The organism is Nocardia sp. NPDC059195, assembly GCF_042754695.1.
Taxonomy (GTDB): Bacteria; Actinomycetota; Actinomycetes; order Mycobacteriales; family Mycobacteriaceae; genus Nocardia.
This window is the reverse complement of the sequence record NZ_JBHZBG010000020.1, coordinates 44,693-102,060: the sequence shown is the minus strand read 5'-3', so window position 1 is coordinate 102,060 and position 57,368 is coordinate 44,693. Positions and strand designations below refer to the sequence as shown.

50 protein-coding genes and 1 riboswitch (1 of these 51 cut by a window edge) are annotated in these 57,368 nt (G+C 68.2%); of the genes, 32 read left to right on the top strand and 18 right to left on the bottom strand.

What is annotated here, in order from left to right:
- The 5 genes in view from ACFXKN_RS23575 to ACFXKN_RS23555 are tightly spaced (at most 32 nt apart) and all read right to left on the bottom strand, a layout consistent with a single transcriptional unit that may run on beyond the window.
- Positions 1-1,346: the 5' portion of an ABC transporter substrate-binding protein gene (locus ACFXKN_RS23575; RefSeq protein ID WP_379433820.1), read on the bottom strand. 268 nt of this gene lie to the left of the window's left edge; only the first 1,346 of its 1,614 coding nucleotides appear in the window; the start codon lies at positions 1,344-1,346; its stop codon lies off the left edge, out of view.
- Positions 1,343-2,413, bottom strand: a complete 1,071-nt coding sequence (locus tag ACFXKN_RS23570) for an LLM class flavin-dependent oxidoreductase (protein WP_378969839.1) — start codon at positions 2,411-2,413, stop codon at positions 1,343-1,345. The genes ACFXKN_RS23575 and ACFXKN_RS23570 overlap by 4 nt, the downstream gene beginning before the upstream one ends.
- 28 nt (positions 2,414-2,441) lie before the next feature.
- Entirely contained in the window at positions 2,442-3,404 is a 963-nt protein-coding gene (locus ACFXKN_RS23565) for an ABC transporter substrate-binding protein (protein ID WP_378969834.1), read from the bottom strand.
- A gap of 32 nt (positions 3,405-3,436) precedes the next feature.
- The gene (locus ACFXKN_RS23560) at positions 3,437-4,198 is read right to left on the bottom strand and encodes an amino acid ABC transporter ATP-binding protein (protein WP_378969829.1); all 762 of its coding nucleotides are present in this window, start codon (positions 4,196-4,198) and stop codon (positions 3,437-3,439) included.
- Positions 4,195-5,190 carry an amino acid ABC transporter permease gene (locus ACFXKN_RS23555; RefSeq protein ID WP_378969822.1) on the bottom strand — a complete coding sequence of 332 codons (996 nt, stop codon included), beginning with the start codon at positions 5,188-5,190 and terminating at the stop codon, positions 4,195-4,197. Before ACFXKN_RS23555 ends, ACFXKN_RS23560 begins: the two co-directional genes overlap by 4 nt.
- A 158-nt stretch (positions 5,191-5,348) precedes the next feature.
- Positions 5,349-5,443: riboswitch (SAM riboswitch) on the bottom strand.
- Between the two features lie 380 nt (positions 5,444-5,823).
- On the opposite strand from ACFXKN_RS23555, the gene ACFXKN_RS23550 reads away from it, so the two are divergent.
- Positions 5,824-6,537: a hypothetical protein gene (locus tag ACFXKN_RS23550; RefSeq protein ID WP_378970013.1), complete on the top strand. Its 714-nt coding sequence runs from the start codon at positions 5,824-5,826 to the stop codon at positions 6,535-6,537.
- A 57-nt stretch (positions 6,538-6,594) separates the two neighbouring features.
- Here the strand turns inward: ACFXKN_RS23550 and ACFXKN_RS23545 are convergent, their stop codons facing one another.
- Positions 6,595-7,557 (bottom strand): GlxA family transcriptional regulator, encoded by a 963-nt coding sequence (locus ACFXKN_RS23545; RefSeq protein WP_378969817.1) that lies wholly within the window; start codon positions 7,555-7,557, stop codon positions 6,595-6,597.
- Positions 7,558-7,748: 191 nt separating this feature from the next.
- Here ACFXKN_RS23545 and ACFXKN_RS23540 point away from each other — a divergent pair, with 191 nt between their 5' ends.
- Positions 7,749-9,281 carry an MFS transporter gene (locus ACFXKN_RS23540; RefSeq protein ID WP_378969809.1) on the top strand — a complete coding sequence of 511 codons (1,533 nt, stop codon included), beginning with the start codon at positions 7,749-7,751 and terminating at the stop codon, positions 9,279-9,281.
- 233 nt (positions 9,282-9,514) lie between these two features.
- Here the strand turns inward: ACFXKN_RS23540 and ACFXKN_RS23535 are convergent, their stop codons facing one another.
- The 5 genes from ACFXKN_RS23535 to ACFXKN_RS23515 form a co-directional block, all read right to left on the bottom strand.
- Positions 9,515-10,687 (bottom strand): glycosyltransferase family 2 protein, encoded by a 1,173-nt coding sequence (locus ACFXKN_RS23535; protein WP_378969802.1) that lies wholly within the window; start codon positions 10,685-10,687, stop codon positions 9,515-9,517.
- Between the two features lies 1 nt (position 10,688).
- Positions 10,689-11,444 (bottom strand): LppM family (lipo)protein, encoded by a 756-nt coding sequence (locus ACFXKN_RS23530; RefSeq protein ID WP_378970008.1) that lies wholly within the window; start codon positions 11,442-11,444, stop codon positions 10,689-10,691.
- Between the two features lie 147 nt (positions 11,445-11,591).
- Positions 11,592-12,575: a carotenoid biosynthesis protein gene (locus tag ACFXKN_RS23525; protein WP_379433819.1), complete on the bottom strand. Its 984-nt coding sequence runs from the start codon at positions 12,573-12,575 to the stop codon at positions 11,592-11,594.
- On the bottom strand, positions 12,572-14,137 hold the full coding sequence (locus ACFXKN_RS23520) for a phytoene desaturase family protein (protein ID WP_378969786.1): 1,566 nt from the start codon (positions 14,135-14,137) through the stop codon (positions 12,572-12,574). The genes ACFXKN_RS23525 and ACFXKN_RS23520 overlap by 4 nt, the downstream gene beginning before the upstream one ends.
- On the bottom strand, positions 14,134-14,760 hold the full coding sequence (locus ACFXKN_RS23515) for a GNAT family N-acetyltransferase (RefSeq protein ID WP_378969779.1): 627 nt from the start codon (positions 14,758-14,760) through the stop codon (positions 14,134-14,136). The genes ACFXKN_RS23520 and ACFXKN_RS23515 overlap by 4 nt, the downstream gene beginning before the upstream one ends.
- Positions 14,761-14,878: 118 nt before the next feature.
- Between ACFXKN_RS23515 and ACFXKN_RS23510 the strand changes: the two genes are divergently transcribed.
- The 22 genes from ACFXKN_RS23510 (at position 14,879) to ileS (ending at position 40,587) form a co-directional block, all read left to right on the top strand.
- Positions 14,879-15,328 (top strand): SAV_6107 family HEPN domain-containing protein, encoded by a 450-nt coding sequence (locus ACFXKN_RS23510; protein WP_378969774.1) that lies wholly within the window; start codon positions 14,879-14,881, stop codon positions 15,326-15,328.
- 125 nt (positions 15,329-15,453) lie between these two features.
- On the top strand, positions 15,454-15,882 hold the full coding sequence (locus ACFXKN_RS23505; protein WP_378969765.1) for a DUF3040 domain-containing protein: 429 nt from the start codon (positions 15,454-15,456) through the stop codon (positions 15,880-15,882).
- Positions 15,883-16,284: 402 nt separating this feature from the next.
- A complete protein-coding gene (mraZ, locus tag ACFXKN_RS23500) occupies positions 16,285-16,716 on the top strand; it encodes a division/cell wall cluster transcriptional repressor MraZ (protein WP_378969997.1) in 432 nt (143 codons plus the stop codon).
- A 151-nt stretch (positions 16,717-16,867) separates the two neighbouring features.
- A complete protein-coding gene (rsmH, locus tag ACFXKN_RS23495; RefSeq protein ID WP_378969759.1) occupies positions 16,868-17,911 on the top strand; it encodes a 16S rRNA (cytosine(1402)-N(4))-methyltransferase RsmH in 1,044 nt (347 codons plus the stop codon).
- Positions 17,908-18,954, top strand: coding sequence for a hypothetical protein (locus ACFXKN_RS23490; RefSeq protein ID WP_378969749.1), 1,047 nt, complete (start codon positions 17,908-17,910; stop codon positions 18,952-18,954). Before rsmH ends, ACFXKN_RS23490 begins: the two co-directional genes overlap by 4 nt.
- Complete coding sequence (locus ACFXKN_RS23485; protein WP_379433818.1) at positions 18,951-20,840, top strand: peptidoglycan D,D-transpeptidase FtsI family protein; 1,890 nt, start codon at positions 18,951-18,953, stop codon at positions 20,838-20,840. The genes ACFXKN_RS23490 and ACFXKN_RS23485 overlap by 4 nt, the downstream gene beginning before the upstream one ends.
- Positions 20,841-21,046: 206 nt before the next feature.
- On the top strand, positions 21,047-22,714 hold the full coding sequence (locus ACFXKN_RS23480; protein ID WP_379433817.1) for a UDP-N-acetylmuramoyl-L-alanyl-D-glutamate--2,6-diaminopimelate ligase: 1,668 nt from the start codon (positions 21,047-21,049) through the stop codon (positions 22,712-22,714).
- Positions 22,711-24,207, top strand: coding sequence for a UDP-N-acetylmuramoyl-tripeptide--D-alanyl-D-alanine ligase (gene murF, locus ACFXKN_RS23475; protein WP_379433816.1), 1,497 nt, complete (start codon positions 22,711-22,713; stop codon positions 24,205-24,207). Before ACFXKN_RS23480 ends, murF begins: the two co-directional genes overlap by 4 nt.
- The gene (mraY, locus tag ACFXKN_RS23470; protein WP_379433815.1) at positions 24,204-25,280 is read left to right on the top strand and encodes a phospho-N-acetylmuramoyl-pentapeptide-transferase; all 1,077 of its coding nucleotides are present in this window, start codon (positions 24,204-24,206) and stop codon (positions 25,278-25,280) included. Before murF ends, mraY begins: the two co-directional genes overlap by 4 nt.
- 50 nt (positions 25,281-25,330) lie before the next feature.
- Entirely contained in the window at positions 25,331-26,767 is a 1,437-nt protein-coding gene (murD, locus tag ACFXKN_RS23465; RefSeq protein ID WP_378969986.1) for a UDP-N-acetylmuramoyl-L-alanine--D-glutamate ligase, read from the top strand.
- A gap of 66 nt (positions 26,768-26,833) precedes the next feature.
- Positions 26,834-28,279, top strand: a complete 1,446-nt coding sequence (gene ftsW, locus ACFXKN_RS23460) for a putative lipid II flippase FtsW (protein ID WP_378969977.1) — start codon at positions 26,834-26,836, stop codon at positions 28,277-28,279.
- A gap of 54 nt (positions 28,280-28,333) precedes the next feature.
- The gene (gene murG / locus ACFXKN_RS23455; RefSeq protein WP_379433814.1) at positions 28,334-29,449 is read left to right on the top strand and encodes an undecaprenyldiphospho-muramoylpentapeptide beta-N-acetylglucosaminyltransferase; all 1,116 of its coding nucleotides are present in this window, start codon (positions 28,334-28,336) and stop codon (positions 29,447-29,449) included.
- A 92-nt stretch (positions 29,450-29,541) separates the two neighbouring features.
- Positions 29,542-30,984: a UDP-N-acetylmuramate--L-alanine ligase gene (gene murC / locus ACFXKN_RS23450; RefSeq protein ID WP_379433834.1), complete on the top strand. Its 1,443-nt coding sequence runs from the start codon at positions 29,542-29,544 to the stop codon at positions 30,982-30,984.
- 8 nt (positions 30,985-30,992) lie between these two features.
- Positions 30,993-31,670 carry a cell division protein FtsQ/DivIB gene (locus ACFXKN_RS23445; RefSeq protein ID WP_379433833.1) on the top strand — a complete coding sequence of 226 codons (678 nt, stop codon included), beginning with the start codon at positions 30,993-30,995 and terminating at the stop codon, positions 31,668-31,670.
- Between the two features lie 160 nt (positions 31,671-31,830).
- The gene (ftsZ, locus tag ACFXKN_RS23440) at positions 31,831-33,090 is read left to right on the top strand and encodes a cell division protein FtsZ (protein WP_379433813.1); all 1,260 of its coding nucleotides are present in this window, start codon (positions 31,831-31,833) and stop codon (positions 33,088-33,090) included.
- A 164-nt stretch (positions 33,091-33,254) separates the two neighbouring features.
- Positions 33,255-33,986: a peptidoglycan editing factor PgeF gene (gene pgeF, locus ACFXKN_RS23435; protein ID WP_379433812.1), complete on the top strand. Its 732-nt coding sequence runs from the start codon at positions 33,255-33,257 to the stop codon at positions 33,984-33,986.
- The gene (locus ACFXKN_RS23430; protein ID WP_379433811.1) at positions 33,983-34,708 is read left to right on the top strand and encodes a YggS family pyridoxal phosphate-dependent enzyme; all 726 of its coding nucleotides are present in this window, start codon (positions 33,983-33,985) and stop codon (positions 34,706-34,708) included. The genes pgeF and ACFXKN_RS23430 overlap by 4 nt, the downstream gene beginning before the upstream one ends.
- Positions 34,709-34,815: 107 nt before the next feature.
- Positions 34,816-35,571, top strand: a complete 756-nt coding sequence (locus tag ACFXKN_RS23425) for a cell division protein SepF (RefSeq protein WP_379433810.1) — start codon at positions 34,816-34,818, stop codon at positions 35,569-35,571.
- Positions 35,572-35,660: 89 nt separating this feature from the next.
- Positions 35,661-35,963 (top strand): YggT family protein, encoded by a 303-nt coding sequence (locus ACFXKN_RS23420; protein WP_056816435.1) that lies wholly within the window; start codon positions 35,661-35,663, stop codon positions 35,961-35,963.
- Between the two features lie 60 nt (positions 35,964-36,023).
- A complete protein-coding gene (locus ACFXKN_RS23415; RefSeq protein ID WP_378969683.1) occupies positions 36,024-36,881 on the top strand; it encodes a DivIVA domain-containing protein in 858 nt (285 codons plus the stop codon).
- Between the two features lie 89 nt (positions 36,882-36,970).
- Positions 36,971-37,171 carry a hypothetical protein gene (locus ACFXKN_RS23410; protein WP_378969673.1) on the top strand — a complete coding sequence of 67 codons (201 nt, stop codon included), beginning with the start codon at positions 36,971-36,973 and terminating at the stop codon, positions 37,169-37,171.
- 281 nt (positions 37,172-37,452) lie between these two features.
- Positions 37,453-40,587: an isoleucine--tRNA ligase gene (ileS, locus tag ACFXKN_RS23405; protein WP_379433809.1), complete on the top strand. Its 3,135-nt coding sequence runs from the start codon at positions 37,453-37,455 to the stop codon at positions 40,585-40,587.
- Between the two features lie 74 nt (positions 40,588-40,661).
- Here ileS and ACFXKN_RS23400 read toward each other — a convergent pair whose 3' ends face one another.
- On the bottom strand, positions 40,662-41,075 hold the full coding sequence (locus ACFXKN_RS23400; RefSeq protein WP_378969664.1) for an organic hydroperoxide resistance protein: 414 nt from the start codon (positions 41,073-41,075) through the stop codon (positions 40,662-40,664).
- Positions 41,076-41,186: 111 nt separating this feature from the next.
- Here ACFXKN_RS23400 and ACFXKN_RS23395 point away from each other — a divergent pair, with 111 nt between their 5' ends.
- Positions 41,187-41,720, top strand: coding sequence for a TetR/AcrR family transcriptional regulator (locus tag ACFXKN_RS23395; protein ID WP_378969658.1), 534 nt, complete (start codon positions 41,187-41,189; stop codon positions 41,718-41,720).
- An 83-nt stretch (positions 41,721-41,803) separates the two neighbouring features.
- Here the strand turns inward: ACFXKN_RS23395 and ACFXKN_RS23390 are convergent, their stop codons facing one another.
- Positions 41,804-42,679 carry a UTP--glucose-1-phosphate uridylyltransferase gene (locus ACFXKN_RS23390; protein ID WP_379433808.1) on the bottom strand — a complete coding sequence of 292 codons (876 nt, stop codon included), beginning with the start codon at positions 42,677-42,679 and terminating at the stop codon, positions 41,804-41,806.
- 178 nt (positions 42,680-42,857) lie between these two features.
- Here ACFXKN_RS23390 and ACFXKN_RS23385 point away from each other — a divergent pair, with 178 nt between their 5' ends.
- From ACFXKN_RS23385 to ACFXKN_RS23375, 3 genes are all read left to right on the top strand, one after another.
- Positions 42,858-44,156 (top strand): DNA polymerase IV, encoded by a 1,299-nt coding sequence (locus ACFXKN_RS23385; protein ID WP_378969963.1) that lies wholly within the window; start codon positions 42,858-42,860, stop codon positions 44,154-44,156.
- A 59-nt stretch (positions 44,157-44,215) separates the two neighbouring features.
- Positions 44,216-44,713 carry a hypothetical protein gene (locus tag ACFXKN_RS23380; protein WP_378969647.1) on the top strand — a complete coding sequence of 166 codons (498 nt, stop codon included), beginning with the start codon at positions 44,216-44,218 and terminating at the stop codon, positions 44,711-44,713.
- Between the two features lie 105 nt (positions 44,714-44,818).
- On the top strand, positions 44,819-48,061 hold the full coding sequence (locus ACFXKN_RS23375; RefSeq protein WP_378969642.1) for an arabinosyltransferase domain-containing protein: 3,243 nt from the start codon (positions 44,819-44,821) through the stop codon (positions 48,059-48,061).
- Between the two features lie 252 nt (positions 48,062-48,313).
- Here ACFXKN_RS23375 and ACFXKN_RS23370 read toward each other — a convergent pair whose 3' ends face one another.
- The gene (locus tag ACFXKN_RS23370; protein WP_379433807.1) at positions 48,314-49,243 is read right to left on the bottom strand and encodes an ADP-ribosylglycohydrolase family protein; all 930 of its coding nucleotides are present in this window, start codon (positions 49,241-49,243) and stop codon (positions 48,314-48,316) included.
- A gap of 97 nt (positions 49,244-49,340) precedes the next feature.
- Complete coding sequence (gene rarD, locus ACFXKN_RS23365; RefSeq protein WP_379433806.1) at positions 49,341-50,258, bottom strand: EamA family transporter RarD; 918 nt, start codon at positions 50,256-50,258, stop codon at positions 49,341-49,343.
- Positions 50,259-50,292: 34 nt separating this feature from the next.
- On the opposite strand from rarD, the gene ACFXKN_RS23360 reads away from it, so the two are divergent.
- Complete coding sequence (locus ACFXKN_RS23360; RefSeq protein WP_379433805.1) at positions 50,293-52,716, top strand: HAD-IC family P-type ATPase; 2,424 nt, start codon at positions 50,293-50,295, stop codon at positions 52,714-52,716.
- Between the two features lie 118 nt (positions 52,717-52,834).
- On the top strand, positions 52,835-53,008 hold the full coding sequence (locus ACFXKN_RS23355; protein ID WP_379433804.1) for a hypothetical protein: 174 nt from the start codon (positions 52,835-52,837) through the stop codon (positions 53,006-53,008).
- A gap of 62 nt (positions 53,009-53,070) precedes the next feature.
- On the opposite strand, the gene ACFXKN_RS23350 is transcribed toward ACFXKN_RS23355, so the two are convergent.
- The 3 genes from ACFXKN_RS23350 to lspA form a co-directional block, all read right to left on the bottom strand.
- On the bottom strand, positions 53,071-53,769 hold the full coding sequence (locus tag ACFXKN_RS23350) for a hypothetical protein (protein ID WP_379433803.1): 699 nt from the start codon (positions 53,767-53,769) through the stop codon (positions 53,071-53,073).
- A gap of 124 nt (positions 53,770-53,893) precedes the next feature.
- Positions 53,894-54,820: an RluA family pseudouridine synthase gene (locus ACFXKN_RS23345; protein WP_378969611.1), complete on the bottom strand. Its 927-nt coding sequence runs from the start codon at positions 54,818-54,820 to the stop codon at positions 53,894-53,896.
- Between the two features lie 73 nt (positions 54,821-54,893).
- Entirely contained in the window at positions 54,894-55,511 is a 618-nt protein-coding gene (gene lspA / locus ACFXKN_RS23340) for a signal peptidase II (RefSeq protein WP_378969606.1), read from the bottom strand.
- An 85-nt stretch (positions 55,512-55,596) separates the two neighbouring features.
- Here lspA and ACFXKN_RS23335 point away from each other — a divergent pair, with 85 nt between their 5' ends.
- Both ACFXKN_RS23335 and ACFXKN_RS23330 read left to right on the top strand, forming a co-directional pair.
- On the top strand, positions 55,597-56,550 hold the full coding sequence (locus ACFXKN_RS23335; protein WP_379433802.1) for a hypothetical protein: 954 nt from the start codon (positions 55,597-55,599) through the stop codon (positions 56,548-56,550).
- Positions 56,547-57,263, top strand: coding sequence for a hypothetical protein (locus tag ACFXKN_RS23330; RefSeq protein WP_379433801.1), 717 nt, complete (start codon positions 56,547-56,549; stop codon positions 57,261-57,263). The genes ACFXKN_RS23335 and ACFXKN_RS23330 overlap by 4 nt, the downstream gene beginning before the upstream one ends.
- Positions 57,264-57,368: the final 105 nt, after the last annotated feature.

Genomic DNA, 57,368 nt, shown 5'->3' with positions numbered 1-57,368 from the left:
GTGCGCAGGATGTCGCCGTCGGCGCGGGTGGAATTGCCGTAACCGGCGTCGACGTCCTTCGCGTTCTGCCGGGCGATGGCCTCCGGGGTGGACACGAGATCGAGTTTCAGCTCGACACCGACCTGGCGCAGTTGCTGCTGCGCCAGTTCCAGAATCGCCTGATTGCCCGCGAACACCTGGCTGAACGTCACCGCGAAGCTCAGTCGCTCACCGCCTTTGGCCCGGATGCCGTCCGGGCCCGGCAGCCAACCCGCCTGCTCGAGGATCGACTTCGCCTTGGCCGGATCGTAGGAGAGCCTCGCCGACTGATCCAGATACCCCGGGGTCGCCGACGCCAGGCTCGAGGTCGCCGGCTTGAACTGTGGACCGAGCACGGTCTCGACGAGCTGCTTGCGATCGATCGCGGGCAGTAGTGCCTGCCGGACCGCGGGATCCCGCAGGGGGCCGCGAGTCACGTTGAGGGTCAAGCCGAACGGGGTGCCGGGGTTCGATGTCGACAGGATCCGCCCGCCGACGGCCTCGATCTGTGGCGCGTCCTGGGGCAGCGCGTCGCTGACCGCGTCCAGCTGACCGGAGGCCAGGCTGCCGGTGCGCACACCCGATTCGGGGACGACGGTGAACTCGATCCGATCCAGGTACGCCTCACCCTGGTGGCCGAAAACGGCGGAGCCCCAGTGGTATCCGGCGCGCTTGGCCAGCGTCACCGAGGTGTCCTGCTTGTAGGCGGCGTAGGTGAACGGCCCGCTGCCGATATTGTCACCCGCGCACCTGGCCTCGGCCGGTTTGGCATTGGTTGACTGCGCCAGGATGCCGAGCTGCGCGGTCGAGGACGCTTGCAGGAACTGGGCGTTCGGCGCACTGAATTCGACACGGGCGGTGAGCTTGTCAACCGCCGTCGTTCCCACATAGCCGGTCAGGTAGCTGGCTCCCAGCTGCGCCTTGGCGGCACCGAGCGCGACGACCGCGTCGAAGGTATCGCGCACCGAGTCGGCGGTGAGCGCGGTGCCGTCGCTGAAGGTGACGCCGTCGGCGAGCGTGAAGGTGAACACCTTGGCGTCGGGACTGACCTCCCAGCTCTTGGCCAGCCACGGGGTGATCGCACCGGTCTTCGGGTCCTGATCGGTCAGCGAGTCGACGATCTGGCGGGCCACATAGATGGTCTGGTTGGTGCCCGACTGCGCCGGATCCGAGCAGGTCGGCGCCCCGGAAAGCCCGTAGCGCAACGTGCCGCCGGGATGCGGCGGACCGGCCTGACCACCGGAGCCCCCGGTGTCGCTGCCACACGCGACGACGGTGGTGGCGGCGGCGAGTACGCCCGCGAGAGCAGCAAGACGATGTCGGATCACGAGGTAACTCCAGAGAATTGACGGCCGGCGGCCAGGGGACGGCTCGGAATACGGCGGCGCAGCTCGGGCGCCACCTCGGCCTGGAACAGCTCGAGGCTGCCCAGATAGTCGGATTCGGTGCGGCCGTCACGTTCGGCGGACAGGTGGATGACCTCGTGCCCGAACTGCTCGTGATAGCGGCCGACCTTGTCGATCACCTGTTCCGGACTGCCGACCAGCGCCGACGAGCGGGCGAGGAAATCTTCGACGGTCTCGAACACGACCGGATTGCCGACCTTGCGCTGCAATGCGGTGCGTGCCTGGTAGAGCGGGCGAAACACCTCGATGGCTTCCTGCGAGGTCCGCGCGACGTGGAAGCCCGCGGTCCCCGCCCCGACCAGCGCATCGGCCGGGTCGTGACCGTAGTGCGCCCACCGTTCGCGGTAGTGCCGGATCAGCTCGGCATACGGCTCGATCGGGTTGGTGACATTCGCCGAGAACACCGGATCACCGTGGCGCGCGGCCAGTTCCACCGACTCCTTGCTCGTCGCGCTGCCGTGCCAGATCCGCAACCGCGGCTGTAGCGGTCGAGGCAATGCCTTGGCCGCGGTGAGCGAGGGCCGGAACTGCCCCGACCAGGTCACCTCCTCGCTGTCCCACAGCGCCCGAAATAGTTCGTACCCTTCACGATTGCGGTCCCATTGGTCCTCGGTGGTGACGTGATAGAGCTGCGCCTGCGCCGCGCCGTTGCCCTTGCCGATGATCAGCTCGAGCCTGCCCTCGGACAGGTTGTCCAGGGTGGAATAGTCCTCGAACGCGCGCACCGGATCGAGCAGGCTCAACGTGGTGACCGCGGTGAACAGGCTGATCCGCGAGGTCACCGCCGCGAGATGGCTCAGCACCACCGGGGGAGCGGCGGAGAGGAACGGATCCTCGTGCCGCTCACCGACAGCGAACCCGTCGTAGCCGAATTCCTCGGCGCGCCTGGCCTGTTCAACCACCCCGTGCAGGCGATCGCGGGTCGTGGGAACCACGCCGGTGACCGGATCGGGTACCCGGGTGATCAGCGTCATCAGCAGGAATTTCATGCGCGGACTCCTAGCTTCTCGAATGACCTCATGCGGCAGGCTTCTTCGGCAGACCGGGCGGGTTGATCCGCGACTCGGTGACCTTCTCCGAATCCAGGCCCCAGCGATCGAGGACCTTCTGGTAGCTGCCGTCGGCGATGGCATCGACCAGCGCCTTGTGCACGGCGGCATTGAGACCGCTGTTCTTCTTGGTGAGCACCGCGATCTCGCCCTGCAGTGCCTCACCGGCGCCGGAGAAGGTGGCGATGAGCTTGGTCTCCCCGGTCGTCGTCGAGTGGTAGACGCCGGTAGGGTTCGGGCCGATGTAGCCGTCGAGACGTTTCGAGGCGAGCGCGAGGTAGTAGTCGGTGACCTGCTGGTAGTAGGCGATGTCGATCGGCGCCAGCCCTTCGGCGACGTTCTGCTCATTCCACTTCACCAGCAGCTGTTCCTGGTTGGTGCCCGCACCCACACCGATTCGCTTGCCCACCAGACTCTTTCGGTCGGTAAAGACGAGCGGGCTGTCCTCGGTCACCTCGAGCGCGACATTGTCCTTGCGGTAGGTCGCGAAGTCGTACTTCTCCTTGCGCTCCTCGGTGACCGTGACGTTGGAGATGAACGCGTCCACCTCGCCGGAATCGACGCGCACGAAGTTCTGCGACCAATCCGCCACCTGCGCGACCAGCTTCAGGCCGAGTTTGTCGGCCACCAGACTGGCGAAGTCGATTTCGGATCCGACGAGGGTCTTGTCATCGGTGGCATAGAACCGCAGCGGGGGCGCGGAACTGCCAGATCCGGTCACCAGGAGGGTGCCGCGATCGCGAATCGCCTGCGGCACTTCGGCGGCGATCGCATCGACCTTCGCCACTCGCACCCTGCTCTCCTGGGTGGGTGAGAGGTCGAAGGTGACCGATCCCGCCTGGACGGTCTCGGCGGATTCCGGATCGGCGGTGCAGCCGGTGGTCAGCAGCGTGGCCGCCGAGATGATGCCGATCAGCGTGGAGAGTTTCATCGGTGTCGAAACCTGTTCGTGGGAAGGGATACTCAGCGCACGCGCGACAGGAACGCCTGCGTGCGTGGATGTTCGGGGCGGTCGAGAACGGTGGCGGCGTCGCCTTGCTCGACGATCTGTCCTTCGTCGAGGAACACCACCGTGTCGGCGACCTCGCGGGCGAACCCGATCTCGTGGGTGACGATCACCAAGGCGGTGCCGCCGTGCGCGAGATCGCGGATCACCGCCAGAACCTCGCCGACCAGTTCCGGGTCGAGCGCGGAGGTGGGCTCGTCGAACAGGATCAGGCGCGGCCGCAAGGCCAGAGCACGGGCGATGGCGACGCGCTGCTGCTGGCCGCCGGAGAGCCGGCGCGGGTAGGCGTCGGCGAAATCGGCGAGGCCGACCCGGTCGAGGAGCTGTTTCGCCTCGGCGATCACCTCGCCGCGTGGGCGGCGCTGTGCCGAGATCGGGGCGAGCACGACATTGTCGAGCACCGTGAGATGCGGGAACAGGTTGAACTGCTGGAACACGAAACCGATGTGGCTGCGCTGGGCGCGCACCGCATGGTCGGGCAGCGGGCGCAGGGTGTTGCCGCGTTGCCGGTAGCCGATCAGCTCACCGCCGATGTGCACCGTGCCCGCGTCCTGCGCCTCGAGGTGGTTGAGCACTCGCAGCAACGTCGACTTACCCGACCCGGACGGGCCGATCAGCGCGACCACTTCGCCCGTGCGCACCGCCAGGTCGACGCCACGCAGCACCTCGGTACCGCTGTAGGACTTGCGAATTCCTCGTGCCTGCACCGCTGCGCTCATCTGGTGGCTCCTCGGGGTACGGCGGCGATCTCGGTGACCTTGGTGCGGACCCGCTGCCACGGTGTCGGCGGCAACTCACGCTGCGCGCCCTTGGCGTAATGCCGTTCGATGTAGAACTGGACGATCGTCAGCGCGGTGGTGAGCACGATGTACCAGGCCGTGGCCACCATGAGCAGCGGCACCACCCGGCCGTTGCGGCCGAAGATCACCTGTACCTGGTAGAACAGCTCGGCGATCGCCATCACCGACACGATCGAGGTGCCCTTGAACAGGCTGATCACCTCATTGGCCGCGTTCGGCAGAATTGAGCGCATGGCCTGCGGCAACACGATCGTGCGAAACTGCCGCCAGCGCGGAATGCCCAGCGCGGCAGCCGCTTCCAGCTGGCCGCTGTCGACGGCGAGCAAGCCCGCCCGGATCAGCTCGGCCGAGTACGCCGCCTGATGCAGGGCCAGACCGATCACCGCCGCGGTGAAACCGCTGATGACACCGTTGACTTCGAAATCGAAGAAGGCCGGACCGAACGGAATGCCCACGGACAGGCGGGGATACAGGTAGGCGATGTTGAACCAGAACAGCAGCTGCACGATCAGCGGGATCGAACGGAACGCCCAGATGTAGGTCCAGGCGATCACCCGCAGCACAGGATTGTTCGATACCCGCCCGATCGCCAGCAGGGTGCCGATGGCGAAACCGAGAACGGTGCCCCACAGGGTCAGCTCGATGGTCACCCGGAGCGCGGCCAGCACCGACTTCGCGGTGAAGTACTGGGCGAAAGTGCCCCAGTCCCAACCCGGATTGGTGATCAGACCGTGCGCGAACTGGGCCACCACCACCAGCGCGACCGCCGCGACGACCCACCGCCACGGGTGCCACGATCCGGCGATCCGGGGAAGGTCGGTCGCCTCGGCGGCGGATATCGGCTCAGCGGGGGGAACATCGCCCGGCGGTGCGGGCGCGGTCTCGGCGCCGGATACGGCGGACGCGGTCATGGGAGTCCTTCGGAAAACAGTGGAACGAGGCGCGGTGACCTCCACCCGGCCAGCTACGGGTTCGCGATCTGGCGGCGCTCAGGCTCGACATGCCGTCGCTGTCACCCGGCACTGGTCGATATGTCGGCGGCGATATCCCACAGTCATCACAACGATCTCCTCCATCGATCCCGGCAGAAGCACCCGCACCCCTGAACGGGGCGGGTTGCTGCGACGTCGTAGAGCCAGGTCTCTCGGTCGCTCTGGATGGTTGTGCCCCGGCTGTCTGGCCCGAGCTGAATCAGCATGTGGCACAGGCGTGACTGCGCACAACGGTAGAAATCAGCGTGAGCGCAGAGCTTGGAACCGGCAGGGGGTACCGGCATACTTGCCCCGGTTCGGTGTGGTCAACGGCCTGCGCGGGCACTGGTCGGACGCGATTGTGGAGGCCGGGTGACCGGCAACTTTCTGGGTTGGCGGTCCTGGGGCCGGCGCCTTCGTCGCAAGGCTGAATACCGGGCCGCGGACAGGTACCGGTGGGTTCGCTGCGAGATTGCGACGCGCCGAACGGCCGGTTACTTCACCTGTCCGGATTCACCTACCGCACGCGGTAGCGTCGGCCTTCTCTGCGTCGATGAGGAGTACGTCGTGATCATGCCGCGTCGTTCCACCACACTGACCGCGCTGACGGCCTGCGCCGCCACGCTACTGCTGGCCGCCCCACCGGTCGCCGCCGAACCGGCCGCGCCGGTGACACCCGTCGTCACCCGGGACGCACCGAACGCCACGCCCGCCGCGGGTCCGGGAGATCTCCTCGGCGCCTATCAAACCGTGGTCGAGACGCTGAAAGCCATGGGTATCCAGCCTTTCCTCTACCCCACGGTCGCCGCGAACTGCACAGGTGACGGCACCGGCCTGGTCCCCGCCGTCGCCGGTGCGGTGCCGGGCCCGTGGCCGGCGAACACCCTCCCGATCCCCGGCCTCGACCTCTCGGCCGTGAAATCCGGCCAAACCCTGTTCACCTTCCTGCCCTACGGCCTCGCCCCCGACACCGCCGCCACGAAAACCTCCGGCATGCAGGTGGCCTGGCTCAATATCAGCACCGGCCGCGGCGGCATGGCTTCGATGGGCCCGATCGCCGACATCGTGCGCGCCATGGTCCCGCCCGAGGTCCCCGCCGAACTGCGCCCGCTCGCCGAAACCGCCATCCGCGACTTCCTCTTCGCCGCCATCCCCGTCGGCGGTGTCCGCGCCGTCCCCGTCGACACCGGCCGCGGCACCGTCTTGGCCGCCGTCTTCGGCACCACCGACAACGCAGGCCGCTCCTGCTTCTTCTTCCCGACCATCGGCATCACCGAGGTCGCCTGAAACTGGCCGGTCAGCGTTGGGCTCAGCGGTAGCCGTTTCAGGACGCACCACGTCGAGTCAGTGCCCAGCGGTCGATCGACTGGTCTGGAAGGCGGCTCGGTAGGCGTTGGGGGTGGTGCCGGTGATCCGTTTGAAGCGGTCCCGAAAGGCGGTGGGGGAGTGGAATCCCACCTGTCCCGCGATGCGTTCGACAGGGTGATCGGAGGTTTCCAGCAGATGCTGCGCCTGACGTACCCGGGCCCGTAGGAGCCATTGCAGCGGTGTGGTGCCGGTCTGCTCGCGGAAACGCCGGTTGAGTGTCCGGGTGCTCATCCCGGAATGCTCGGCGATGTCTTCGAGAGTGAGCTCGGCGGCCGAGTTCTCCTGCATCCAGTGCAGCACTGGTTCGAGCGTGGAGCCACACGGTGTCGGTGGGCGGTCATGGACGATGAACTGGGCTTGGCCGCCCTCGCGCTCCAGCGGCACCACTGCGAGGCGGGCCGCGTCCGCGGCGACCGCCGACCCGTAGTCGCGGCGAATCATGTGCAGGCACAGATCCAGACCAGCGGATGCGCCCGCGGAAGTGAGGAATTGGCCGTTGTCGACATACAGCACATCCGGGTCGACCTCTATCGACGGATAGCACTCGGCCAGCGCGTCGGTGGCGCGCCAGTGCGTGGTGGCGCGATGTCCGTCGAGTAGCCCGGTGGCGGCCAGGACGAACGCGCCGGAACAGATCGAGGCGATCCGGGTGCCGTCGGCCGCGGCCCGCCGCAAGGCGGCGGTCACCTCGTCCGGGATCGGCGCGGTGGGCTCGGCACAGCCGGGCAGCACGATCGTGTCCGCCTCGGTCAGTGCGTTCAGGCCCCATGGTGATTGCAGGACGAATGTCCCGGCGTCGACGGTGGGAGTAGCGGCGCAGACGCGGACTCGGTACGCCGCTCGGCCGTCGGGCAGCCGGGTTTGCCCGAATGCCTCGATCGGCGTGGACAGATCGAAGGGAATGACCTTGTCCAAGGCCAGGACAGCCACCGTATGCATGGCAATAGGCCAGGCGTAGTGGGCAAATACTGCCAGGCGTTCAGCGGGTTGATATTCATATATGTGCAGGTGAAGGCATTGGCTGGAATCCGTTGGAAGCTGGCAATCCAGCCTGTTCCGGAGTTCCGGGGGGTTTCGTTAGCGTTAGCGCTCGGTCGAAGAGCAGACACTCGAACCGAGACAGGGAAATCATGGTTTCGCACCGTCAACCGAGTCAGGTTGAACCGCCTCATATCGACTCGACGCCGGCCGACCCACGACGCTGGATCGCCTTCGCGACCACGCTGGCGGCCGGCTTCATGGACCTACTCGATGTCACCATCGTCAACGTCGCGGTGCCGACCATTCAGGAAGACCTCGGTGCCCAGTACGCCCAGATCGAATGGATCATCGCCGCCTATGTGCTCGCCTTCGCCGCGATCCTGATCACCGGTGGGCGACTCGGCGACCTCTACGGCCGCAAGCGAGTCTTCCTGGCCGGAATGGTGTTCTTCACGGTGGCGTCGGCGGCGTGCGGACTGAGCGCCGGCCCGGCCATGTTGATCGCCTCCCGATTCCTCCAGGGCCTGGCCGCGGGCCTGATGGTGCCGCAAATTCTCGCGATCCTCCGGGAGTCGTTCCCCGAACGGGAACGTGCCAAGGCAATCGCTGTGTACAGCGCGGTGTGCGGTCTGCTGCTGACCTATCCGCTCACCGAGGGCCGCCGCCTCGGCTGGCCTGCATGGACTTTCGCCATGATGGCGGCGTCGGCGGTGGCGGTGGTGGCCCTGATCAGCTACGAACGCAGACGCCGACGCATCGATGGATCGCCACTGATCGACCTCAGTCTCTTCCAGTCACGTCCGTTCACGCTCGGTCTTGTCAGCTGGCTCTTGTTCTGGATCTGTTTCGGCGGTTTCTTCCTGGCATGGACGCTGCTCATGCAGGCGGGGCTGGGCTGGTCGCCCCTGCGCGCCGGGCTCACCTCGCTGTTCTTCGCGGTCGCTACCGGGGTCGGTGCGGGTACTTCGGCCAGTGTGTTGGCACCCCGGTTCGGTAGACGTGTCCTGGTCACCGGCGGACTCGTCACCGGTGCCGGATTCGTCGGCTATGGCGCTCTGGTTCAGCACTACGGCCAGGCGACGACGACGTGGCAGATGATGATTCCGCTGGTCGGCATCGGCATCGGATTCGGATTCGTGGTCGCGCCGACCATCGACCTGGTGCTCGGTCAGGTACCCACCCGCGCCGCCGGAGCGGCCTCCGGATTGCTCAACACCGGACAGCAGCTCGGAATCGCGCTCGGTGTCGCGCTTGTCGGGATCGTCTTCTTCACCCAACTGGATCACGATTCCGCGCGGGGTGCCGACGAGGCGGCGGCACGAGTGCGGACCGAACTCGCCGCACAAGGTCTGCCCGGCCCGGTGCAGGCTGATATAGCCGCCGGATTCCGAGCCTGCGTCCGCGATCGATCGGCACAGGTCGATCCCACCGAGGAACCGGAAAGCTGCCGGGTAGCCGCTGCGGCCGATCCCTCCGTGACCCGCGTGCTCACCGAGGCAGGCGAGCATGCCAATGCGCTCAACTTCGCCAATACCTTCCGCTACACCCTTTGGTATGGCGCGGGCATCATGCTCCTGCTGTCCTTCGGCTTCCTCGCGCTGCCGAGGAACGCGAAACTCGTCCGCGAGGGACTCGAAATAGCTGGTGCGACAACGGAATTGAAGGAGGCAGCGAAGTGGTAGAAGCGCGGGCGCAGCAGATAATGCCATGCCAGCCAGCGGACTTTCTCGAATTCGCGATGGACGTGGAACGATACGCCGAGGTCGATGACAAAATCGGCCGATTCGACTGGGTGCGCCGCGAGCGAAATCGCCGTCACGGCGGACGGGATCCGGTGGTGAGGTGGCAGCGCAACCGGGACACGACTGCCACGGTCGACGGGGATCGCCGCGGCGTCGACGGGGAGTGCTGCTGGTCAGGCGCGGCGGGCGATGGTGTCGTCGGGTGTCACCAAAGGTCGCTGTTTCCAGCGCAATCGGCCGGTGCGGTGGCGGTGGTGGGAGCGGGTCCACAGGGTGAGGTAGTGGGCTATCCCTACCGGGTGGGCCAGGGCTGAGGCGAGGTCTGTGCCGGTAGGTGCCCGGCGGGTTTCGGTGGCGCGGGCAGTGAGTCGGCTCGTGACAGCCGCCAGGTAACCGAGAAGACCGGCGCGGCGGGTGCGACCCCGGCCGAACAGGGCGGCCAGCGGAGGGATCCAATAGGCAAGGGCGGCAAGGATTCCGATGGCGGCGCCGGTGTCGAGACGGCCGCCGTAGGCCGACCACAGCCACCGGGTGTAGCCGTCGGTGAGTTCGGCTGTGCCGGTATACATTCGGGTGTTCGCGGCCGGGCCCGCGGTCACCAGGGCGGTGCGGTGGCCCGCTCGGCGCACGGCGCGGGCGAGGTCGAGATCTTCGGTGGCGCTGGCTGCTACGGCCGCGTGACCCCCGCCCGCGCGGTAGGCCGCGGCGTCGACGGCGAGGAACTGGCCGCAGGCGACGGCGGTGGACGGGCGCAGGCTGTGGTTGGCGGGGCCGATGGGCAGGGTCGAGGCCCACGACCAGGCAAGCAGCGGCTGGACGAGGCGCTCGGTGGTCGAACCTGATTCTTGCGCCGGCCAGGCCGAGACCAAACCTGCTCCGCGCCTGCGCAATTCGGTGACGGCTGCGGCGACGGCGTCGGGGGCCAGGCGAACGTCGGCGTCGACGAAGACCAGGGCGGCCGCGTCGGTGCGGGCGGCCAGGCGCGCGCACGCGGCGGCTTTGCCGGTCCAGCCGGGGGCGGGGTGCGCGGCCGAGCGCAGCACGGTGAAGCGCTCGTCGCCGGCGATCGCGGCCAGTGCGGCTTCGTCGGTGCCGTCGGTGGAGGCGTCGTCGAGGATCAGCACGTTCATCCGGGGGACGCCGGTTTGGGCGCGCAGGTCGGCGATCAGCGCGGGCAGGCGCGCGGCTTCGTCGCGGGCGGGGACGCACACCGTGACCGGTTCGATCACGCCGGCGACCCCGCGCGGCAGGGTGCGCAAGGTGACCAGGTTGTAGGCGGCGGTGGTCGCGCCGAGCGCGGCCAGGCCCGTGCCCGCCCAGGTCAGGTAGCGGGCCGCCGCGCCCATGTCAGCGGCCCAGTCTGCGACTGGTGATCTCGCGCCACATCTCGGCGGGGGAGAAGCCGCTGCGCGGCGCGTTCGGCGGGCCGGGGTTGCGATCACGGAACGCCAGGCCCGCGATCAGCGCGGCCACCGCCAGGGTGATGCCGCCGACGATGCCGGCCCAGCCCGCGAACGAACGGGTGTTGGGATCGGCGTACTTCACCTCGGCGCGCAGGGTCGAGATCTCGCCCGCCGGCAGCTTCCACGACACGGTGTTCTCGCTGTCGGTGGTCTCACGGGTGCCGTTGGTCTTGGCGACGCGGGCCGGGAACGCGACGGAGAACTGCACGTCCGAACCCTGCGGCGGCAACGACTCCAGGTCGACCCGCCCGGTGAGACTCACCAGATCGCCATTGCGCTGGAAGTCGAGGGTGAACATGCCCTGCGTCTGATCCGACAGCCCACCGAGCTGGCCGACCTCGCCGAAGGACAGGTCGTCGAAGAACACCTGGGTGCCGATGTACCCATCCTGGTTGTAGTTCTCTACCCGCACCTTCGCCGCCAACTGCTCCGGCGCCTTCAGCTGCGGGCCCTTGTCCTCGGGCCCCGTCGGCACCACCGCGGCGACGATCCGCCCCGACACCCGGTCGTTCGACGACACCCCCATCGACACCTGCACCCGCAGGCACCCGGCCAGCGCGGGCACGAGCAGTGCCAGCAGGACGGCAACGGCCGCTACGCGCCGCGCGGGCACGAAACGACGCGGCGAAGGAGCGGGCATGTCGGCGACGGGACTCGGCTGCACGGTTGACATCGTGCCAGGCTCAGGCCCGAAGGCCCACACGACGGGCCCACCGCGCACCGCCCGCCCGCGCCGATCAGGCGTTTTCGCCATGAATCAGAGGTGTGTCGCGGCGCGGTCGGCCGCTCAGAACGCGTGTCGCCCGGCCCGCGCACGCAGAAAGAGGGGGATTCCGAGCAAGCCGAGGCCGGCGAAACCCCAGATCGCCGACGCCGGGAGGCCGAGGAAGACCGCATGCGCGAGAGTCGAGCCGAGCCAGGTCCACCCGAACACCGCGACCGGGACCGCCATCGAGGGGTCACGCGGTGGCGCGAGCAGTCGATCGAGCAGGGTGAGCAGCACCGCCATGAACACGGCGACAAGCGCCCAACCCACGTAGTTCGTGTACGGGATCTCGGGCAGGCCGGGTAGCCCGGCGTCGGTGACCGCCCAGGTCCACTGGCCGTCGGCGACCATCTGCGGATCGAGGAACAGATCCCAGCCGACCGCCCCGAGGACGAACAGTCCCACCCGCCGGACGTTCGACCCGCTGAGCAGTCCCGTCTGCCCGGCGATCGTCGCTGTGCGCGGCTTCGGGCTCTGCGCGTTCGGGACGTCCGACGGGCCGCCCTGGTGCCTGTCGGACACCAGCATGCCCGCGACGACCCAGATCGGGTACAACCCGCCGGTCCACGCCAACGGCACCGCCAGCGGAACGTCGGCCAACGCGGGCCCGAGTCGATCGACGGCATAGGCGTAACTGCCGAAGGGGAATCCGGTCGCGGTGCCGATGATCTCGGCGGCGAGCCCCAGACCGGACACGATGACGAAGAATCCGCCGGCCCAGCGCAATCCGCGAGTCGTCACCGCGTGCGCCATCGCGGTCGCGGCCGACAGCACCACCACGACAACGGTGATCCGATCACGCGTCCCACCCGCACTCAATGGGTAGGTGATCTGCACCAGCACCAGCGCCAGCGCGGCGACAGCGGGAATCGCACGGCGGGGATCGACACGAAACCAGCCGCGGATCGCGGCGATACCGCGACGTGCCGTACCCATGAGGTCGCGGCGTGTGCCGGTCACGAATACCGCTCGGCGGGTTCCGCGGTCCGACGGGTCGATCTTCATCGCTTGTGCGGCAGGGTGAAGCGGCGCTTACGGCGATCACCCAGGATCAATCGAGCCGCGCTGCGACCGCTGGCCCCGGACACTCCGCCGCCGGGGTGGGTGGACGCGCCGGTCAAGTACAGGCCGGGAGCGCCGGGGACGCGCTGGCCCGACAACTCGGGCAGCGGACGCCACAGCATCATCTGATCGAGAGACATCTCGACATGCATCACATTGCCGCCGCGCAGCCCCATCTCGCGCTCGAGATCGACCGGCGTCTGCACGAATCGCTGACGCACCGACGAGGTGAAACCCGGTGCGTACCTTTCGACCTCGGCGACGATCCGATCGGCCTCCGGCTCGGCGTGTGCCGCCCAGTCGCTGCCATCGGCGAGCTCATAGGGATGCCACTGCGCCCACAGCGACAGCTGATGTTCGCCGGCAGGTGCGATGGACGGGTCGAGCGCGCTGAAACTCATCGCCAGCACAACCGGGCGCGGCGGCAGCGAACCGGCCAGCGCGGCACCGTGTGCCAGTCGAAGCTGCCGGCGGTCCGAGACGAGAAACTGCAGACCATGGGCGGATTCGGCGGGGGAGACGCCGGGGTATTCGGGTAGCCGATCGGTCGCCAGTCGCACCACCATGCCGATGCCGGGGCCGACCCGGATGCGGCGCTGCCAGTCGTCGAGGACAGCGGGGTCGAAATCGCCCGCGCGCAACAGGTCGAGGGTCGACAGAATGTGGGAGCCCGCGATCACCGTGTCGGCGCGCAGAGTCCGGCCCGACTCGGTCGCCACCAGCCACCCGCTGCCGGATCGGCGCAGCGAGGTGACGGCGTCACCGGTGTGCAGCTCACCACCGTCGGCCCGCAGGCGCGCGATCAACGCCGCGCTGAGCGCCCCACTTCCGCCCACCGCGCGCCCGGGCGGCAACGTGTGCATGAGTGCGGCGAACCCGGCCATCGGCGCCGTCCCCGGTTCCGACATCGGCGGACCCGACTGCGCGCCGAACCACGCCAGCGAGGCCTTGAGGCGTTCGTCGTCGAACCAGAAGTCCAGCAGCGCGTCACCGGACTGCAAGAACTCCCGCGACAACGCCGACCCACCGGCCCGCGCGTCCAGCCCCCAGAACGAGCGAACGAGCCTGCCCGGCGTCGGCGGGCCGCCGAACGAACGCATCACCCGTGCGCTGCGCTCACCCCACACCCCGACGAAACGGCGATATGCGTCAGCGTCCTTGACGCCGCAGGCCACCGCGATCGACGCGCACGTCGCATCGAGATCACGGTGGAACACGATCGGCGGGCGCATACCGTCGGACGGCGTGAACCCCCATGGATCGCAGTCGAGATAGCGCAACCCGAACCGCTCGAGCTCGAGCTCCTCGATGATCCCGGTGTGCCGGATCATGATGTGCGCGGAAGATCCGCGATCAACGAGATGGCCCGGGAACCGCTCGACCGTCGACACCGCGCCACCGGGCACCTCGTCGCGCTCGAGCACCTGTACCCGCTGCCCGGCCCGCGCCAGATAACAGGCCGCGACCAGCGCGTTGTGGCCGGATCCGACCACTACCGTCGTCACGGGTGCGCGGGCGGCATCGGCAGCCTGCGCCCGAGGATGGCGAACGGCCGTGTATCGCCCGCGAACACGAAATTGCGGATCACATCGGTGAATCCGGCCCGCCGGTACAACTTCCAGGCCCGGTTCGCCTCTTCCGGTACCTCCGGTGTCGACAACAGCACGGCCGCCTCGACGCGGTCGGCCAGCAATCGCTCGAGCAGCCGTGCCCCGATCCCGCGCCCCTGCGCGGCCGGGTGAACGTGCAGCTCGGTGAGTTCGAAATAGTCGGCGAGCAGGTCGCGGGCGGCGGCATCGGGCCACCCGCAGCGGCGCATCCCGGTCTGCACCTGTTGATGCCACCACTGGCGCGGGGCGCCGCTGTAGCCGTAGGCGATGGCCAGGATCGGCGCGGTGCGCAGGTCGACGCCACCCGAATCGTCGGGCAGCACCGCGGCGACCGCCCGCCAGCCGGCCCTGGTGGTGTGTTCGGTCCACATCGGGGCGCGGTGATGTTCGGTGCCACGGGGGTAATCCATGGCGGCGACATAGACCGACAGGGCGTCGTGCAGGCGTGCGCGCAGGGCGGCGACGCTGAGGTCGACGATGACGGGTGCGGGGGTGTGATTCGGCTTGACGGCTGTCATGGCTCTCGTCGATGGCGCGCGGACGCGCCAAAGTTGTCGGTGGGTGTCCCTATATTCAATCTCAATTCAAACGTTCGAATGTTAGTTCGATCAGTGCGAGGGGCGAAAGGGGCAGCAGATGGCTGGTCACAACGATGGTCGAGCGCACGCGGGCCACGATGGGCGCGCCGGCGGACTACTACGCCAGGCCGACGCGCTGCTCACCGATTCCGCCTGGGAGCACGAACCGGGAGAGCGATTCCGCACCGCCTATCTGGCCGCCCTGCGTGGTGCGGGCTCGATGATCGCGCTCACCGGCGCCGACCGGGCGCCGCGAGCACGGTCGCGCAGCGCCTGGGTGTTACTGAGACGCGCCAGTCCGGAGTTCGTGATGTGGGCCGACTACTTCGAGGCGCACTCGCAATTACGGGCCGCGTTGGAGGCCGGATTGGACCGTGCGATCACCGACACACAAGCCGACGAGTTCTGCTCACGGGTGGGCGCATTCCTCTACGACGTCGACGATGCGCTGGTAGCCGCGGCTAAGAGCCGCCCGCAGCCGAGTCGTGGCCGCGACATGACCGCTTAGTTATGACCGAGTAGGTGGTACGCCACCGATCGAACTCGTATCATGGGGAGCAGATAGCCGCCAAGGTCGGCTACCCGTCGCCTACCCGGAGGCGACCAGCCACGCCTAGTGCCGGGGGAGGAAACGTGCCACTCTCCGAGCACGAGCAGCGCATGCTCGAACAGATCGAGAGCGCTCTCTACGCTGAGGACCCGAAGTTCGCCTCGTCCGTCCGCGGCGGACGACTTCGCTCCACGTCGAGTCGACGCAGACTCCAGGCTGCGGCGTTGTTCGCCGTCGGCCTTTTTCTGCTCGTCGCCGGCATCGCCGCCCCGTTCAAGCCGGGCGGTTTCCCGATCATCAGTCTCGTCGGATTCATCGCCATGTTCGGCGCTGGTGTCCTGCTGATGATCGGTAACTCGCGTCGCGCCGCCCGACCGGATGCGACCGAGCCGCCCGCGGCGGGCAGCGGCCCGACGCCGGGACCCACCGCCCGCGGTGGTCGCCAGCGCAAGTCCGGCGGCTTCTCCGAGCGCATGGAAGACCGATTCCGACGACGGTTCGAGCAGGAATAGCTCAGACCTAGCCGACTTACGAAGGCGGCGCCACACCCACCATGGGCGTGGCGCCGCCTTCGTGCGTCTGTGGGCCCGCTCCCGGCAGGGCGCGTGGCCAGGGCGGTTCCCCCACCGTCCCCACCGCGCCCCACACTTCCCCCACCTGGTCACTCGACCGACGGCGTACCTGCGATGTTTGCTGAACGTTGTCGGAACGGGAGGTTGCCGACCCGCGCGGGGCGCCCGAACACGGGATAACCGCGAATCTCAGTGATAGCTGGGATGACCTGCGGAATTGCGTTGGCGGGGAGCAGGATCACTCAGGGTTTCGATTGAAAGTGGGGGAAAGTGGGGTAATGTGGGTCGCGCACTACAGGAGAGGCCGTACGGCGAGGTGAATCCAGTAGGGAGGTGGCCGAGATGTTCCTCGGTACCTACACCCCCCGATTGGACGACAAAGGGCGGCTGACGTTGCCTGCGAAGTTTCGAGACGATCTGGCGGGAGGGTTGATGGTCACGAAAGGCCAAGACCACAGCCTGGCCGTGTATCCCAAAGACGAGTTCACCGCGCTCGCGCGGCGAGCCGCGTCGGCGTCCCGAAGCAACCCGCAGGCAAGGGCTTTCGTTCGAGCGCTGGCGGCAGGCACCGATGAGCAACGTCCGGACGCACAGGGCCGGATCACGCTGTCGCCGGACCATCGGCGCTATGCGAACCTCGCGCGGGATTGCGTGGTGATCGGTTCGGTGGACTTCCTCGAAATATGGGATAAGCAGGCGTGGGAGACCTACCTCGAAGAACACGAGGAGGACTACGCGCAAGCCGGAGACGAGTCGCTGGGCGGAATCTTCTGACCCGGAGCACGCGAGTGCTGCGAGGCCTCTGCCCGGGCGTGGACCCTGACGTACTTCCCCGACGCCAGGTGCCTTGCCCCGGTCAGAGACCTCGAAGCATTCGCATCATCAACTCGTTCGACAAGCACTCATTCGAAAAGCACTGTGTGGCATGGCGACCCGTCTGCGACGCGAGGCAGTATCCCGGGAGGTCGACGTGAACCATGACGCCGAGAACCCCCGTCATGTGCCGGTCCTGCTCGAACGCGCCGACGATCTGCTCGGCCCCGCGCTGAGTGAACCGGGCGCCGTCTACATCGACGCGACCCTCGGATTGGGCGGCCACGCCGAACATTTCCTGCGCACCTATCCTCGAGCGCGCCTGGTCGGTCTCGACCGCGACACCACCGCGTTGCGCATGGCGGGCGAGCGCCTGGCACCCTATGCCGACCGGATCACGCTGGTGCACACCCGCTACGACGGCATCCCGGCGGCGCTGGCCGAAGCGGGACTGGACGAAACCGGTTCCGTCTCAGCCATCCTCATGGATCTCGGGGTGTCGTCGATGCAGCTCGACGAGGCCGAGCGCGGCTTCGCCTACTCCGTCGACGCGCCGCTGGACATGCGGATGGACCCGACCACCGGCATCACCGCCGCCGACGTGCTCAACACCTACAGTCACGGCGATCTGGCCCGGGTGCTGAAAACCTATGGCGACGAACGGTTCGCGGGCAAGATCGCCTCGGAGGTGCTGCGCAGGCGGGCGGTCAAGCCGTTCACCACCAGCGCCGAACTCGTCGAGGTGCTCTACGCGACCATTCCGGCCGCGGCGCGCCGCACCGGCGGACATCCGGCCAAGCGCTCGTTCCAGGCGCTGCGGGTGGAGGTCAACGGTGAGCTCGACTCGCTGCGGGCGGCATTGCCCGCGGCACTGGATTCACTGCGTGTGGGCGGACGGATCTGCGTCATGTCGTACCAGTCGCTCGAAGACCGGCTGGTCAAACACGAACTCGCGCCACGGATCGTATCCCGGTCGCCGATGGACCTGCCGGTCGAACTGCCCGGCATGGGACCGGAATTCCGGATGCTGACCCGTGGAGCGGAAAAAGCGACCGAGTCCGAGATCGAGGTCAATCCGCGATCCGCGCCGGTGCGGATGCGCGCGGCCGAACGAATCGCGGAGAGGTCAGGGAGGACACAGGAGGGGACACGATGAGCGTGCGGACGAGCACAGTCGCGGTGCCGAGCAAGACTGCCCGGCGCGTGGACGCATCGACCACCGAGGCCGCAGTAGCAGCGGCCGAACGAGTGAAGTCCGGTGCGGCACAGCGGGCCTATGCCCGCAAGCGCACCAGGGAGCAGTTGCTCGACGGCATCGAACTGCCCGAACCGTCCTCGACGATGGCGGGACGGATCCCGTTCGTCACCGCGATCATCGGACTGCTCGGCTGCGGCCTTGCCCTGACCCTGTTGCTCACCACCCGCGCCGCCGAGGACAGCTACCAGCTCGGTGACGCCAGGACGGTCAACCGCAAGCTCGCCGACGAGCGGGCCGCGCTGCAGCGCGAGGTCGCCGCCGCCGACTCCGCTCCCGAATTGGCCGCACGCGCGGGCGAACTCGGCATGATCCCCGCGAAGGATCCGGCCCGGCTGGTGATCGGTGCCGACGGCGAGATCACCGTGATCGGTAACCCGACGCCCGCGCAGGGTGCGCCGGTGCCGCCGTTGAACGGTCCGCCGACCACCACGCCGAACGCTCCGGCACCGGGGCATGCCCAGGCGCAGGGCGAGCGTGTGGTGCCGGTCCAGCCGGGTGCGGCCGCGCCGAGCCCGGCCGTGCCCAACGGTGCGCCGGCGAACGTGCTCGCGGCACCGGCGGCGCCGACGGCCCCCGCCGCGAATTCGCCCCAGGCTCCGGCGGTTTCGCCGCAGCCGGCGGCGGCTCCGCTCGCTCCGGCCCCGGCCGAAGCGGCCGCACCCGCGCCGTCGAACGGCGAAGTCCCCGCCCCGGCGGACGGCGGCGCGCCGGCTCCGCTCGCACCGGTGACTGTGCCCGATCGGGTCGATGTCGCAGGTCAAGGCGAACCACTGGCCCCGGCCGACACGCCACCGCTCGCACCGGGTGTCGTCGCTGCCCCGGCGGATGCGCCGTTACCCGCACCGGGTGTCGCCGCCCCGACTCCCGGACTACGAGCTCCCGCGGCCGGATCGCCGAGCGAACAGCCGCAGATGGTCGAATCGCAAGACGGTCCTCGATGAAGCAGAGCGGGCCCGCGTCGCAGCAGCGACGCGGGCCGGTCTCGTCGAGGGCCCGCCGCTCCGGCTCGCTCTCGCCGGACCGGCCGATCCGCCTGCGCCTCGGCGTCGGCCGGGTCACCCTGCTGGCCACCCTGGCCGTTGTCGCGCTGCAGCTGCTCTACATCCAGAGCCTCGCGGCCCCGGCGTTGCAGGCACAGTCGGCGTCGCAGCGCACCAAAAAGGACACAGAGGCCGCGGTGCGTGGTCCGATCACCGACCGGCACGGCAATCGGCTCGCCTTCACGCTCACCGTGAAAGCCCTGACTTTCCAGCCGGTTACGGTGCGCAAGCAGCTGGCGGAAGCGAAGAAGCTCAAGGCGAGCGCGCCGGACCCGGAGCAGCGCCTGAAGGATATCGCGAAGTTCATCCACGAGAAGGTCGGTGCGGCCCCCGGACTGCCCACCGAGCAGGAACTGCTGGACAAGCTGCGCAGCGACAAACTGTTCCACTACTTGGTCAAGAATGTCGATCCGCGCGTGGCCGCCGAGATCACCACCAAATTCCCGGAGGTCGGCGCCGAACGACAGGACCTGCGCGAATATCCCGGTGGCTCACTGGCATCCAATGTGATCGGCGCGATCGGCGGCGACAAACACGGTCAGATGGGCCTGGAATCGGCACTGGACTCGGTGCTGTCGGGTACCGACGGTTCGCGTACCTACGACCAGGGTTCCGACGGCGCGGTGATCCCCGGCAGCTACCGCGACCTGCAGCCCGCGGTGAACGGCTATGCCGTCGAGCTGACCCTCGACGCGGACCTGCAGTACTACGTGCAGCAGCAGGTGCAACAGGCCAAACAGGTCTCCGGCGCGTCCTCGGCCTCGGCGGTGGTGCTCGACGCCAAGACCGGCCAGGTGCTCGCGATGGCCAACGACGGCACCTTCAATCCCGCACTCGGCCCGAATCATTGGGCCTCGGGCAAGATGGGCAACCCGTCGGTCACCGAACCTTTCGAACCCGGCTCGGTCAACAAGATCGTCACGGCGGCGGCCGCCATCGAATACGGCGTGACCACGCCCGACGAGGTGCTGCAGGTGCCCGGCTCGATCCGCATGTCGGGCGTCACCGTGAACGACGCGTGGCAACACGACGTCGCGCCCTATACGACGACCGGCATCTTCGGAAAGTCTTCCAACGTCGGCACTCTCATGCTCGCCCAGCGCGTGGGTGAGGACCGGTTCGCCGATATGATCAACCGGTTCGGGCTCGGCCAGCGCACCGGCGTCGGCCTGCCGGGCGAGAGCGCGGGCCAGGTACCCGCCCGCGACCAGTGGTCCGGTGGTTCCTTCGCGAATCTGCCCATCGGCCAGGGCCTTTCGATGACAACCCTGCAGATGACGGCGATGTATCAGGCCATCGCCAACGACGGCCTGCGGATCCCGCCGCGCATCGTCAAGGCCAAGGTGGCCCCGGACGGCACCCGCACCGAGGAACTGCAGCCCGACGGCGTGCGCGTGGTGAGCCCGCAGACCGCGCACACCCTGCGCGAGATGTTCCAGGCGACCGTGCAGAAAGACCCGATGGGTGTGCAGATGGGCACCGGCGCACCCGCCGCGATCGAGGGATATCAGGTGGCGGGCAAGACCGGCACCGCGCAGAAGGTCGACCCCACGTGCCGGTGCTATTCGACCTCGTCGTTCTACAGCACGTTCGCTGGGATGGCGCCCGCGGACAACCCCCGCTACGTGATCGGCATGATGCTCGACGCGCCGGTGCGCAGCTCCGACGGCACCGGCGGTGGGTCGGCCGCGCCGCTGTTCCACAGCATCGCCTCCTGGGCGTTGCAGCGCGACCGGGTGCCGCCCTCGCCGGAGCCCGAGCGCCTCGTGCTGGAGGCGGTGTCATAACGGCTGGTGCCGCAGTTCTCGGCCCCTGGTTGCCCGCCCTCTTCTCTCCCTCCGGGTACTCCTTCGTCGCACCCTCCACTCAGTCCAGAGGCGGGCGGGCCGAGAACAACAATTAACTCAACCCGCGTTGTCTGTCCGACACCGCGCGTCGGTAATCTGACTGCTCGTCTCGCCTACGCGCTCGATCACTCTCAGAGAGGAGCCTTGTGCCCGCGCAGTCCAGCCCGCACGCGCTCCGGCCAACCACTCCGCTGTCGACGTCGCTGCAGGCCGTGGCGGACCTCACCGGTGCCACGACGGTGGTCCCGGCATCCGCCGAGGTGACGATCACCGGCATCGAGCAACGATCCAACGCGGTGCGCGCCGGTGACCTGTTCGCCGCGCTACCCGGCGCGAACTCGCACGGCGCCCGATTCGCCGCCGACGCGATCGCGAACGGCGCGGTGGCCGTATTCACCGATGCCGCGGGCGCCGAGCTGATCGGTGATGTCGCGGTACCCGTGCTGGTGCGCGAGCAGCCCCGCGCGGTACTCGGCGAACTCTCCGCCGAGATCTACGGCCATCCCAGTGATCGGTTGCGCATCGTCGGCATCACCGGCACTTCGGGCAAGACCACCACCTCGTATCTGGTGGAGGCCGGTCTGGCCGCGGCCGGACTGTCCACCGGGCTGATCGGCACCATCGAGACGCGGATCGGCGGGCAGCGGGTGCCGAGCGCGCTCACCACACCAGAGGCACCGCAGCTGCACGCGATGTTCGCCGCGATGGTCGAGCAGGGTGTCGACGCGGTCGTGATGGAGGTGTCGAGCCACGCGCTCGCGCTGGGCCGGGTCGATGGTGTGCGGTTCGCGGTCGGCGCGTTCACCAACCTGTCGCAGGACCATCTCGACTTCCACAAAGACTTCGAGGACTACTTCGCCGCGAAACGTCGGCTGTTCGACGCGGATTCGCCGATCGCCGCGCGCACCGCGGTGATCTGCCTCGACGACGAATGGGGCACCCGCCTGGCCGGTGATCTGGTCGACCCCGTGACCGTGTCGACGACCGGCGCGGCTGTGTCCGATGGCGCCGCGCCCGAGGGCCCTGCGGGGTCACGCTCCGCTACCGCCTTCGGGCCCGCCGATCGCGGCGCGACCTGGCGGGTCAGCGGTGACATCAAGACCACCGGCGGCGAACAGGAATTCACCGCCGCCGGACCCGACGGCGAACTGACGGTGCGCCTGCGCCTGCCCGGCCGCTACAACGTCGCCAACGCGCTCCTGGCCGTCGCGACCTGCGCCGCGGCCGGCGTCGATCCCGCCGTCGCGGCCCCGGCGCTCGCCGTCGTCGACGTGCCGGGCCGGATGCAGCGCGTCGAGCGCGGCCAGGATTTCCTCGCCGTCGTCGACTACGCGCACAAGCCCGCCGCCATCGAATCGGTCGTGACGACCCTGCGCGGCCACCTCGCCGAAGCCGGAGCAGGCAGGCTGGCCGTCGTGCTCGGTGCCGGTGGCGACCGCGATGTAGCCAAACGCCCGCTCATGGGCGCCGCGGCGGCACGCGCCGACCTGCTGATCGTCACCGACGACAACCCGCGCACCGAGGATCCCGCGGCCATCAGGTCCGCCGTGGTGGCCGGTGCGCACGAACTCCCGGCCACCGACCGCGGCGAGATCCGCGAGATCGGTGACCGCGCGGCGGCCATCGCCGCCGCACTCGACTGGGCGCGTTCCGGCGACGTAGTGCTCGTCGCGGGTAAGGGCCACGAGGCGGGGCAGGAGATCAAGGGCGTCAAGCATCCCTTCGACGACCGCGAGGTGGTCGCGGTGGCGCTGGATGCCCTGCGGATACGACACAGTCCGCTCACGGACTCGGAGGACTTGACGGTTTCATGATCGAGATGACACTGCGGGAGATCGCGGACGTTGTCGGCGGCGAGCTGCACGACGTACCCGACCCCCAGGCACTGGTGACCGGTTCGGTCGAATTCGATTCGCGCCGAATCGGTTCCGGCGATCTGTTCCTCGCCCTGCCCGGCGCCAACTCCGACGGACACGACTACGCCGCGAAGGCGGTCGCCGCCGGAGCGGTCGCGGTACTCGCTGCCCGCCCGGTCGGCGTGCCCGCCATTGTCGTGGCACCCAGCCTCGGCGCAGTTCCGGGGACGTCGGTGGCGCTCAGCCACGATGACAGCCTCGGCTCCGGCGCGGCCGTGCTGGCCGCGCTGGCCGAGCTGGCGCGGGTCAGCACCGAGCGGCTGGCCGAGCGCACCGGTCTCACCGTCGTCGGCGTCACCGGGTCCTCCGGCAAGACCTCGACCAAGGATCTGCTGGCCGCCGTGCTGGCGCCGCTGGGTCCGGTCATCGCGCCGCCCGGCTCGTTCAACAGCGAACTCGGCCACCCGTGGACTGCCCTGCGCGCCGGTCTGGACACCAAGTTTCTCGCGCTCGAACTGTCGGCTCGCGGTGTCGGCCACATCGCCGCCGCGGCCCGCATCGCTCCGCCGCGGATCGGCGTCGTCCTCAATGTCGGCACCGCCCACCTCGGCGAATTCGGTAGCCGCGAGGCGATCGCGCAAGCCAAGGGCGAACTCGTCGAAGCACTGCCCGCCGAAGGGCTGGCCGTGCTCAACGCCGACGACCCGAACGTCTCGGCCATGGCATCGCGCACCAAGGCGCGCGTGGTGAAGGTCGGCCTGTCCGGCGACGCCGACATCCGCGCCACCGACGTGATCACCGACGACCAGGCCCGCGCCCACTTCACCCTGCACGTCGCAGGCGAATCGATCCCGATCCAGCTCGCGGTGCACGGCGAGCACCAGGTCGGCAACGCCCTGGCCGCCGCGGCCGTAGCCCTCGAATGCGGTGCCGATCTGGAGACTGTCGCCCAGGCGCTGTCCGGGGCCACCGCGGCCTCGGTCCGCCGGATGGATGTGACGACCACTCCCGCGGGCGTCACCGTCATCAACGACTCCTACAACGCGAACCCCGACTCGGTGCGCGCGGCGCTCAAGGCGCTGGTCACCCTCGCGAAGTCGAGCTCCGAACCCCGGCGCAGCTGGGCGGTGCTCGGCGAAATGGGCGAACTCGGTGACACCTCGGTGATCGAACACGACGCGATCGGACGCCTGGCCGTACGCCTGGATGTCGACCGGTTGATCGTGGTCGGCACCGGACGACCCTCCCACGGCATGCACCAGGGAGCGGTAATGGAAGGCTCATGGGGCGAGGAATCGATCCTCGTTCCCGATATCGACGCGGCGATCGCGCTGCTCGACGACGAGATCGCCGCAGGCGATGTGGTACTGGTCAAGGCGTCGAAGGCGGTGGGCCTGTGGGCCGTCGCCGAGCACCTGACCGGGGCAGCGGAAGGTAAGACAGCTCGATGAGGCAAATTCTGTTCGCGGCGGGGATCGCGCTTGCGGTGTCGATCCTGTTGACGCCCTTGCTGGTTCGGGTGTTCGCCAGACAGGGCTTCGGCCAGGAGATCCGGGTCGACGGCCCGGCCAGTCACCAGGCCAAGCGCGGTACCCCCACCATGGGTGGTGTCGCGATCCTGATCGGCATGTGGGCGGGCTACCTCGGCTCGCACCTGATCGGTATCGGCTACGACGCGGAAGGCCCGACGGCGTCGGGTCTGCTCGTACTCGGGCTCACCACCGCCCTCGGCATCGTCGGGTTCCTCGACGACTTCATCAAGCTGCGCAAGCAGCGCAACCTCGGACTCTCGGCCGCGGGCAAGTACATCGGGCAGACCGCCGCGGCAGTCATCTTCGCGGTTCTCGCCCTACAATTCCGCAGTCTCGACGGGCTCACCCCCGCCAGCAAGCACCTGTCGTATGTGCGCGACTGGAACACGGTGTCGATGGGCGCGCTCATCTTCGTCGTCTGGGTGCTGTTCCTGGTCGTGGCCTGGTCCAACGCGGTCAACCTGACCGACGGCCTCGACGGTCTCGCGGCCGGTTCGATGAGCCTGCTGCTCGGCGCGTACGTGATCATCACCTTCTGGCAGTACCGCAATTCCTGCTCGACCAGTCCCGGCCCCGGCTGCTACGACGTGCGCGATCCCCTCGACCTCGCCCTGGTCTGCGCCGCCGCGGCCGCCGCGTGCATCGGCTTCCTCTGGTGGAACGCCGCGCCCGCGCGGATCTTCATGGGCGACACCGGTTCGCTGGCGCTGGGCGGCCTGATCGCCGGGCTGTCCATCACCACCCGCACCGAGCTGCTGATGGCCGTGATCGGCGCGCTGTTCGTCGCCGAGGCGGCATCGGTGATGCTGCAGGTGGCGGTGTATCGCACCACGCGCAATCGGTTGTTCAAGATGGCGCCGTTCCACCATCACTTCGAGTTGAGTAAGTGGGCCGAAACCACGGTGATCATCCGGTTCTGGATCTTGGCGGGCATCTCCGCCGCAGTGGGCCTCGGCCTGTTCTATAGCGAATATCTGTCACAGGTCGGGTGAGTAGAGACATGGTCGAACACGCGCCCCGCGCCCTGCGTTCCCCGGGCCCGATGCTCGAATTCCTGCGTGGCCGTGACGTTCTCGTCGCCGGTTGGGGCGTCTCCGGACGCTCGCTGATCGAACCGCTGCGCGATATCGGCGCCCACCCCGTTGTCACCGACAGCGGCGCCAAGGCGCTCGCCGAGGCCGCCGAACTCGGCCTCGAGATCGCCCCGAGCGTCGAACTCGAAAGCGCCGACCTGAGCCGGTTCGCGCTGGTGATCACCAGCCCTGGCTGGCGACCGGATTCGCCGGTGCTGGTCTCCGCGGTCACCGAGGGCGTGCCCGTCTGGGGTGACGTCGAATTCGCCTGGTGGGTCGATCAGGCCCGCATCTACGGTCCGGTCCGCAAGTGGCTGGTGATCACCGGCACCAACGGCAAGACCACCACCACCCAGATGACGCACTCGATCCTGCGCGCCGCCGGCATCTCCAGCGTGGCCTGCGGCAATATCGGCCTGCCGATCCTGGACGCACTGCGCCGCAACCCCGGTCCGCAGGTCCTCGCCGTCGAGCTGTCCTCGTTCCAGCTGCACTGGGCGCCGTCGGTGCGACCGGAGGCCGGTGTCGTGCTCAATGTCGCCGAGGACCACCTGGATTGGCACGGCGGCCTCGATGCCTACGCCGCCGCGAAGGCGCGCGCGCTGACCGGCCGCGTCGGCGTCGTCGGCCTCGACGACCCGGTCGCGGGCGCACTCGCCCGCAAAGCGAAGGCACGCCGCACAGTTGGCTTCCGCATCGGTGTCCCCGCCGACGGTGAGCTGGGTGTGGTCGACGGCAAGCTCCTCGACCGCGCCTTCACCAAGGCCGCGATCCTGGCCGAGACCAGCGACATCAGCCCGCCGGGACCCGCGGGCATCGCCGACGCGCTGGCCGCGTCCGCGCTGACCAGGGCCATCGATGTGGCACCGCAGTTCGTCAAGGAAGGCCTCGCCGAGCACAAGGTGGGCCCGCACCGCACCGCGTTCGTCCGCGAACTGGGCGGTGTCGAGTTCATCGACGACTCCAAGGCCACCAACCCGCACGCCGCGCGCGCCGCGATCATGGCGCACCCGCACGTGGTGTGGGTGGCGGGCGGTCTGCTCAAGGGCGCCGGTGTCGACGATCTGATCGAAGAGATCGGTGACCGACTGGTCGGCGCGGTGCTGTTCGGGGCCGACGCGCCGGTGATCGCCGCCGCGATGACGCGACACGCACCCGAAGTCCCGGTCATCGAGCTGGATGCGGGAGACGATGCAGACATGGAGTCGTCGAGATCCCAGCGAGCCGAGGCGGTCATGGGCCGTGCGGTGCGCGCCGCGGCGGGTCTGGCTCGCGCCGGAGACACCGTCCTGCTCGCGCCGGCGGCCGCTTCCCTGGATATGTACGACGACTACACCCATCGCGGACGCTGTTTCGTGGATGCGGTGACGGCACTGGAAGACGGTGACATCGGGCGGGCGCTATGACGAAGGCGCGCCCGGCCGACCCGTCACCGCCCAAAAGGGGGCAACGTGGGTAAGAGCCGGGGCAGCGTGGACAGCGCGAGTACTACCCGCCGCGGTTCGGGGCAGCCGAACTGGGCGGGGGAGCGCTTCGGTGCGTGGTTGGCTCGGCCGCTCGCGTCGTTCCATCTGATCGTCACCATCGCGACCCTGCTCACCGTGCTCGGTCTGGTGATGGTGCTGTCGGCGTCGAGCGTCGAGTCCTATGCCGGTGGTGGTTCGGCCTACGCGCTGTTCATCCAGCAGGCGATGTTCGCCGCGCTCGGCGCTGTCGCGTTCTATGTGGCGCTGCGGCTGCCGCTGCGGTTCTTGCGCCAATGGTCGTTCCCGATCTTCAGCATCTCGGTGCTCGCGCTGGTATTGGTGCTCATTCCCGGCATCGGCTCGATTCACGGTGGCGCGCGTCGCTGGTTCGACATCGGCCCGCTGTCGATCCAGCCCTCCGAAGTCGTCAAGGTGACGCTGATCGTGTGGGGTGCGCACCTGCTCGCGTCGCGTCGGGGCGCCCAGCTCAAAGACATCCTGGTGCCGCTGGTTCCCGCCGGCCTGCTGGTGTGCCTGCTGGTGGTGCTCGAGCCGAACCTGTCGACCACCATCGCCCTCGGCATCGTGTTGATGGCGTTGCTGTGGTTCGGTGGGCTGCCGGTGCGATTGTTCGTCGGGATCATGGTGACCGGGCTGGTCGCCGCGTCGGTGCTGGCGTTGTCGGCCGGCTACCGCTCCGACCGGGTGCGTGCGTTCTTCAATCCTGGCGACGACCCGCAGGGGGTCAATTACCAAGCGCGCCAAGCCAAGTACTCCCTCGCCGACGGCGGCATCTGGGGCCGCGGCCTCGGGCAGAGCCGCGCGAAGTGGAGCTACCTGCCCAACTCGCACAACGACTTCATCTTCGCCATCATCGGCGAGGAACTCGGCTTCCTCGGCTGCATGCTGGTGCTGGCGCTGCTGGCCCTGTTCGTCTACGCGGGCATCCGCATCGCGCTGCGCTCGGTCGACCCGTTCCTGCGCCTGCTCACCGCCACCGCCACCACCTGGATCACCGCGCAGGCGCTGATCAACATCGGCTATGTCGTCGGGCTGCTGCCGGTGACCGGTCTGCAGTTGCCGTTGGTCTCGGCCGGTGGTTCGTCGCTGGCGATCACGCTGTTCATGTTCGGCATCATCGCCAGCGCCGCCCGGCACGAACCGGAGGCGGTCTCGGCGCTGAAGGCAGGCCAGGACGGCAGGCTCAGCAGACTGCTGCGGCTGCCGGTGCCCGAGGTGTACACCCCGCCCGCGCCACGCAAAGTCGCGCCGCGTGCCCGAACCGAACGCCCACGTCAGCCCCAGCGGCGCCAGCCGCCCGCCGACCGCAGGCGACGTGCGCCGGAGAGCCGCGGCACGAGTTCGCTACGGTCGACACGAGCATGGGAACCGACCTACCCGATGCCACACCGCCCGGTGAAACGGCGGACCGGCGGAGGCGGCGGCGCATGACCACGCACGCTTTCGCGAGATCGATTCGATATAGAGAGAACGAGGTAGATCCAGGTGAGTAACCCGCGATCCGGGTTGTCGGTGATCGTCGCAGGCGGGGGAACCGCAGGCCACATCGAACCCGCGCTGGCTGTCGCCGACGCGCTGCGCAGACTCGACGACTCGATCCGGGTGACCGCCTTGGGTACCGAGCGTGGACTCGAGACGAAACTGGTGCCCGGACGTGGGTACCCCCTGGAACTGATCCCGCCGGTGCCGTTGCCGCGCAAGCCCTCCGCCGACCTGCTGCGACTGCCGGGCCGGGTACTCGCCTCGGTCAAGGCGACCAGAGCGGTGATCGACGACGTGCAGGCCGACGTGATCATCGGCTTCGGCGGGTACGTCGCACTGCCCGCGTACCTCGCCGCGCGCGGCGGGCTGTTCGGCCGCAAGCGCAAGGTGCCGGTGATCGTGCACGAGGCCAACGCGAAGGCAGGCATCGCCAACAAGGTCGGCGCGAAACTCGCCGCCACAGTGCTCGCCGCCGTTCCGGATTCGGGGCTGGCAGGCGCGCAGGTCGTCGGTATTCCGGTACGCGCCTCCATCACCGAGCTCGACCGTCCGGCCTTGCGGGCGCAGGCTCGCGCGCACTTCGGTCTGCCCGCCGAGGGACCGGTGCTGCTGGTGTTCGGTGGTTCGCAGGGTGCGCGCAGCCTCAACGAGGCCGTCTCCGGTGCCGCACCGCAACTCGCGGCCGCTGGTATCTCGGTGCTGCACGCGCACGGCCCCAAGAACAGTGTCGAGGTGAGCACCGCCGACGCGCCCGCACCGTATGTGGCGGTGCCCTATCTGTCGCGAATGGACTTGGCCTACGCCGCCGCCGACGCGGTGGTGTGCCGATCCGGTGCGATGACCGTGGCCGAGGTGTCGGCGGTGGGACTACCCGCCTTCTACGTGCCGCTGCCGCACGGCAACGGCGAACAGGAATTCAACGCCCGACCGGTGGTCGCGCAAGGTGGTGGCACAATTGTGGCCGACGCCGAGCTGACCCCGAAATACGTGATCGATGAGGTGATTCCGCTGCTGCTCGACCCCGCTCGACTCGCGCAGATGAGCCGCGCCGCCGCAGGCGCAGGCCATCGCGACGCTGCCGGCACGGTGGCCAGGATCGTCACCGAGGTCGCCCGATGAGCGAGCCGGAACAGCCGCGCGGCGGTGCGGTCGCAGGCGAGATCGGGGAGTCGACGGAGGCAGCCCTGCCACCCGAACTCGAACGCGTGCACATGGTCGGCATCGGCGGCGCCGGGATGTCCGGTATCGCGCGCATCCTGCTTTCCCGCGGCGGCAAGGTCTCCGGTTCTGATGCCCGTGAGAGCCGCGGTGTGCTGTCGCTGCGGGCCCGCGGCGCCGAGGTGCGCATCGGCCACGCCGCCGACGCCCTCGATCTGCTGCCCGGCGGTCCGACGGTTGTCGTCACCACCTACGCCGCCATCCCGAAGACCAACCCGGAACTGGTCGAAGCGAATCGGCGCGATATCCCCGTGCTGATGCGCCCGACCGTGCTCGCCGCGCTGATGCGCGGGCACAAGACCCTGCTGGTCTCGGGCACCCACGGCAAGACCTCGACCACCTCGATGCTGATCGTCACGCTGCAGCACTGCGGCGCCGATCCGTCGTTCGCGGTCGGCGGCGAGCTCAACGAGGCGGGCACCAACGCCCACCACGGCAGCGGTGACATCTTCGTCGCCGAGGCCGACGAGTCCGACGGCTCACTGCTGCAATACGACCCCGACGTCGCCGTGGTCACCAATATCGAATCCGACCACCTCGACTACTTCGGCACCGACGAGGCCTACATCCAGGTCTTCGACGACTTCGCCGACCGGCTCGCCCCCGGCGGTCTGCTGGTGGTGTGCCTCGACGATCCCGGTTCGCTCGCGCTGGCCCAGCGGGTCGCACCGCGGATGTCCGAACGCGGGATCACGGTCCTCGGTTACGGATCGGGCGATCTCACCGACGCGCCAGTGCCCGTCGGTGCGCGGCTGCTCGACTGGCAACCGCGTGATGTCGGCGGCATCGTCGAGTTCCAGCTCGACGGCGAAACCGCGCCGCGTTCGTTGCGACTGTCGGTGCCCGGCAGGCACATGGCGCTCAACGCGCTGGCGGCGCTGCTGGCCGCCCGCGCCACCGGCGCCGATATCGACGAGATCGTGGCTGGCCTGGAGGGATTCGGCGGCGTGCATCGCCGGTTCCAGTTCACCGGCCGGGAAAACGGCGTGCGTGTCTTCGACGATTACGCCCACCACCCCACCGAGGTTCGCGCCGTGCTCGAGGCCGCCGCGCAGCTCGTCGCCCAGGAGGCGCGCGACGGCGACCGCCTGCAGCGCGGCCGGGTGATCGTGGTGTTCCAGCCGCATCTGTACAGCCGCACCGCCACTTTCGCCACGGAGTTCGGCACCGCGTTGAGCCTGGCCGACGAGGTGGTCGTCCTCGACGTCTACGGCGCCCGTGAAGACCCGCTGCCCGGCGTCAACGGCGCGCTGGTCGCCCAGTCGGTGACCAAACCCGTGCACTACCAGCCGGATATGTCCAAGGTCGGCAAGCAGGTCGCCGCGCTCGCGGGCGACGGCGACGTCGTGATCACCATGGGTGCGGGCGATGTGACCATGCTCGGCAGCCAGATCCTCGACGGCCTGCGGGCCAGGCCGCAGCAGGGCGGCCGGTGAGATTGCCGATGCCCGCCGCGCGCGGGTGGCACGGCTACCGTCTCTGGACGGTGGTCGGGGTGGTCGTGGTGAGCCTGCTGGTGGCAGTGGCCTGGTTCACCCCGGCGCTGTCGGTGCGCACCGTGCGCATCGACGGCCTGTCGGCGGTGCCGGAGGCCGATGTGCGCGGGCGACTCGAAATTCCGGACGGCCGTTCGATGTTACGCATCGATACCACCGCGATCGCCCAGCGCGTGGCCGCGATCCCGAAGGTGCGCTCGGTCCGGGTGCAACGTAAATTCCCCTCGACAGTGCTGGTCACCGTCGTGGAGCGAACACCCGTGGTGTACTTCGAGGCACCGGACGGCGCCCACCTGATCGACGCCGAGAGCGTCGAATTCGCGATCGAGCCAGAACCGCCCATCGGGGTGCCGAAACTGCGCACCGAGGGCTCGTTCACCGGGTCAGCGGCGGCCAGGGCGGCGGTGGATGTGCTGGTCACCCTGCCTCCCGCCCTGTCGGTGCAGGTGGGTGAGGTTGTCGCACGGTCGATTTCGGACGTCTCGCTGAGCCTTCGCGATGGCAGGAAGGTAGTGTGGGGCGGCACGGACGACGGCGAGCGCAAAGCTGCCGTCGTGTTGCCGCTACTGACCCGTGAGGGGACCGTATTCGACGTTTCGAGTCCGAATCTGGTCACGGTAAAGTGAGCGACATTCTTTGTGGCACAAGATTCTGGCTCTCATCTCGGCGCGCCTGCGCCGGGATCGCAGTGGCTGCGAATAGCGTTCCGCAGCAGTCGGATACTTGACATAACGCCAACCCTATGGTTGAGGTTGAGGGTTTAAGATCGAAGGAAGGCGAGAGCCCATGACGCCCCCGCACAACTACCTTGCAGTGATCAAGGTCGTCGGTATCGGCGGCGGCGGCGTGAACGCCGTCAACCGAATGATCGAACAGGGACTCAAGGGAGTCGAGTTCATCGCGGTCAATACCGACGCGCAAGCCCTGCTGATGAGTGACGCCGACGTCAAACTCGATGTCGGTCGCGAACTCACCCGCGGCCTCGGTGCCGGAGCCGATCCGGAAGTCGGTCGCAAGGCCGCCGAGGACCACAAGGACGAGATCGAAGAGGTGCTCAAGGGCGCCGACATGGTCTTCGTCACGGCGGGCGAGGGTGGTGGCACCGGTACCGGTGGCGCCCCCGTCGTCGCCAGCATCGCCCGCAAGTTGGGCGCCCTGACTATAGGGGTCGTCACCCGGCCGTTCTCTTTCGAGGGCAAGCGGCGCGGGAACCAGGCCGAAGTAGGGATCAACCTACTTCGCGAGTCGTGCGACACCCTCATCGTCATTCCGAACGACCGGCTGCTGCAGCTGGGCGACGCGGCGGTGAGTCTGATGGACGCCTTCCGCTCCGCGGATGAGGTGCTGCTCAACGGTGTTCAGGGTATTACCGACCTGATCACCACCCCCGGCTTGATCAACGTCGACTTCGCCGACGTCAAGAGCGTGATGTCGGGTGCCGGCTCGGCACTCATGGGCATCGGCTCGGCGCGTGGCGAGGGTCGTTCGGTGAAGGCGGCCGAGACGGCGATCAACTCGCCGCTGCTCGAGGCCTCCATGGATGGCGCGCACGGTGTGCTGCTCTCGATCGCGGGCGGTTCCGATCTGGGCCTGTTCGAGATCAACGAGGCGGCTTCGCTGGTACAGGAGGCGGCCCACATCGAGGCCAACATCATCTTCGGTACGGTCATCGACGATTCGCTCGGCGACGAGGTGCGCGTCACCGTCATCGCCGCGGGATTCGACGGTGGCGGCCCGTCGCGGCGCAATACCGAATCCAGCGCGGTCACGACGAGCCGGACCGGGGCGAACCCGATCGGTTCCGGCCGCGCGGGCGAGATCGGTCAGGGACGCACGTCCGAGGCGCCGTCGCGTCCCACCGAGCCCGCTACGGCCGGGGTGTCCAGTAGCCGGGCCGCGGCGCCGAATTACCGTGATACGGAGCGGTACCGGGAGTCGGAGCGTCAGCGGGTCACCGAGGCGGCCATGAACCGCGTCAACAACCCGGAAGTTCGCGAAGGCGACGATGACGACGAGATCAACGTCCCGGACTTCATGCGTCGATAAGCATTCGTCTGCGCGATAGCGCCCGAACTCCCATCGAGTTCGGGCGCTATCGCGTTATCCGGAAAACACGAGGCCGCCCGTCGCCCGTGACAGTTCGCACCGGGGTTGCCGACGTCACCCCGCGCGGTGACCGCGCGACCCCGTGACCGCACTACGCTCGAACTATGACTTCCGCACCTCCTACCGTGACCGTTCGCCGGGTGACCACCACCCGCGCCGGTGGCTTCTCCGCCGCGCCCTACGACTCGTTCAACCTGGGTGACCACGTCGGTGACGATCCGGAAGCTGTGCACCGCAACAGGATCCGGCTGGCCGAAGGTATCGGCCTCGCTCCTGACCGGCTGGTGTGGATGGAGCAGGTGCACGGGCGCACCGTCGAGATCGTCGACGGGCCGCGCGCCGAACCGGTGCCGGTGACCGACGCGCTGGTCACGACCGTGCCGGGGCTGGCGCTGGTGGTGCTCACCGCCGACTGCGTGCCGATCCTGCTCTCCGATGACGAGGCGGGCGTCATCGCCGCGGTCCACGCGGGCCGCATCGGCGCCCGGATCGGCATAGTGCCGCGAGTTCTCGACGCGATGGTCTCGGTCGGCGCCCGCATCGACCGCATCGGTGCCTTCCTCGGCCCCGCCGCCTCGGGTCGCCAGTACGAAGTCCCCGCCGCCATGCGCGCCGACGTCGAGGCCCACCTGCCAGGCAGCGCGACCACCACCGTCCGCAAAACCCCCGGGCTCGATCTGCGGGCGGGCATCCGCCGACAGCTCACCGAGGCGGGCGTCGGCGGAATCGCCGTTGACCCACGCTGCACCATCGAGGACAAAACCCTGTTCAGCCACCGCCGCGGCGCACCGACCGGCCGCATCGCCGGCGTGATCTGGATGGATCCCGCCGCATGACGACGGACACGATCCGCACCGCGGAGCTCTCGGCTCGTCTCGACGGTCTCCTCGCCCGCATCGACGCCGCCGTCGAATCCGCGGGTCGCCCGTCAGGTTCGGTCACTCTTCTCCCGGTGACCAAGTTCTTCCCCGCCACCGACGTCGCCATCCTGCACGCCCTCGGCCGACGCGAATTCGGCGAGTCCCGCGAGCAGGAAGCGTCCGCGAAGGTCGATCAGCTCGCCTACAACGACGTCGAATGGCACATGATCGGCCGTTTACAACGCAACAAGGCACGCGCGGTAGCGCGGTGGGCGCACACCGTCGCTTCGGTCGACAGCGAACGTCTGGCAAACGCTCTCGACCGTGCCGCGCAGGACGCACTGGCAGCCGGCGAGCGTATCGCGCCGCTGCGGGTGCTGTTGCAGGTGAGCCTGGACACCGACCCCGGACGCGGGGGTGTCGCACCGGCCGATCTGCTCGCCCTGGCCGACCTGGTAGCGAAGGCGCCCGGCCTGCATCTGGCCGGTCTGATGGCGATTCCGCCCCTTGACGTCCCCAGTGATGTGTCGTTTGCGAATCTTGCGACATTGCACACTTCGCTGATGGCGCAACACGCCGGAGCCACCGAACTTTCTGCAGGTATGTCGGGTGATTTGGAGATTGCGGTCGAACACGGTTCGACGTGTGTGCGTGTCGGAACCGCCTTGATGGGCGCCCGGCCGATAACCTCGGCGTAGCAAAGAAACCTCATCAGTCACATTCGACACATACGATTGGGCTGAAGAGGCGCTGAGCAAGAACTTCAACACCCGGCCGCCACCGGGGCCGAAGGAAGGTCGACCAGATGAGTACCCTGCATAAGTTCAAGGCGTACTTCGGCATGGTTCCGCTCGATGAGTACGAAGACGACTACGTCGACGATCATGCCCCTCGCGGCGCCGAGGAGCGCGCGGGCCGCGCCCGTCCGCGCAGCTACGACCGTTATGCCGAAGACCGTTACGGCTCCGAACGTTTCTCCGACGAGGCCGACGACTTCCCACAGCCGGCTTACAAGTCGGCCTACCAGGCGCGTCGTGACGACTATGTCGCCGACACCTACGCCGACGATCGCTACGAGACGCCGCGTCGCCCCACCAGGATCGAAACGGCGCCGTCGTCGGGCCGGTCCTTCCGGGCAGGCGGTGTCGCACCCGGTATGCGCGGCTCCACTCGTGGTGCGCTCGCGGTCGATCCCGACGCCGAGGAGCGCAGGCTGGAGGAGCGCATGCGCCCCGAGCCCGCGCCCGCGCGGCGTCCTGGGATCTTCGAGGACGGAGGTCCCTTGTCCAAGATCACCACGCTGCGTCCGCGCGATTACAGCGAGGCCAGGATCATCGGTGAACGGTTCCGCGAAGGGAATCCGGTCATCATGGACCTGGTCGACCTGAGCAATGCCGATGCCAAAAGGCTGGTCGATTTCGCGGCCGGACTCGCTTTCGCGCTGCGTGGTTCGTTCGACAAGGTGGCGACGAAGGTGTTCCTGCTCTCACCGGCCGATGTCGACGTATCAGCGGAAGAACGCCGCCGCATCGCCGAAAACGGCTTCTACAACCAGAAATAGAGAACGCACACCCGATACCGAGATGGCCGCCCGCGCATTGCGCGGCGCGGCCATTTTGCACGGTGCCGGTTTTGCGGCAGAGTGAACCCGTGGCCCTGTTCGCGGTTCTGTACCTCGTGCTTTTCATCTTCTGGCTGTTGCTCATCAGTCGGGTGATCGTCGAGTTCATTCGCAGTTTCGCGCGCGACTGGCGCCCGACCGGTGTGGTGGTGATCGTCCTAGAGGTGATCTTCACCGTTACCGACCCCCCGGTGAAACTTCTGAGGCGGTTGATACCTCCTGTGAATCTTGGGGGGATTCGTCTCGATCTTTCGATAATGGTCCTGCTCTTCCTCGTCTTCATCCTGATGTCGATCGTGGGTAGGCTCGGTCAGCCCGTGACCTCCGTGTGACACAATGAATCGAGAAGACCGCTTGCTAGTTCTCCAAAAGACGCGTGAAGGGATCCTTCGATGCCGCTGACTCCTGCCGATGTGCACAACGTCGCGTTCAGCAAACCGCCGATCGGTAAGCGCGGCTACAACGAGGACGAGGTCGATGCCTTCCTGGATCTCGTCGAACAGGAGCTTTCGCGCCTGATCGAGGAGAACGCCGACCTGCGTCAGCGGGTCGCCGAACTCGACACCGAGCTGGCCGACGCCAAGAAGAACCGCGGGCCCGCCCCGGTCAGCGCCGCGAAGGCGCCCGTGCAGCAGGCGCCGCCGCCAGTGCCAGAACCCGTTCCGCAGCCGGTCCCGGTCGCGCCGCCCGCCCCGATGCCCGTCGCGGCGCCGGTGCAGAACAACGGCCCGGACGCGAACATGCAGGCCGCGAAGGTGCTCACCCTGGCGCAGGAGATGGCCGACCGCCTCACCACCGATGCCAAGACCGAGGCCGAGGGTCTGCTCTCGAACGCGCGAGCAAACTCCGAGCGACTGGTCGGCGACGCCCGCACTCGCTCGGAAGCGATGATTTCCGACGCGCGTCAGAAGTCCGACGCGATGCTCTCCGACGCGCAGAACCGCTCCGACACCCAGATCCGGCAGGCCAAGGACAAGGCCGAGGCGCTCACCGCCGACGCCGAGCGTCAGCACGCCGAGATCATGGCCACGATCACCCAGCAGCGCACGGTGCTGGAAAGCCGCATCGAGCAGCTGAAGACCTTCGAGCGCGAGTACCGGGTGCGCCTGAAGTCCTACCTGGAATCGCAGCTGGAAGAGCTCGAGAACCGCGGGTCGGCCGTACCGGTCGACGGCGGCGAGTTCGCGGGCGAAACCAACGGTTCGGCCAACAGTCTGGCTCCCGCCTCCTTCGCCAAGGGCGGCAAGTAAACTAGTTCCCGAGTCGCGCGACGCAGCGCGTCGCGTGATTCGGGAATGCCCAGTTATCGTCGGGCTGCTCGGTTGGCTTGGGAGTCACCATGCTCGTCTTGACGCTTGTTCTTGCGGCGATCGGCTTCGGACTGCTCGTCGCAGCGCTCGCCACCGGTTCGGTGGTGTGGGCGTGGGGGTGCATTCTGATCTGTGTGGTGGGTGCCGCGAGTTTGCTCGTGAGCGCACTGTCCGCGCGAAAACCCGAGAGCGAGCCGGTCCCACCCGGCCGACACGCCCGGCGGAACTGACCGGCGCGGAATATCGACTGGACGCGCCCGGTTAGAATCGAACTACACATGGCACTGATCCGGCCATCACCGGGGAGCCTTCGGAAGAACGGCGCGCAGCGCTCAGTAGAACCGAACGGGTGAGCCCGTCACAGCTCACACAACGAGAGGCTCATGCCGCTCCCGGCGAGGGGGTAGCGCGAGCAAACGGGGTGGTACCGCGGTACGGCGCACCGGCGCCGACATCGTCCCCGTGCCCACATCTCGCGCTCACGGCGCGGCGGCACGAGGAGCAATCCGCGATGGCGGACGAGACAACTACCGGTAGCGCATACCCCAGAGTCGACTTCGGCGCGGGTTCGGGCGCGACGTTCCCGGAGCTCGAAACCCAGGTGCTCGACTACTGGGCCCGCGACGACACCTTCCGCGCCAGCATCGACAACCGCGACGGTGAAGGCGAGTTCGTCTTCTACGACGGCCCCCCGTTCGCGAACGGTCTGCCGCACTACGGGCACCTGCTGACCGGCTACGTCAAGGACCTGATCCCGCGCTTCCAGACCATGCGCGGCAAGAAGGTCGACCGCCGCTTCGGCTGGGACACCCACGGCCTGCCCGCCGAGATCGAAGCCGAGAAGCAGCTCGGCATCACCGACAAGGCCCAGATCGACGAGATGGGGCTGGCCGAGTTCAACGCCGCCTGTAAGTCGTCGGTGCTGCGCTACACCGGTGAGTGGCGCGACTACGTCACCCGCCAGGCCCGCTGGGTCGACTTCGACAACGACTACAAGACCCTCGACCTCGACTTCATGGAGTCGGTCATGTGGGCGTTCAAGTCGCTGCACGAGAAGGGCCTGATCTATCAGGGCTTCCGTGTGCTGCCCTACAGCTGGTACGAGCAGACGCCGCTGTCGAACCAGGAGACCCGCCTCGACGACGCGTACAAGATGCGTCAGGACCCCGCGGTCACCGTCGACATGCGCCTGAGCGTCCCCGCTGAACACCCCCTCGCCGCACTGGACGGCGCGAACGCGCTGATCTGGACCACCACGCCGTGGACCCTGCCGTCCAACCTCGCGATCGCGGTGCACCCCGACGTGCGCTACGTGCACGTGCGTGGTGCCGACGACAAGCGCTACCTGCTCGCCGCCGAACGCCTTTCGCACTACAGCCGCGAACTGGGCGACGAGCCGGAGGTGCTCGGCCAGTACGACGGTGCGGCGCTGGCCGACCTGTCCTACGCCCCGCCGTTCGACTTCTTCGTCGGCCACCCGAACGCGCACCGTGTGCTCACGGCCGACTACGTCACCACCGATTCCGGCACCGGAATCGTCCACCTCGCACCGGCTTTCGGTGAAGAGGATATGGATGTCGCCTCGGCCAACGGCATCGAGATCGTGCAGCCGCTCGACCCGGCGGGCAAGTTCACCTCGATGGTGCCGCCGTACGAGGGCATGATGGTCTTCGACGCCAACCCGGTGATCATCAAGGACCTCAAGGCCGCCGGAAAGCTGCTGCGGCACGAGACGATCGAGCACTCCTACCCGCACAGCTGGCGCTCCGGTCAGCCGCTGATCTACATGGCCGTGCCGTCGTGGTTCGTCGCGGTCACCAAGTTCCGCGACCGGATGGTCGAGCTCAACCAGCAGATCAGCTGGGTGCCCGAGCACATCCGCGACGGCCAGTTCGGCAAGTGGCTCGAAGGCGCGCGCGACTGGAACATCAGCCGAAACCGCTACTGGGGCAGCCCGATCCCGGTGTGGGTCTCCGACGACCCGGCCTACCCGCGCGTGGACGTCTACGGTTCGCTCGACGAACTGGAAGCCGACTTCGGCGTGCGCCCCACCGACCTGCACCGTCCCTACATCGACGACCTCACCCGCGCCAATCCCGATGACCCGACCGGGAACTCGACCATGCGCCGGGTACCCGAGGTGCTCGACTGCTGGTTCGAGTCGGGCTCGATGCCGTATGCCCAGGTGCACTACCCGTTCGAGAACAAGGAGTGGTTCGACAGCCACTTCCCCGGCGATTTCATCGTCGAGTACAACGGGCAGACCCGCGGCTGGTTCTACACGCTGCACGTGCTCTCGACCGCGCTGTTCGACTCGCCGTCGTTCAAAACCGTTGCCGCGCACGGCATCGTGCTCGGTGACGACGGCCTGAAGATGTCGAAGTCGAAGGGCAACTACCCCGACGTCAACGAGGTCTTCGACCGCGACGGCTCCGACGCCATGCGCTGGTTCCTGATGAGCTCGCCCATCCTGCGCGGTGGCAATCTCATCGTCACCGAGCGTGGCATCCGCGAGGGCGTGAGCCATGCGATGCGGCCGCTATGGAACGCGTGGACCTTCCTGCAGCTCTACGCCTCGAAGCCCGGTGTGTGGCGGACGGATTCGCCGAACGTGCTCGATCGCTACATCCTGGCCAAGCTCGCGGTCACCCGCGACGTGGTCACCGAGGCGCTCGAGACCTACGACATCGCCGGTGCCGCCGACGAACTGCGTGGTTTCGCCGACGCGCTCACCAATTGGTATGTGCGCCGGTCGCGTTCGCGGTTCTGGTCCGAGGACCGCGACGCGGTCGACACCCTGCACACGGTCCTCGAGGTGGTCACCCGCCTCGCCGCACCGCTGCTGCCGCTGATCACCGAGGTCATCTGGCGTGGGCTCACCGGCGAGCGCTCGGTGCACCTCACCGACTGGCCGACCGAGACCGAGCTGCCGCACGATCCCGAGCTGGTCGCCGCGATGGACGAGGTGCGAGTGGTCTGCTCCACCGTGCTGAGCCTGCGCAAGGCGCAGAACCTGCGGGTGCGGCTGCCGCTGGCCGAGGTCACCATCGCCGCCGCGGATGCCGAGCGGCTCACGCCGTTCGCCGCGCTGATCGCCGACGAGGTCAACGTCAAGAAGGTCGACCTGACCACCGACGTCTCCGCGCACGGCCGGTTCGAGCTGGTCGTCAACGCGCGCGCCGCCGGTCCGCGCATCGGCAAGCAGGTCCAGACGGTGATCAAGGCAGTCAAGGCGGGGGAGTGGAGCGAATCCGTCGACGGTGTCGTCACCGCCGCCGGGATCACCCTGCTGCCCGAGGAGTACACCCAGCGACTGGTGGCCGCCGAACCCGAGTCCACCGCCGCCCTGCCCGGTAATGCCGGCCTGGTGGTGCTGAACTCGGTGGTCACCGAGGAGCTGGAGGCCGAGGGCTGGGCCCGCGACCTGATCCGCGACCTGCAGGAAACCCGCAAGTCACAGGGTCTGGAGGTGTCCGACCGGATCAGTGTGATCCTGGATGTGCCGGCCGAGCGGGCGGCGTGGGCCGCGACCCACCGCGACCTGATCGCCGGGGAAATCCTCGCCACCGCACTGACTTTCGGTGACGCGGGTGCCGATGCCGCCGAGATCACCGGCGGCGTCAAGGTTTCGGTCGCCAAGGTCTGAGTTCTTTGCAGTTCAGAAAGGTCCGGGCATTCAGAGCCCGGACCTTTCTTATTTGGTGGACTTAGTTGGTGGACCTACTCGACAATCAGTTCCACCGGGATGTTGCCCCGGGTGGCGTTGGAGTACGGGCACACCTGGTGGGTGGTCTCGATGAGTTGCTGCCCCTGCTCGTTGTGCAGGTGCTCGGGCAGTTCCACGCGCAGCACGACCGAGAGCCCGAACCGACCGCCCTCGAGGGGATTCAAACCGACCTCGGCGGTCACCGACGCGTCGTCGGCGTCGATCTTCATCCGCTTGGCGACCAGCTGCAGCGCACTGGCGAAACAGGCCGAATAGCCCGCCGCGAAGAGCTGCTCCGGGTTGGTGCCCGCGCCGTCGCCGCCCATCTCCTTGGGGCGGGCGAGCGTCAGATCGAGCACGCCGTCATCGGTGTAGGAACGGCCGTCGCGGCCGACCGAGGTTGCGACCGCGGTGTAGATAGGTGCCATGGTGTCCTCCTAGACAGACTTGTCTGTTCACTTCTGATTATCAGAGTAGACAGACCTGTCTGATATCGTCAAGGGGAAGCGCTGATTCCCGGAAAGGACACAGGTCAGGCCATGAGTGCGGCTCGTGAACGTCTGCTCGACACGGCAACCCGGTTGTTCTATGCCGAGGGGGTCCACACGGTCGGTATCGACCGGATCATCGCCGAGGCCGGCATCGCCAAGGCCACGTTCTACCGGCACTTCAAGACCAAAGAAGACCTGGTGGTCGCCTATTTGCAGCGCGAGTACGCACGCCAGCGCGGCGCGCTGGAATCGGTGCCAGGCGAAGGCTTCGCCACCATCACCACCATCTTCGACACGCTCAGTGACATCAGCTGCGGCCCCGGCTTCCGCGGCTGCCCCTTCCTCAATGCCGCCGTCGAATTCCCCGACCCGGAACACCCGGTGCGCCGGGTGGTCGACGACTACCGCACTTGGTTCCGCGAACTGATGGCCGAACACCTCCGCGCGGGCGGCCATGCCGCGCCCGATGACGCGGCTCGCGCCCTACTCCTCACCCGCGACGGCGTCACCATCAGCGGCGGCGTCGGCGACAACGACACGGTGCGCGCCGGTATTCGTGCGGCATTGACCCTCATCGCCTGAGCGTTCTCGAACATGCTGGAAGGGTGCTGAAATTCGTGACCCTCTGGTCAGTCCAGAAATAGGGCGGGCCGCGAAAAGAGCTTTCAGTCCACCAGTTGACGCAACAGCGGGCCGTATTCGGGATGGGCCAGGGCCGAGGCGAACTGGGCTACCAGGTAGTCGGCCGGGTTGCCGGTGTCGTACCAGCGGCCCTGGATGACCTGGCCGTACACCGCGTGCTCGGCGGCGTAATTGTTGATCGCATTGGTCAGATACACCTCGCCGGTCTGGTGGGTGTACCACTTCTCGGTCTGGGTGCGCAGTTCGTCGATGATGCCCGGTGTCACGACATACCCACCGATCGCCGCGTAGGCCGACGGCGCGTCTTCGGGCTTGGGCTTCTCCATCAGGCCGGAGATGCGAAGCAATCCGTCGTCGAGGTCCTCGCGCACCACCGGCACGCCGTAGCGCTGCGATTCACCCGGCGACATCGGCAGCAGCGCCAACACCGGGCACCCGGTGGATTCGTAGGCGGTGATCAGCTGCTGGGCGCGCGGTACTTCGGCGACGAACACATCGTCGGGCCACAGCACCAGCATCGGTTCGTCGCCGAGGTGGCGCGCCGCGTTGAGCACCGGCGTGCCGTTGCCGTACGGGCCGTGCTGGTCGAGGTAGGTGATGTGGCCCTCGCGGGAGAGCTCGCCCACCTCCTCCACCGCATCGGCGTAGGCGGACTTGCCGTCGGCGCGTAGCTGTGCGACCAGCGCCGGATTCGGCCGGAAGTGATCCTGGATGAGCGACTTGCCGCTGCTCACGACGATGGTGATGTCGGTGATCCCGGAGGCGACCAGTTCACGCACCGTGTGCTCGATGACCGGTTTGTCCCCGACCGGCAGCATCTCCTTCGGCGTCGCCTTGGTCAGCGGAAGCAGCCGGGAGCCGATTCCCGCCGCCGGAATGACAGCCTTGCGGATCTTCATCCCCCGATCATCACATATTCGGCTGTGTCATCGGTGTGCGACGGCTGGCAACGGGCTCGAGGAATTGTCGGTGGACCGGCGTAGATTGCGCCTCGTGAGCACTCACACTCCTGCCGCCGTGGCCCCGGCCAGGCCCGATGCGGCGGTCACCGCCCGTCGCTGGGTGCTGCACATCGATATGGACGCGTTCTTCGCCTCGGTCGAACAATTGACCAGACCCACATTGCGTGGCCGCCCGGTTCTCGTCGGTGGGGCGACCCAGCGCGGTGTCGTCGCGGGGGCCAGCTACGAGGCTCGGGTCTACGGCGCGCGCTCGGCGATGCCGATGCATCAGGCCCGGCGCCTGATCGGTGTATCGGCGGTGGTGGTGCCGCCGCGCGGCGCGCTGTACTCGGTACTGAGCGCGCAGGTGTTCGACGCGTTGCGCAGCTGTGTTCCGGTGCTCGAGACGCTGTCATTCGACGAGGCCTTCGCCGAACCGGCCGAGTTGGCGGGCGCGAGTGTCGCCTCGGTCGAGGACTATTGCGCGATGCTGCGCGCTCTCGTTCGAGCGCAGACCGGGCTCACGGCCTCGATCGGCGCGGCGACCGGGAAACAACTCGCCAAAATCGGCTCCGGCCTCGCCAAACCCGATGGTATGCGGGTCATTTCACCGTCGGAACAGGGCGAGCTGCTCGCCGCGCTGCCGGTGCGCAAACTGTGGGGGATCGGTCCGGTGGCCGAGGCGAGGCTGCGCAGCCTCGGCATCGAGACGGTCGGCGCGTTCGCCGCACTGCCGGAGTCGGAGGCCGTCTCGACCCTCGGTGGCAGCATGGGCGCCGCACTGCACCGGCTCGCGCGTGGGATCGACGACCGCCCGGTCACCGAGCGCGCCGAGGCCAAGCAGATCAGCGCCGAGAACACCTACGAACGCGACATCGTCACCATGACCGACTTGCGCGCCGCCGTCACCGCGATGGCAGCCTCGGCGCATCGCAGGCTCGAACGCGACGGCCGCGCCGCCCGCACCGTGGTCCTCAAGCTCAGGAAGTCGGATATGGGCATCGTGACCAGGTCGTTCACCCTGCCCTACGCCACCGCCGACCTGACCACCCTGGCCGCGGCCGCGCAACGCTCCGCGATCGATCCGGCCGAGCTCGGCCCGATCCGCCTCGTCGGTGTCGGTTACGGCGGTTTGTCGCTGGTACGCCAGGAATCGCTGTTCCCCGAACTGGATCAGGCGGTGCCCGACGATCTCGGCACTGTCGCCGACACCGCGCCCCCGCCGGCGGAACAGCCGAGTATGCCTGCGGGCCTGTGGTTTCCGGGTATGGATGTGAGTCATCCGGACTTCGGGCACGGCTGGGTGCAGGGTGCGGGTTACGGCGTGGTGACCGTGCGTTTCGAGACCAGCTCGACAGGTCCCGGTGCGGCGCGTACCTTTCCAGCCGACGACACGGGGCTGACACGGGCCGATCCGCTCGACAGTCTCGCCTGAGGAGTAGCCTCGACTACCGCGATGGAACCACTCCCACCTCGAACGCAAAGGACGAGCAGTTGAAGCTTCGTACGACCGGACGTGTAGCGATCGCCGGACTGGCCGTGGTCGCCGCCCTCGGCCTGAGCGCGTGCAGCGACGACAAGGGTGACAAGCCCGCCGCCAAAACCACCACCAGCGCCAAGGCTGAGACTTCGGCGGCCGCGGACCTGCCTCCCGTGCCGACTGTGGAGCAGCTCAACGCCCAGCTCACCACCGCGCTGGATCCGTCGGTCCCCAATGATCAGAAGCTGGACTTCGTGCAGGGCGGCGAGGCCGATCCCGAGCTGCCGAACCGCTTGGCCCAGGCCGCCTCGGACGCCAATGTCGTGGTGCAGGTCACCGAGGTGACCTCCTTCGGTGACAGTGTCAACGCGAAGGCCAACTTCACGGTCAACGGTCAGACCAATGTCGTCGACGTGCCGTTCGTGGCCGAGGACGGCAAGTGGAAGGTCCAGAAGTCGTGGGCCTGCGGCATGATGACCAACCTGGGTCAGACCTCGGTCGCCTGCCCCTGATCTTCCTCGCTTCAGCCCCGTTCGGACGTTTCCGGACGGGGCTTTCGCGTGCGAGTCGCGATGGTGTTTCGCCTGCTGTCGGTGGCGCGGCTACTATCGGGCCCCGTGGTAGAGACGATCGTGCGGCAGGGGCATCCGCCCAAGGGTGTTTCGGAGCCGACGCGACGTGATCGCGCGGGGTGGGCGCGCATCGTCGCGATCGTCGCGGGACTGATCGGCATTCTCAGTGCCGCGGTGATCCCGTTCCTGCCCGTCCGGGTCGACGCCGCGACGGTGTCCTGGCCCCAGCAGGGATCGCCCGCCGCGGTCGAATCGCCGCTCATCGCCTACGCGCCCGCCGCCCTGTCGGCGACGGTGCCGTGCGCCGCGTTGAGTTCCCTTGCCGCGACCGGCGGTGTCGCTGTCTCCACCGTGCCGCGTCAGTCGGCCGACATGGAGAAGTACGGCTTCGTCGTCAAGGTGGTCGCCGATACCGCCGAACGACCCGGCCGGGTGGACGTGGTCTCGCGCTCGACCCTGGTGTGGACGGCGCCGCTGGCCGAGGTGCTCGACCGCTCCTGCGCGCTGACGATCGCGATCACGCCGCAGCAATCCTCGGTCACCACAACAGGTCTCACCGCGTCCGGCGCCGCGGTGGCCGCTGATCTGCGTCCGCAGGTCGTCGGCGTGTTCAGTGAGCTGACCGGTGCCGCCCCCGCGGACCTCGCGGTGCGCGTCGACGTCGACGCCCGCTACACGTCCTCGCCGACCTGGCTCAAACTGGCCGCGATCGTGCTGTGCCTGCTGGCGACGGCGGTGTCGCTGTTCGCCCTGCACCGTCTCGACGCCCTCGACGGCCGCTCCGCGCGCCGATTCCTGCCGCAACGCTGGTGGCGGCTGCGTCCCGTCGACTGGCTGGTGTTCTCGGTCCTGCTCGTCTGGCATTTCATCGGCGCCAACACCTCCGACGACGGCTACATCCTCGGCATGGCGAGGGGTGCGAGCAGCTCGGGCAACATGTCCAACTACTACCGCTGGTTCAGCGTCGACGAGGGCCCGTTCTACACCCCCTACGTCGACATCATCGGCTGGCTCACCCACATCTCCGCGGTCAGCCCGCTGGTCCGGCTGCCCGCTCTCGGCGCTGGGGTGCTCACCTGGTGGTTGATCAGCCGTGAGGTGCTACCCCGCCTCGGCGTGGCACTGCGCCGCGAACGCGTGGCCACCTGGACCGCTGCCTTCGTCTTCCTGGCCTTCTGGCTGCCCTACAACAACGGTCTGCGTGCGGAATTCGTTGTCGCGCTGGGTGTTCTGGTCACCTGGGTGTCGGTCGAACGAGCGATCGCGACCCGGCGGCTCGTGCCGTTCGCCGTCGCGGTGATCGTGGCCGCGTTCACCCTCACCGGCGCACCGTCGGGCCTGATCTGCCTCGGTGCGCTGGTGGCCGGTGCGCGTGTGGTCACCGCGATGATCGTGGCGCGGTCGAAGTCGGTGGGCTACCTGGCGCAGTTGCTGCCGATCCTGGCTGCGGGCACGGTGGTGCTCACTGTCGTCTTCGCGGACCGGACCTTCGCCGGTGTGCGGGAGATGTTCGCCGTGCACAACGTGATCGGGCCGGGTGAGTCCTGGTTCTTCGAATTCCTGCGCTACCAGTACCTGCTGCAACTCAACGCCGACGGCTGGCTGACCAGGCGGTTCGGTGTCTTCGCGATGCTGATCGGCCTGATCGTCTGCACTGCGATCATGTTGCGCCGCGGCGGCCATATCCCCGGCACCGCGGTCGGTCCGGTCCGGCGGATGCTCGGCATCACTCTCGCCGCCATGGTGCTGATGATGTTCTCGCCCACCAAGTGGACCCACCAGTTCGGTGTGTTCGCGGGCCTTGCCACCTGTGTCGCCGCGGTGACCGCGGTCGCGGTGAGCTCGGAAGTCCTGCGGCCGATGCGCAATCGCGCGCTGTTCGCCGCGGGTGTCTTCTTCGCCCTCGCTATGACCTGGGTCGGTGCCAACGGGTACTGGTACGTCTCCTCGTGGGGAATCCCCTGGTGGGACAAGCCGCCGACCGTGGCGGGCTACGGCGTCTCGACCTTGTTCGTCGGCCTGACCGTGTTGGCGCTCGCCGTGGCCGCGTGGTTCCACATTCACCCGAACCTCAACCCGAAGGCCAAGGTGGGGCGTGTGGCCGGGTTGCCCATCCTGGCCATCGCGGCCGCGATGATGGTGCTGTTCGAAGTGGCGTCCTTCGCCAAGGCCACCGTCGCCCAGTACCCCGCGTACTCCCTTGCCGGCTCCAATCTCTCCGCTGCTTTCGCCGGTGGGTGTGGCATGGCCGACGAGGTGCTCGTCGAAACCGATCCGAACGCCTCGATGCTCGCGCCGCTGTCCGGCGACATGATCACCACGATGAACGGCACCGAGTCGACCGGCTTCCGGGCCGACGGCGTCGCGCCGGTGCTCACCTCCGACGAGGTGGAATCGACCACCGGCCAAGCGAATTCGGTGTCCGACGATCCCGACGAACTGCGGGACGCCTCGACCTCGGCCGGCTCGGAATCGCGGCAGGGCTCGTTGCAACTGCCGTTCGGACTCGACCCCGTGACCACCCCCGTCCTCGGTAGCTACCGCTCCGGCGCCCAGGAACCCGCCGCGCTGACAACGGGCTGGTTCCGCCTACCGGACGGCCCGCGCGGCCCGCTGCTCGCGATGTCGGTGGCAGGCCGGATCCGCTCGGTCGACGCCGACGGTATCGTCCACCCCGGCCAGGAGCTGGCCATCGAGTACGGCACCGCCGCGGCTGACGGCACCGTCACCGTGGCGGGCCAGATCGCTCCGACCGATATCGGCCCGGCGCCGATGTGGCGCAATCTGCGTATCCCGATGGACCAGCTGCCCTCCGATACGAGCGTTGTCCGCTTGGTCGCCGCCGACAAGGATCTCGGCCCCGACCAGTGGCTCGCGGTCACCCCGCCGCGCATGCCGCAGACCACCACGCTCAGCGCACTCGTCGGCCGCACCGCCCCGGTCCTGCTGGATTGGGCTGTGGGACTGCACTTCCCGTGCCAGAACCAGATGCCGACCTACAACGGCATCGCCGAGCTCCCCGAATACCGCATCCTGCCCGACCGCAACGGCGCCACCATCACCAACCTCTGGCAGGGCCACGACGGCGGCGGCCCACTCGGCTGGACCCAGCTCCTGTTCACCGCCCGCACCCTGCCGACGTACCTGAACAACGACTGGGACCGGGACTGGGGCTCCCTCGAGCAATACCTCCCCCTCGACACCACCGCCACCCCCGCGAAGGTGGATATCAACTCCGACAACCGCTGGGGCACATGGACTCCCGGCCCCATCATCACCGCTTGGTAGTTCGCCGGTCGAGTGTCGAGGTTACCCCTGTGGCGTCGGCACTCGGCCGGTTCAGCCACCGACGTTCCCGCTCCGCGCCCTATGCGGGAACGTAAAGCGAGACGGGCCTCCATGCCCGACTGTGGCGGCTCCGAGGCGGCGGCACATCGGCGCGATGCCGTCGCGCATCTATGGTGGCTCGAGTCGGTCGGGGAGAGTAAACCCATCCGGGCAGCGTGCCTGTCCGGTTGTCGTCGAAGCGTTCGCGGGCTGCTACCGGGAGTTGGTGGCGATACGCAGGGCTAGGTCCGGGAGATCGGCGCCGGTGAGTCCGGGGTAGCCGTGGAGGATGGCGCGCCAGCGGGCAGGCACGGCCGAGGCACCCCAGCGGGCGCCGAGCAGTCCGCCCGCGATGGCCGCGGTGGTGTCGGTGTCGTTTCCCGCGCGCACGCACGCCTCCAAGGCGAGCGGAAGCTGTTCGGGCGTAGTGGGATCGGTGGTGGTGATCGCCCACCACGCGGTCTGAAGGGCGTGCACCACCCAGCCGTTGTTCGGGAAGTCGGCGGGCGTGCCCTTCTCCGCTTCGTCGAGACGTTCGGTCCAGTACGCGGATTGTGGTGAGCCGCTGACATATTCGCGAACCCCGTGGAAATCGGCGTTCAGCACGGCATGCCGGATCGCGTAGGTCCACATCTTGCACGCCTCGACGGCGTTCTCGTCGTAGTGCGTGAGCAGTCCGACCCGGCCCGCCGCCGCCACGCATTCCGCGGCGTCGTCGAGATAGGCCAACGCGACCGGCGCGGTGCGCATCAGCGACCCGTTGCCCCCGGTTCGTCCGGTCATCGACATCGCCACGGTTTGCATGTCCAGCGCGGAGGAAGGCCTGGCGGACAACACAGTTCGAGTCTGATTCCCGATGTCGGGCGGCTTCGAGTCGTACCAGGAGACGAATCCGGCCGCGACCGCGTCGAGATCGATGCCCGGCCCGTTGGCAGCGGCTACCGCTACGGCTACGGCCATCGACGTATCGTCGGTCCACTCACCCGGCGCCCAGTTGAATACCCCGCCACCGATCATGTCGATCACCGTGTCCGGCCCCGGATGAGTGAACTCGTAGCCCGCCCCCAGCGCATCACCGGCCGCGGTTCCCACCAGCACGCCGGCGACCCGATCCGAGTACCCCGCATCGTGCACAGAACCCACCTCTCTCGGGTGCCCACTAGCCGATTGTCCGATTAGCGAGCCTACCGGTCGGCATGTGATCCACCGGCGAGTCGCGCCGGGGTGACACCGAATCGAGCTAATGCGTGGTCGCGTCCGTTGCCTCGGCCACCGAGAGCTGCCGGTTGCGGCGACCCCGCAGCAGGGCGTCGGTGGTGAACACCGCCAACGCCGTCCAGATCAGGGCGAATCCGGCCCAGCGCGACGCGGGCATGGGTTCGTGCATGACCGCCACTCCCCAGGCCATCTGCAGGGCCGGGGTGAGGTATTGCAGGATGCCCATGGTCGAGAGCGGGACCCGCTTGGCCGCCACTGCGAACAGCAGCAGCGGCAGCAGGGTGACCGGCCCGGTGGCGAGCATGAGACCGAAATGGGCGGGGCTGGAGGTCATTTCACTACGGCCGGTGGCCATCAAGACGATCAGGAACGCCAGCGCGAACGGCACGGCCACGATGCCTTCGGCCGCGATGCCGGGGAGCGCGTCGAGCCGGATCACCTTCTTCACCAGTCCGTAGGTGGCGAACGAGCCGGCCAGGATCAACGCGATCACCGGCGGCCTGCCGTAATCGACGGTCAACACCACCACCGCCAGCGCACCCAACCCCAGCGCCACCCACTGCGCCCTGGTGAGCCGCTCCCGGAACAGCAACACCCCGATGGCGACGGTGACCAGCGGATTGATGAAGTAGCCGAGCGCGCATTCCACGATGTGCCCGGTGGTGACGCCGAAGACGTACACACCCCAGTTCAGCGACAACGCCGCCGAGGCGGCGGCGGCCATTCGCCAGGTCCTGGCATCGATCCCGCGCAAGCTGCCAAGCCGCCCGGTCAGCGTGAGCGCGAGCAGCACCACCACCAGCGTCCAGACGATCCGCTGCGCCACCACTTCGACCGGCGAGGCGAACGACAGCAGCCCGAAGAAGGCGGCGAACGAACCCCAGATGAGGTAGGCCCCCGCACCGAAAACGACACCGGGCGGGGATGAGCTGCGCTGCATTCATCCCATGATACGACCGGCTAATCTTTCGAGCATGTCCCTATCCGTGCAGGAACCCGCGGCCGCCGGGCTCACCACAGCACAGGTCGATGAGCGCCGCCGCGACGGGCGCACCAACGACGTCCCGGCCAGGGCGAGTCGTTCGGTCGGCGAGATCGTCCGCGCGAATGTCCTCACCCGCATCAATGCCATTCTCGGCGTGCTGTTCCTGCTGGTGCTCTCGACCGGCTCGATCATCGACGGCATGTTCGGTCTGCTCATCGTGGCCAACAGCGCGGTCGGCATCATCCAGGAGGTCAGGGCCAAGCGAACCCTGGACGAGCTGGCGATCGTCAGCCAGGCCAAGCCGACGGTGCGCCGCGACGGCGTCGCCGAGCAGATCGCGCCCGGCGAGGTGGTCCTCGACGATCTGATCGAGCTCGGCCCCGGCGATCAGATCGTGGTCGACGGCGAGGTCGAAGAGGCCGCCGCGCTGGAGATCGACGAGTCGCTGCTGACCGGTGAGGCCGACCCGATCGACAAGGGCATCGGCGCGCCGGTGATGTCGGGCAGCTTCGTGGTGTCGGGTTCGGGCGCGTACCGCGCGACCAAGGTCGGCAAGGACGCCTACGCCGCGAAACTGGCCGAGGAAGCCAGCAAGTTCACGCTGGTGCACTCCGAATTGCGTTCGGGCATCGACAAGATCCTGAAATTCATCACCTACCTGCTCATCCCGGCCGGTCTGCTCAGCATCTACAACCAGCTGGTCTCGAGCGGGGAATCGTGGCGTCCCGCCGTGACCGGGATGGTGGCCGCACTGGTACCGATGGTCCCCGAGGGCCTGGTGCTGATGACCTCGATCGCCTTCGCGGTCGGTGTGGTTCGCCTGGGTCAACGTCAGTGCCTGGTGCAGGAACTGCCCGCGATCGAGGGCCTGGCCCGCGTCGACGTGGTGTGCGCCGACAAGACCGGCACCCTCACCGAGAACGGCATGCGCCTGGCGCAGGTCGAACCGCTCGGCGCGTTCGACGAGGCGCAGGTGCAGGCCGCGCTGGCGGCGCTCGCGAGCGACGACCCGCGCCCCAACGCCAGTGTCCAGGCCATCGCCGAAGCGCTGCCCGACTCGCCCAGCTGGTCGCAGACCGCCATCGCGCCGTTCTCCTCGGCCAAGAAGTGGAGCGGTATTTCCTATGGCGCCCACGGTGATTGGCTGCTCGGCGCCGCCGACGTGCTGCTCGATCCCGCCTCCGCCGACGCCGCCCACGCCGAGCAGCTCGGCTCGTCGGGTCTGCGGGTGCTGCTGCTGGCACGCAGCGACCGTCCGGTCGACGCTGACGACGCGCCCGGCCGGGTCGAGCCCGCCGCGCTGGTGGTGCTCGAGCAGAAGGTGCGCCCCGACGCCAAGGAAACCCTGGAATACTTCGCGAGCCAGCAGGTCTCGATCAAGGTGATCTCCGGCGACAATGCCGTGTCCGTCGGTGCGGTCGCCTCCTCGCTCGACCTGCCCGGCGGTGACCACGCCGTCGACGCGCGCACCCTGCCCGACGATCCGGCCGCCCTCGCCGACGTCCTCGATCGCGAAACCACCTTCGGCCGTGTCCGTCCCGACCAGAAGCGCGCCATGGTCGGCGCGTTGCAGTCGCGCGGGCACACCGTCGCCATGACCGGTGACGGCGTCAACGACGTGCTGGCGCTCAAGGATGCCGATATCGGTGTCGCGATGGGCGCCGGTAGCCCGGCGACCCGCGCGGTGGCGCAGATCGTGTTGCTGGACAACAAATTCGCGACCCTGCCGTATGTGGTGGGGGAGGGTCGCCGAGTGATCGGCAATATCGAACGCGTCTCGAATCTGTTCCTCACCAAGACCGTGTACTCGGTGCTGCTGGCCTTCCTCGTCGGCCTGGCGGGCGTCGGTTCGCAGATCTTCGGCTACGACCCCATCGGCTACCCGTTCCTGCCGCGCCACGTCACCATCGCGGCCTGGTTCACCATCGGCATCCCGGCGTTCGTGCTCTCGCTGGCGCCCAACAACGAGCGCGCCCGCACCGGCTTCGTCGGCCGGGTGATGCGCCTGGCCGTGCCGTCGGGTGTGGTGATCGGCGTCGCGACGTTCGTGTCCTACCTCATCGCCTACGCCGGACCGGAAGCCTCGGAAACGCAGAAGGTGCAGGCGGGCACCACCGCGCTGATCACACTGATCATGATCGCGGTGTGGGTGCTCGTGCTGGTCGCGCGGCCGTATGTGTGGTGGAAGGTGGTGCTGATCGCGGTATCGGTGCTGGCCTACGTCGCGCTGTTCACGATCCCGTTCACCCGCGCGTTCTTCAAACTCGACCCGTCCAACCCGCGCCTGACACTGGCCGCGGTGGTGTGCGGTGTGATCGGCATCGCGCTGGTCGAGTTGGCGTGGTGGGTGCAGGCGCGGCGCTCCGGCGGCGCGGGCAAGTTCTTTCCCCCGGTCGGTGCGCAGGGAGCGTGAGGAATCACTGACCCGACCGTAATCATTTCGAGAACCCTTGTGCGGGACCGGCATTCGGTGTTGGAGTACCTTTGCCGGTTATGGAGGTAACCCTGTCGGATCGTCTCGGGACCACCCGGTGACCCCCGACGAACTCGACGACCTGTTTTCCGACCTCATCGTGCAGCTCGACCGGCTCGATGCCGGTGCGCTCGAATTGATGGCAGGTGCCTACGACCAAGCCGGCGACGTGGACCGGGCACGCGCGCTGTGGGGACTGGCCGATGCGCGCCGCGCCACCGATCGGCCGTAGGCCGCTCCCGCATCGGCGAACACCGTCGCGATGCAAGGGCCGTCGTCGACTGGGCCGCAGTGCTACTCGGTCGGAACCGGGCCGTCGTCGGGGTTCGGGGTGACGGTGTCGGTGCTGCCCGGCAGTAACGGGCTCACCGCGAACCGGCCCGCGACGGCGTCGGCGGGCAGTGCCTGCACCGCCCTGACGCCGGATTGTGTTGCGAGGTCACGTAATTGGGGGAGCGTGCCGCGCACGACGATGCCGGCCGTGCACGCGCAGCCTGCCCGCAGGCGGGTCTCGGTGAGATGGGCGATCTCGGCGCTGCGCTGATCGCGGAACTGTTGTGCCGCTACCAAGCCCGCGGCCGCGTCGCCGGAATTCACCGCAGGCTCGTCGCCGCCGGGAGTGGCGACCGTGATCACCGGTGTCTGCACCCGCTCGACGGGCACGTGCTGAATCACCCCGGAAACCCGCAACCCATCGGCCACGGCCGGAATCTGTTGGGGCGTCAGGTATTCGGTGAACGACACCAGCGCCCAGTGCGGGTCGGTGCCGGCACCGCCGAGGGATGCCCGCGCGTCGCCGAGGTATTGCTGAACCTGCTCGCCGGGTGCGGGCCCCAGCCGATCGGTCGCCACCGCCGACGTGGGCGCCGGTTCGCGGTAGGCGACAACCAGCAGGATCACCGCGCCGATGGCCGCGATCGCGTAGAAGGCGGCATTGCGCCGGGAGAATCGGCCATCGGCGTCGTCGGCCTGCGATCCCGGCTCCGCGGGCATGTTCCCGAGTGTCTCCGAGGATGTGCTCGCGCTGTCGTCCATCGATACTCCCGCCTGTTCGGCGGGCGGTTCCCCGCGGTCGTCCGGCGCCGTACCCGGCGCCGGTTCGGACGACCGCGGGTCGTCAGGCATTGCGTAATACGTCCAAGGCGCCCGCCAGATCGTCGGGGTACTCGCTGGTGATCTCCAGCCAGCGACCGTCGGCGGGATGATGGAAGCCGAGCTGACGTGCGTGCAGCCACTGCCGTTCCAGGCCGAGGCGTTTGGCCAGCGTCGGGTCGGCGCCGTAGGTGAGGTCACCCGCGCAGGGATGGCGCACCGCGGAGAAGTGCACCCGGATCTGGTGTGTGCGGCCGGTCTCGAGGTGGACGTCGAGCAGGCTGGCCGCCTGGAACGCCTCGATGGTGTCGTAATGGGTGACGCTCGGCCTGCCGTCACCGGTCACCGCGAACTTCCAGGCATTGCCCCGCGCACGCCCGATCGGCGCGTCGATGGTGCCGCTGCTCGGATCCGGGTGTCCCTGCACGAGTGCATGGTATTGCTTGTCGACCGTGCGTTCCTTGAAGGCGCGCTTGAGCATCGTGTAAGCGTGTTCGGATTGTGCCACCACCATCACACCGGAGGTGCCGACGTCGAGCCGGTGCACGATGCCCTGCCGTTCGTGCGCGCCCGAAGTGGAGATGCGATAACCCATCGCCGCCAGGCCGCCGACCACGGTCGGGCCGGTCCAGCCGACACCGGAGTGCGCGGCGACGCCGATCGGCTTGTCGACGGCGACGATGTCGTCGTCGGCGTAGAGGATGTTCATCCCGTCGACCGGGGCGGCCTCGACCGTCAGTTCGCGCTTGGGTTCGGGGAAGATCACTTCCAGCCACGCGCCCGCGGTGAGCCGGTCGGACTTACCCGCGGCGACCCCGTCGATCTGCACCGAACCGTCCTCGGTCAGCGCCACGACCGTGGTCCGCGAGAGGCCGAGCAGGCGGGCGAGTCCCGCGTCCACCCGCATCCCGTCGAGTCCATCGGGGACGGGCATGGTTCTGGTTTCTCTCATGCAGTGTCCTCCTGCGTATGCCCGAGGGGCCCTACGTGGTTACGCAAGCTGCCGCCTCCGGGCCCTGACTCGGTCATACGGTCTCCTCGGTGTGTTTGCGACCGCTGCGGGTGCCGTCCGGTTCGAAACCGAACACGGTGAGCGCGACCAGCAGGATCGCCCCGCACACGATGGCCGAGTCGGCGACGTTGAAGACCGGCCACCAGCCGATGGCGACGAAGTCGACCACATGGCCCTGCAGCGGGCCTGGGTATCGGAAGAGCCGGTCGACCAGGTTGCCCAGCGCCCCGCCGAGCACCATGCCGAGGCCGATGGCCCACCACAGCGAACGCAGGGTGCGCCCGATCCGGATCACCCCGATCACCACCGCGGCGGCGATCAGGGTCAGCAGCCAGGTCATGCCGGTCGCCATCGAGAACGCCGCGCCCGGGTTGCGCACCAGAGTGAACCGCGCGAAATCGCCGATGATCGGTACCGATTCGCCCGGGTCGATCAGAGCGACCGCGAGGCACTTGGTCAGCAGGTCGAGCCCGAACAGGACGACGGCGATGATCAGCAACATCGGCAAACGGCGGCGACCAGCGGGTTTCGCCGTCTCGGCCGCCTCGGATGCGGCAGCGGCCGCCGGTGCCGCTGAGTCGTCGCCGGTCTCGGGGACAGCAGCGTTGTCGGTTGGCCGGTCTTCACTCACGCGTCCATCATTCCTTAGTGGTGATCTGGCCTTCGCCGCGGTGCCGGGGAGTCCCAGGTGTTACTCAGGAAGCGGTCGTACCCTGATGGCTGTGACGGTGTTGTCTAGATCTCGCTTACCCCGCATCGCGCGCCCCGGGGTGTTACTGGTGGCGCTCGTGCTCGGGTTCGCGACCTTCGGCGCCGGGTGTGCCGATCGCTCGGCTCCTGCCGCGGAGGTCGATGGCCTCGAGCCGCTCGGCATCGGCAAGGAAGTCACCGTGCCGATCTCGGCCGCGGTCACCACGATGATCTCGCCCGGCGAAGAGCCGCGCGATCTGCTGCGGCCGCGCTATGCCGCGGGCACCACCCAGGAAGTGACGCTGCGCACCGACTATCAGATCCAGCAGCAGGTCAACGATCAGCCTGTCCGCGACTTCTCACCCGCCGCGCTGACCATCCCGATGATCGCGCGCGCAGGCACCGATGGCGTCGACCTCACCGTCGGCGCGGTCACCACCCCCGACCCCGCGCTGAACAAGGCGTTCACTTCCGCCGACGGTTCACACGCCGGTTTGGGGATGAGCGACCTCGGTGCGATCACCGAGCTGCGCATGGCTCCGTCACCGGACACCCCGAATACGGCGCGGGCCGCGCTCGAGCAGGCCTTCTACCAGGCTGTGTATCAGTCGATCGCGTTCCCGGACCAGCCCGTCGGGGTCGGTGCGGTGTGGACGGTGCATCAGAAGATCACCGGTGGGGTCACCCTCGACCAGATCACCACGGCCACGCTCACCAGCCGGGAGGGCGACCGGCTCACCATCGATCTGCAGGTGAATCAGACGCCAACCGACAATGTGTGGGAGTTGCCCAACGACGCCGGTGAGCTCGACATCGACGGATACGTGATGGAAGGCGTCGGCTCGATCACCATCGATCTCGGTATGCCGCTGCCGGTTTCGGGTTCCATCGAGATCGGTGGACAGCAGACCTATCGGGACGCGCGCAGCGTGAGCACATTGGTGCAGACGCAGTCGACACGCGTTACCTGGACGGAATGATGCGGGGACGTTCGCTGCGCGTCGGCGCGGCTGTTTCGGCATGCGCCGGGTTGGCCGCGATCGCGGGCTGTGGGTCCGACGACACGGTGGACTCGCCGGGATCGGGTCCGTTCTCCGCCGCGGTCACGGCCGCACCCGGAACCGGCGCCGTTGTTCGCGATGCGGCGCAGTTATCGGCCGGTCTGCTCGCCGCGACGGATCTGCCCGGCGCTTTCGCGGTGGTGCCGCCGCGCGGTGAGTCCGACGAGCCCGCGGTACCGCCCGCGGCGCTGACGAATCCGCCGGACTGTGGGCGTCTGCTCTTGCCGATCGCGCAGCAGTGGCCGGGGTCGGCCGCCGCCGCGTCGGTGCAGTTCGCCGGGCCCAGCTTCGCCACCATCGATATCGATGCCGCGAGCTATCCGGACGCGGCGCTGGCCCCGGCCTTCGACGCGCTCCAGGCTCAGCCTCGGCGCTGCACCAGCTACTCGGGCGACGACGCCGGGGTGCGGATCGAGTATCGAACGAGCGCGCTCGCTCAGCCGCCTGCCGGCGATGCCGGCTCGGCGTTCACCTTGACCGCCACCAGCGAAGGACTCACGCTCACGTCGGCGACATCGCTTGTGCAGGTGGGGAACACGCTGGTTCAGGTTGTTGTCACCGCGCCGGAAGTCGTCGACCCCGGCGTGCTCTCCGATCTCACCGCGGCTCAGGTACGCAAACTCCGCGGCTGAAACCCGGTACGGCTGAAACCCGGTACGGCTGAAACCCGGTACGGCTGAAACCCGGTACGGCTGAAACCCGGTACGGCTGAAACCCGGTACGGCTGAAACCCGGTT

What these genes read in the sequence shown, in the direction of transcription:
- ACFXKN_RS23570 (WP_378969839.1), bottom strand. Translation starts at nt 2,413, where the DNA reads ATGAAATTCCTGCTGATGACGCTGATCACCCGGGTACCCGATCCGGTC.
- ACFXKN_RS23565 (WP_378969834.1), bottom strand. Translation starts at nt 3,404, where the DNA reads ATGAAACTCTCCACGCTGATCGGCATCATCTCGGCGGCCACGCTGCTG.
- ACFXKN_RS23560 (WP_378969829.1), bottom strand. Translation starts at nt 4,198, where the DNA reads ATGAGCGCAGCGGTGCAGGCACGAGGAATTCGCAAGTCCTACAGCGGT.
- ACFXKN_RS23555 (WP_378969822.1), bottom strand. Translation starts at nt 5,190, where the DNA reads ATGACCGCGTCCGCCGTATCCGGCGCCGAGACCGCGCCCGCACCGCCG.
- ACFXKN_RS23550 (WP_378970013.1), top strand. Translation starts at nt 5,824, where the DNA reads ATGCCGCGTCGTTCCACCACACTGACCGCGCTGACGGCCTGCGCCGCC.
- ACFXKN_RS23545 (WP_378969817.1), bottom strand. Translation starts at nt 7,557, where the DNA reads ATGCATACGGTGGCTGTCCTGGCCTTGGACAAGGTCATTCCCTTCGAT.
- ACFXKN_RS23540 (WP_378969809.1), top strand. Translation starts at nt 7,749, where the DNA reads ATGGTTTCGCACCGTCAACCGAGTCAGGTTGAACCGCCTCATATCGAC.
- ACFXKN_RS23535 (WP_378969802.1), bottom strand. Translation starts at nt 10,687, where the DNA reads ATGGGCGCGGCGGCCCGCTACCTGACCTGGGCGGGCACGGGCCTGGCC.
- ACFXKN_RS23530 (WP_378970008.1), bottom strand. Translation starts at nt 11,444, where the DNA reads ATGCCCGCTCCTTCGCCGCGTCGTTTCGTGCCCGCGCGGCGCGTAGCG.
- ACFXKN_RS23525 (WP_379433819.1), bottom strand. Translation starts at nt 12,575, where the DNA reads ATGAAGATCGACCCGTCGGACCGCGGAACCCGCCGAGCGGTATTCGTG.
- ACFXKN_RS23515 (WP_378969779.1), bottom strand. Translation starts at nt 14,760, where the DNA reads ATGACAGCCGTCAAGCCGAATCACACCCCCGCACCCGTCATCGTCGAC.
- ACFXKN_RS23510 (WP_378969774.1), top strand. Translation starts at nt 14,879, where the DNA reads ATGGCTGGTCACAACGATGGTCGAGCGCACGCGGGCCACGATGGGCGC.
- mraZ (WP_378969997.1), top strand. Translation starts at nt 16,285, where the DNA reads ATGTTCCTCGGTACCTACACCCCCCGATTGGACGACAAAGGGCGGCTG.
- rsmH (WP_378969759.1), top strand. Translation starts at nt 16,868, where the DNA reads ATGGCGACCCGTCTGCGACGCGAGGCAGTATCCCGGGAGGTCGACGTG.
- ACFXKN_RS23490 (WP_378969749.1), top strand. Translation starts at nt 17,908, where the DNA reads ATGAGCGTGCGGACGAGCACAGTCGCGGTGCCGAGCAAGACTGCCCGG.
- ACFXKN_RS23485 (WP_379433818.1), top strand. Translation starts at nt 18,951, where the DNA reads ATGAAGCAGAGCGGGCCCGCGTCGCAGCAGCGACGCGGGCCGGTCTCG.
- murF (WP_379433816.1), top strand. Translation starts at nt 22,711, where the DNA reads ATGATCGAGATGACACTGCGGGAGATCGCGGACGTTGTCGGCGGCGAG.
- mraY (WP_379433815.1), top strand. Translation starts at nt 24,204, where the DNA reads ATGAGGCAAATTCTGTTCGCGGCGGGGATCGCGCTTGCGGTGTCGATC.
- murD (WP_378969986.1), top strand. Translation starts at nt 25,331, where the DNA reads ATGCTCGAATTCCTGCGTGGCCGTGACGTTCTCGTCGCCGGTTGGGGC.
- murC (WP_379433834.1), top strand. Translation starts at nt 29,542, where the DNA reads ATGGTCGGCATCGGCGGCGCCGGGATGTCCGGTATCGCGCGCATCCTG.
- ACFXKN_RS23445 (WP_379433833.1), top strand. Translation starts at nt 30,993, where the DNA reads ATGCCCGCCGCGCGCGGGTGGCACGGCTACCGTCTCTGGACGGTGGTC.
- ftsZ (WP_379433813.1), top strand. Translation starts at nt 31,831, where the DNA reads ATGACGCCCCCGCACAACTACCTTGCAGTGATCAAGGTCGTCGGTATC.
- pgeF (WP_379433812.1), top strand. Translation starts at nt 33,255, where the DNA reads ATGACTTCCGCACCTCCTACCGTGACCGTTCGCCGGGTGACCACCACC.
- ACFXKN_RS23430 (WP_379433811.1), top strand. Translation starts at nt 33,983, where the DNA reads ATGACGACGGACACGATCCGCACCGCGGAGCTCTCGGCTCGTCTCGAC.
- ACFXKN_RS23425 (WP_379433810.1), top strand. Translation starts at nt 34,816, where the DNA reads ATGAGTACCCTGCATAAGTTCAAGGCGTACTTCGGCATGGTTCCGCTC.
- ACFXKN_RS23415 (WP_378969683.1), top strand. Translation starts at nt 36,024, where the DNA reads ATGCCGCTGACTCCTGCCGATGTGCACAACGTCGCGTTCAGCAAACCG.
- ACFXKN_RS23410 (WP_378969673.1), top strand. Translation starts at nt 36,971, where the DNA reads ATGCTCGTCTTGACGCTTGTTCTTGCGGCGATCGGCTTCGGACTGCTC.
- ileS (WP_379433809.1), top strand. Translation starts at nt 37,453, where the DNA reads ATGGCGGACGAGACAACTACCGGTAGCGCATACCCCAGAGTCGACTTC.
- ACFXKN_RS23400 (WP_378969664.1), bottom strand. Translation starts at nt 41,075, where the DNA reads ATGGCACCTATCTACACCGCGGTCGCAACCTCGGTCGGCCGCGACGGC.
- ACFXKN_RS23395 (WP_378969658.1), top strand. Translation starts at nt 41,187, where the DNA reads ATGAGTGCGGCTCGTGAACGTCTGCTCGACACGGCAACCCGGTTGTTC.
- ACFXKN_RS23390 (WP_379433808.1), bottom strand. Translation starts at nt 42,679, where the DNA reads ATGAAGATCCGCAAGGCTGTCATTCCGGCGGCGGGAATCGGCTCCCGG.
- ACFXKN_RS23385 (WP_378969963.1), top strand. Translation starts at nt 42,858, where the DNA reads ATGGACGCGTTCTTCGCCTCGGTCGAACAATTGACCAGACCCACATTG.
- rarD (WP_379433806.1), bottom strand. Translation starts at nt 50,258, where the DNA reads ATGCAGCGCAGCTCATCCCCGCCCGGTGTCGTTTTCGGTGCGGGGGCC.
- ACFXKN_RS23360 (WP_379433805.1), top strand. Translation starts at nt 50,293, where the DNA reads ATGTCCCTATCCGTGCAGGAACCCGCGGCCGCCGGGCTCACCACAGCA.
- ACFXKN_RS23350 (WP_379433803.1), bottom strand. Translation starts at nt 53,769, where the DNA reads ATGCCCGCGGAGCCGGGATCGCAGGCCGACGACGCCGATGGCCGATTC.
- ACFXKN_RS23345 (WP_378969611.1), bottom strand. Translation starts at nt 54,820, where the DNA reads ATGAGAGAAACCAGAACCATGCCCGTCCCCGATGGACTCGACGGGATG.
- ACFXKN_RS23335 (WP_379433802.1), top strand. Translation starts at nt 55,597, where the DNA reads ATGGCTGTGACGGTGTTGTCTAGATCTCGCTTACCCCGCATCGCGCGC.
- ACFXKN_RS23330 (WP_379433801.1), top strand. Translation starts at nt 56,547, where the DNA reads ATGATGCGGGGACGTTCGCTGCGCGTCGGCGCGGCTGTTTCGGCATGC.